The following is a 45366-nucleotide window of genomic DNA, read 5'->3' as shown; positions in this document are numbered from 1 at the left end:
GAGTGACCGGCCCCCGCCGTGTTCGTTCCCGCTCCGGACGCTAGGCCGCCGTGTCCAGCAGCAGCAACCGGTCCAGCATGTCCTGGAGGGTCACCAGGCCCACCAGTTCGCCCCCGTCCTCGACGAGCGCGAGGTGGCTGCGGCTGTCCCGCATGATGCCCATCGCCGCGTACATCGGCGTACCCACCGACAGCGTCAGCACCGGGCGCATGAGGTCGGCGGCGGTGGTCCCGTCCGGGCTGTTCAGCGCCTCACGCACGTGCAGCACCCCGACCGGCTCACCCGCCTCCATGACCACCAGGCGCAGGTGCGTGGACTCGCGAGAGACCCGCTTGACCTCCTCCACACCGGCGCCCGGCTCCACCCACGCGATCTCCTCGCGCGGAGTGAAGTGCTCGTCCAGCGGCTGGGAGTTGACCTCCAGGGCCGTGGCGAGCTGGTCCCGGCGCTCGGAGTCCAGTGCACCCGCCTTCGCGGAGTGCTCCACCAGCTCCCGCACGTCCTCCGGGTTGTGTCCGCTCACCAGCTCGTCCACGGCCTGCACACCGAACCGGTGCAGAACCCAGTTGGCCATGCCGTTGAGCATCACGATCAGCGGGCGGGTCAGCCACATGAACGCCCGCATCGGGATCGCCAGCATCGTCGCCGACTTCTCCGGGTGCGAGATCGCCCAGGACTTCGGCGCCATCTCACCGATCACCAGGTGCAGGAACGTCACGATGATCAGCGAGAACGTGAACGAGAGCACGTACCCCACCGACGACGGCAGGCCGCCGAACAGCGGCTCCAGCATGTGGTGGAACGCGGGCTTGGAGATCGCGCCCAGGGCCAGCGTGGCCAGGGTGATGCCCAGCTGCGAACCGGCCAGCAGCAACGACAGGTCGCGGGCGCTCTTGAGCGCCGCGCGCGCCGACGCGCTGGTGTGCGCGGCCTCCTCCAGCCGGTAGCGGCGCGCCGCCACCAGGGCGAACTCGATCGCCACGAAGAAGCCACTCAGCGCGATGAAGACCACGGTCAGCCCCATGGCCAACCACACGTTCATGTCACTCATGCCCGCACCTCCCGTGCGCCGTCCTCGACAACCTCACGCAGCCGCAGCTCCACCGTGTTGGGAACGTGCCGCTGGACCGCGTTCACGGTCAGCGTCAGAGCCATGTCGGGATCGCCGTCATGGGCGCTGGAGGGTCGGGGCAGCGGCAGCTCCACGCGATCGCCGACCTGCGGCAGCCGGTGGAGTTCGTGGATGACCAGACCGCCTATGGTCTCGTAGTCGCCCTCGGGCAGGTCGTGGCCGATCAGCCGCTCGACCTCGTCGATGTGCAGGGCTCCGGGAACGACGTAGCCGTTCTCCCCGTCGAGGTGGGCCGGGGCCTCCTCCTCCGGGGTGTGCTCGTCGGCGATCTCGCCGACCAGCTCCTCGGCCAGGTCCTCGGTGGTGATCACCCCGGCCAGGCCGCCGTACTCGTCCACCACGCAGGCGAACTCCTCGCCCGCCTCGCGCAGCTGGTCCAGCACGCCCGGCAGCGGGAGCGACGCCGGGACCATGACGGTCGCCCGCGCCACCTCGCTGACCCGGACACCGGACAGGTCGCGGTCGCCCAGCGCGAGCACGTCGCGCAGGCAGATCACGCCCACGATGTCGTCCACGCCCTCACCCAGGACCGGGAAACGGGAGTGGTCGGAGGCCATCAGCTCCACGACCAGGCTGACCGGGTCGCCCTCCTCCACGGTGGTCACCTCGGGACGCGGGATCATCGCGTGCCCGGCGGTGCGGTCGTGGAAGTCGAGGGTGCGGTCCAGCAGGGTGGACACCTCGGCGGGAAGGTCACCGGTCTCACGGGACTCGGCGATGATGCGTTCCAGGTCGCGCGGGGTCGCCGCGTGCTGGACGTCCTCCACCGGGGTGATGTTCACCAGCCTGAGCAACCAGATCGCCGCCTGGTCGAACAGCCAGATCACCGGTCCGAAGACCTTCAGGTAGATCCCCGTGGACAGGGCCAGCCAACGGGCCACTGGTTCGGGGTGGGCGATGGCCAGGTTCTTGGCGAAGAGCTCGCCGAACACCATCTGGATGACGGTGGAGAACAGCAGGGCCAGTACGGTGCCGATCGCGAGGCCGGTGCCGACGGGCACGCCCGCGCCGCCGAGAAGCTCGCCGACACCCTGACCGATCATCGGTTCGGCGACGTAACCGACCAGAAGAGTGGTGACGGTGATGCCCAGCTGGGCACCGGAGAGCATGAACGAAGTTCGCTTCGTGATGGCCAGGGCGCGTTTCGCGCCCGCGTCACCGGCCGCGGCCCGCGACTTGAGTCGCGAACGGTCCACGGCCATGTAGCCGAACTCCTGGGCGACGAAGTAACCCGTCGCCACAGTGATCAGGAAGACCACCAGGGCACCGAAGGCGATACTGAGAACGGTGCTGATCATCGGGCACACACCGCCTGGGTCCGCCTGTGGGCAGGGATCCTACGAAGGTGCGCGCCCTTCACAGAAGGGGGCTCGTCGGAGTCTGGGTCACAGCATCCCTTGGGGATGCTGCTGGTACTTCGGGACGGGTCCACTGTTCCTCTCTCTGCGCCTTTGCGCGTCGGGTGTGAATGGAGTGGTCTGTGTTTCACAGGAGGGACGTCCAGCGGGGAAGAAAGATTCCCTGGGGGCTCAGCCTCCGACGGGCGCGTTGGCCTCGTCGTCGAAGGTGGCCCACTCGCGGCGTCGTGCCTCAGCCAGGGCGATCGACGTGGCCACGGCCACGTTCAGCGATCCGACCCGGCCGATCTGCGGGATGTAGGTGACGGCGTCCGCGCCCGTGAGCAGGGCGGGGGAGCAGCCGTGGTCCTCGGCGCCCACGGCCAGGCACACGTCGGGCTCCAGCGGCGCGGCGTGCAGGGGTACGGCGCCCTTGGCCAGCTCCACGGCCACGACCCTGTAGCCGTCGGCGCGGGCGGCGGCCAGGGCCTCGGCGGTGCCGGACAGACGGGTGTGCGGGACCTTCGCGCCGGTACCCAGGGCGGTCTTGCCGACCTTGGGGTCGTCGGGGTCCGCGCTGTTACCGGTGAGCCAGAGCTGGTCCACGCCGAAGGTCGCGCACGTGCGCAGGATCGACCCCAGGTTGTAGGGCTGGGTGACCGATTCGACGAGAAGGGCCAGACGCCCCTCGGTGCGCCTGCGCCACTGGCGGTTCAGGCGTTTGACGTCCGTGGGACGCAACTGCGTGCTCAACTGCGGTGTGTTCCTCGTGGTGGGGGCCGGGCGGTCCGGCGTGGTCGGTACAGGCTACCGGTCAGGGGTCGCGCGCGCACGCGTGACCCGGGACACATACCGGCAAGTTCGGGCAGAGGGGTGTGGTTCGGGCGAGTTCGGAGTCCGTGCAGGTCCGGGCGTTCGTGTGCCTCCGGCAGACCCGCGGGCGGGGAAGGAACTACGCGGCGCGCCGCACGGCCAGGACCCGGAAACCGGACCGGGAGGCCACGCGCTCGGCGGGCAGCCCCTGGGCGTCCAGCCACTTCTGGAGTGAGTCCGAGCCAAGGTGGCGCTGGACCACCAGGTGCGCGACGCCCTCGGGGGTGAGACGGTTCAGCCAGGTGCGCAACATGGAGTGCAACACGTCCTTGCCCACGCGGATCGGCGGGTTGGACCAGATCGCGTCGAAGGGGCCGAGCAGGTCCTCGGGCGCGGGAGCGCGGCCCTCGCCCTGCTCCACGGCCAGGCCTCCCTCGGGAGCGATCACGCCGAACCAGGCGTTGTCGAGCCCGTGGTCGTCGGCGTTGCGCCGGGACAGCCCCACGGCCCTGGAGTTGACGTCCACCCCCAGCACCCGCGCCCCGGGGGCGCGGGAGGCCATCGTCAGGGAGATCGGCCCGTACCCGCAGCCCAGGTCGAGCAGCCGCCCCTCGGCGGGGGGCGCGGGCACGCTCTCCAGGAGGACCCGGGTGCCCAGGTCGATCCTGTCGGGTGAGAACACGCCGCGGTCGGTGCGCAGGCGCAGGTGGAGGTCGGGCAGGACCAGGTCGGCGGTGGAGGGCCGACTGGCGGTGCCGGGATCGGAGTCGAAGTAGTGCTGGGCCACGCCGTGACGCTACCAGGCACGGACTGGGTGATGGGACGGCAAAAACCTCGCATACCACCGGGAACGAAAGAACCAACCCCTCGCTGAGAGCCGAAACAGCACCGATGATGGAGACAAGCGAGGTTTGTGGGGGAACCCATGCGAGCAGAGGTAGGAGACCGACTGGTCGTCGAGAGTCCGAACGCCGACACCCACCGACGCACGGGGGTGGTCACCCGAGTCCGGGGCGCGGAGGGGTCACCGCCCTACCAGGTGCACTGGATCGGCACCGAACCGGAGCACGTGGCTCTGGTCCACCCGGGACCCGACGCGCACATCGAACACACGCCCGGCCCGGGCACGGACGGAGAGGGAGCGGATGCCATGCAGACGATGAAGCGTTGGAACGTCGACGTGGTCGTCGCCGAGGAGAACGAGGGCGACGCCGCCCGCACGTGGGCGGAGGTCGGCCTGGTCGCCGACGACGGCACGGCCCTGCGCGGTCACGGAATGGCCCGCAAGCACCCGACCGACCTGGACGTACCCGAGATCGGTGAGGAACTCGCCGTCTCCCGGGCACTGTCAGACCTCTCACGCCAGCTCCGTCAGGTGGCGGCCGAGGACATCAACGACAACGCGGGCTCACCCTGGCGTCCCACCTGACTCGGAGGCGCCCGCGCCCAGCGAGAAACCCAGCAACCGAAGGGGTCCCCGGCCACGGCAGGGGGCCCCGACCCGCGCCCGCGCCTTCCCCGGCGCGGAGCGCGACGGTCCGGAACCGGCCACCCCCGGTACAGGGGGTTCGCTCTCGCCGGTCACCGGTATCGGGCACACTCGGAAGTCGGACGCGACCCTCGTCCCGCTTCCGGAGGCCCCCGGCCCTCTCGGGCCACAGCCTCCACCAGCGGGAACGAGGGTGCGCCCACCGGTCGACGACCGGAGACACCCACGCAAGGAGACCCCGTTGGCCACCTCTTCCGGACCGCAGGCCAGACCCGCCCGGACGCTGGGAACCGTCGACGCGGCCGCCATCGGCGCCGCGGCGATGCTCGGCGCCGGAGTGTTCACGGTCTTCGCCCCCGCGGCGCTGGGCGCCGGGGCCTGGCTGCCCGTCGCCATCCTCATCGCGGGTCTGGTCGCCTACTGCAACGCGATCTCCTCGGCGCGCCTGGCCGCCCAGCACCCCGAGGACGGCGGCACCTACGTCTACGGGCGCGAACGCCTGGGCGACCTGTGGGGCTACCTGGCGGGCTGGTCGTTCGTGGTCGGCAAGATCGCCTCCTGCGCGGCCATGGCCATGACCTTCGCCGCCTACACCCTCCCCGAGTGGCAGAAACCGGTCGCGGTGGCCGCCGTGGTCGTCCTGGCCGCGGTGAACTACCGGGGCGTGCGCCGTTCGACCCTGGTCATCAAGGTGCTGCTCCTGATGGTGCTGGCCGTCCTGGCGGCCGTGTTCGTCGCGATGCTGATGAGTGGTCGCCTGGCCGCCGTCGCCGAGGTGGACGGGCTCGGGCCCTGGCCGGGCTCCTTCGGCGTCCTGGGTGCGGCGGGCATGATCTTCTTCGCCTTCGCCGGGTACGCGCGCATCGCCACCCTGGGCGGTCAGGTCCGGGACCCCCGCACCACCATCCCCCGGGCGATCTCGCTCTCCCTGGGCACGGTCCTGGTGGTGTATCTGACGATCGGCACCGGCCTGCTCATCGTGCTGGGCCGCGAGAAGCTCACCACCAGCCAGGCGCCCATGGCCGACGCCGTCCAGGTCGCCGGGTTCCCGATGCTCGTGCCGTTCGTGGTGGCCGGTGCGGCCCTGGCCAGCCTGGGAGCCCTGTTCCCACTGCTGATGGGGATCTCGCACACCACCGCGGCGATGGCCTCGGACGGTCACCTGCCGCGTCCTCTGGCCGCCATGAGCGAACGCTACGGGGTGCCCCACCGCGCCGAGGCCGTGGTGGCCGCCGTGGTGATCGTCCTGGTGCTGGTCGCCGACCTGCGGGGCGCGATCGCCTTCTCCGCCTTCGGCGTGCTGGTCTACTACGCCATCACCAACGCCTCGGCGCTGCGGCTCGGCCCGGACGAGAACCGCCCGCCGCTGATCGCCCCGATCGTGGGCCTGGTGGGGTGCGTGGTGCTCGCGACCAGCCTGCCCCTGCCGGTGGTCGGCACCGGGGTCCTGGTCCTGGGCCTGGGGGCGGGACTGTGGTGGCTGCGCCACCGCGTCCTCGTCTAGTCACACGGTCCGGACACCGCGGTCCGGCCACACCCCACCGGGTGCCGGGCCACCGGCCCGGCCCGATCGGTCCCGGTCAGCCGCGACGGCGGTGCCGGACCAGGAACTCCATGCCGCGTCGCGCCGTGGTGGACAGCGGCAGCTCCGTCAGCTCGGCCGGAGTGAACCAACCGCAGTCGGCGGTGGAGCCGTCCACCTCGACCACGCGGGGCGCGGTCGGCTCGGCCACGTGCACGTGGGAGAACACCCAGACCGCGTAGACGTCCGTGCCGGAGCTCTGCGCCCGCCGGTGGCTGGCCACGGTGATCAGCTCACCGACCACACCGGCCTGACCGGACTCCTCCAGCACCTCGCGCCGCAGCGCGGCGCGCACGTCCTCACCGGTGTCCACGCCTCCGCCGGGCAGGTGCCAGGTACCGGCGGCGGGGTAGCCCTCGGCGATCAGGCTCAGCAGGATCCGCCCGGCCGGGTCGGTGACGATCCCGTAGGACGAGAACCGGCGCATCCGGGGGCGCGCCCCCTCCGGGGCGGGGTCCTCCTCGGGTGCCAGGGCGGGAGCCGGGGGAAGCAGACCCTCGGTGGGCACGACCGAGGGCCAGGCGGACACGAGGTCGGGTTCGGCGAACACGATCCGGTCCACGTGCAGGGCGCGCCCGCGCGGCAGGCTCACGGTCTCGGTGAGCACGTCGAGCGCCACCAGCGGAGCCCCCTCGGGCAGGCCGCCCAGTCGGCGGGCCACCTCCTCGGGGTCCTCACCGAAGAGCACGCGCGCTCCGACCAGGACCGGGCCGGTGGGTCCGGAGGTGACGAGGTGGACGGTGACCCGGCGGGCCATCCAGTCGTCGATCGAGGTCACAGCAGACCCGTCGCGGCCATGCTGCTGGACAGCCCCACCATGCGCAGGAGGCTGTCGAGGTCGTTCAGGGTGGTGACGCCCTCCACGGGCTGGCGGGCCTGGCGGTCGACGATGACCGGGCGCATGCCCGAGGCGACGGCGCCCACGGCGTCGGCCTGGATCTGGTCGCCCACGTGCCAGCAGGCGCCGGGCTCCACGCCCAGTCGCTGGGCGGTGGTGCGGAAGATCCGGGGGTCGGGCTTGCCCGCGCCCACGGTGTCGGCGCAGACCACGGCGTGGAAGTAGGGGGTGAGTTCCAGGGCCTGGAGTTTGGCGTGCTGAAGGGACTCGATGCCGTTGGTGAGCACGGCGAGCCGGTATCCGGCCGAGGAGAGGGCGTTGAGCACCGGGAAGGTGTCGGAGTAGACCTGCCAACCGCTGCGGTGGCCGTCCAGGTACATGCGGTAGAGCTCGTCGCAGTGCTGGTCGGCGAGGTCGGAGTGGCCGGCCTGGAGGGCCAGGGCGCGGATGCGCTGGCGGCGCTGCTCGTCCAGGGTGAGGTCGCCGCGCAGGTAGGCGCCGAAGGAGATCTCGGTCTGGGTGTCCCACAGGGCGCGGGCCGAACCGAAGTCGGGGTGGCCGAGCCGTTCCATGACCGTGCGCAGACCCACGGACGAGGCGGCGAGGTCGTCGATGAGTGTGTCGTCCAGGTCGAAACAGATCGCGGCCGGGAGAGCGGGTGTGTTCGGCATCGTTCCTCGAAGTGGGTGGGCATGACAAAACATGCCAACGCTAACCCGTGGCCGAGCGGGAAAAGGTATAAACCCCACCTAAAGGGATGTGACCAACAACACTGGCCGCTGAGATTGAACTGCCGCTGATCAGGGAAGCCGTTGGAACCACAGCAGCGAGGTCAATGCCGTCGCCAGCGCCAGGACGATCGCCGCCATGACGAACCGGGTGACGATCTCCTCATGCACCATCTCCGAGCCCAGTGAGGACCCGATGTCCTCGTACACCTCATCCAGCTCCGTCTCGCTCTCGGCCTCGTAGAAGTGCCCGCCGGTGTCCTCGGCCAGCCCCTGGAGCGCCTCCTTGTCGATGTCGGCCGGCACCTGGTACCCGTCGATCTCGATCATCGCGGCCCCGCTGCCGAAGGCGATCGTCGACACCGGAACCTCCTCTTCGGCCGCCTCGGCCGACGCCTGGAGGATGTCCCGCCCACTCGTGTTCTCACCGTCCGAGAGCAGAACGATCGCGGCGGGCGGAGGGTCCTCCTCCGCGTCCTCGTCGAAGGTGCGGATCGCCTCCAGGGAGGCGAACACCCCCTCGCCGATCGCCGTCCCCGGACCCAGCCGCAGGGTCTCGATCGACCCCGTCACCGACTCATGGTCCTGCGTGGGCGCGGCCACCACCGTCGCCGTCGAGGAGAACGACACCAGGCCCACGTTGAACCGGTCCGGCAACGTCTCCACGAACCCACGGGCCGACTCCTTGGCCGCGTGCAACCGGTCCGGCTCGATGTCGTTGGCGGCCATCGACAGCGACACGTCCACCGCCACCATGATCGTCGCCCGCTCCCGGGGTGCCTCGACCGGCATCGCGGGCACCGCCATCGCGGCGATCAGCACCCCCAACGCCAGGGTGAACAGCGTGGCGGGCACGTGCCGACGCACGTCCGGCCGGTGCGGCACCACCTGGTTCAACAGCTCCAGGTTGGTGAAGCGCACCGTGTACTCACGACGCTGGCGCTGCGTGAACACGTACGCGCCCACGAGCAGCACCAGGATCAGCAGCCACCACAGCCGCTGCGGCTCCAGAAAGGTCATGACCGCCCCACGTCCCCCCTGCCCGTACCTGCGCGGGAACCTCCCGCGCCCACGTCCCGGCCCGGGATCCCGGCTCTGCCGGAGCCGCTCACCTGGGCACCCCCGGCGTGTGCCGGGCCATGTGGTGCGCGGTCCGGCGCTGGTTGATCACGAACCGGGCGGTGTCCAGGACCCAGTCCCGGTCCGTGCGCAACACCAGATGGTGTACCCCGCAACGGCGCAGGGCCCCGCGCACCGCCGCCCGCTGCGCCGCGGCGGCCCGCTGGTAGCGCTCACGGACCGCACGGGTCAGACGCACGTCACGTACCCGCCCGGTGGTCGGATCACGCAACGCCACGTCGCCCACCTCGGGCACGTCCAGCTCCCGGGGGTCCAGCACCTCCACCACCAGCACCTGGTGGCGTGAGCCCAGCTGCCGCAGCGGCCGCTCCCAGGGCACCTCGTCACCGAAGGCCGGGGTGTCGAGGAAGTCGGAGATCACCACGCGCAGCCCCCGCCTGCGCCGGGTCCGCACCAGGTCGGTGACGGCGTCGGCCAGGCTGGCCCGGTTCTCGTCCGGCGTGCGCACGTCCTCCTGTGGCGCGGCGGCCACCGTCGCCAACAACGACAGCAGTGCCTCCTTGCCCGACCTCGCGGGCCAGCGCCGCACCCGCCCCTGGTGCAGGAAGTGCGCTCCGAAACGGTCACCCACCCGCTGCGTGAGCAGGTTGGTCGCCACCAGGGCGCCCACCGCGATCTCCCGCTTGGACCTCAGCCCCGTGCCGAAGTCCATGCTCGGAGACAGGTCCAGCAGGGTCCAGCTCTCCAGCTCGCGGTCGGCGACCACGTCGCGCACGTGGGGGGTGTCCGTCCGCGCGGTCACCGCCCAGTCCATGTGCCGCACGTCGTCCTCACCCGGCTGGTACAGCCGGGCCTCGGCCGCCTCGGACCCCGGGCCCAACCGCAGCCCGAGGTGTTCCCCGTGCAGGAGGCCGTCCAGCCGCTGCACGATGCGCAGGTCCAAACGGCGCAGCGCGGCCCTGAGCCGCGGGTCGGAACCGATGAAGGGTCTGTTCACACGATCACCTCTGGTCCCTTCCTACCTCTGAGTGGCGAAGGAGGCGGTCTCACCCGAGGGCGGCTCGTCCCAGATGACCCGGGGCGCGGGAACGGTCGACAGGATGCGGTCGACCACCTGGTCGGGCGTGACGCCGTCGGCCAGGGCGTCGAAGGTCAGGACCAGACGGTGCGCGATGACGTCGTGGGCCAGGACCCGCACGTCGTCCGGCAGCACGTAGTCGCGCCCCCGTAGCAGGGCCAGCGCCCGCGCCGCCGCGACCAGGCCAAGGGTGGCGCGCGGACTGGCGCCCACCTCCAGTGCCTGGCGCAGGTCGGGCATCTGGTGGTTCTCCGGCTCGCGTGTGGCCATGACCAGGCGCACGACGTAGTCGGCGATCAGCTGGTGCACGTGGACGCGCTCGGCGTCGGCCTGGAGCTCGCCCAGGGTCACCGGGTCCAGCACCTGGTGGGCCGTGGGCGGCGTCGAACTCATCCGGCGCAGGATCTCCATCTCCTCGTGCGCCTTGGGGTGGTGGACGTTGACCTTCATGAGGAAGCGGTCGCGCTGCGCCTCGGGCAGCGGGTAGACCCCCTCGGACTCGACCGGGTTCTGCGTGGCGATGACGATGAAGGGTGAGGGCAGCGGGTGCGTGGTTCCGCCAATGGACACCTGCCGCTCGGCCATGACCTCCAACAGCGCCGACTGCACCTTGGCGGGCGCACGGTTGATCTCGTCGGCGAGCACGAAGTTGGCGAAGACCGGCCCCAGCTCGACGTCGAACCGCTCGGTGGAGGGGTGGTAGATGCGCGTGCCGACGATGTCCGAGGGCACGAGGTCCGGGGTGAACTGGATGCGGGAGAACGACCCGCCGGTGACCTTGGCCAGCGTGGAGACGGCCAACGTCTTGGCGATGCCGGGGACCCCCTCGATGAGGCAGTGCCCCTGGGCCACCAGCGCGATGAGGGAGCGCTCCACCATGCGCTCCTGGCCCACGATCACCGTGGACACCTCGTGCAGCGCCGCCCGCAGCAAGCGGGTCGGCTCGCCCGGAGTGCTCTCCGGCCCCGGCGCGGACGCGGGACCGTTCCCGGGTGGGGTTTCTGCCATGTCCCGTCCTTCCCGGACTCGGCGCCCCCGTGCGTGGGCGCCGGTAAGGAGTAGGTTGTGGATCACCTGTGGCGACACTACCTGTTTAGGTGCTCTCGGGCCGGTAGACAACGCGAGACTGGGACCGGGACGGACGGCGGGACGACGGGTGGCGGACCGCGACGTGTCGGAGAGGGGAAGTGACATGACGGCGCCCACGAGGGGCCTCAACGACGTCGACCCGCGCCAGCTCGGCGGGTACCGGCTGCTGGGACGGCTGCACGAGTCACGTCTGGGCGTGGTCTACCTGGGCCGCGACTCCGCCGGGGAGCGGATGAGCGTGGCGATGCTCAACGACGCGGCGGGCATCGACGAGCCCACTCGGGAGCGGTTCGCGCGCGCGGTACGTGACGGTGAGAACGTGGCGGCCGCCCGTACGAGCGGGAGGTCGGCCCTGTGGGTGGCGGTTCCCTACGAGGAGGACGGCGCGGGTGCGGGCCGGTTCCTGGAGGAGGCCGGGCGCGGTGGGCCGGTGGTCCTGCGCGGCCCGGTCGTGATGCCGTACTGGGCGGGGGAGCGGGGCGGCTCGGCGGTGCGTTGGGCGCCGTGGGCGGGGCGCAGGGACAGCCCGGTGGCCCGTGGGGAGGCCAACTGGTGGCTGATCGGTGGCCTGGGCGCCCTGTTGCTGTTGCTCCTGTTGTTGGTGTTCGCGTTGTACCTGTGGATGATGCAGTTCCCGCCTCCGGAGATGCCGGCCCCGAGCGAGCCCGGGGCGGAGCAGTCCGAGCCGGCCGAGGAGCCGGGGTCGGAGCCGAGCCCGGAGGAGGGGGAGGGGGACCCGGCCAGCCCGGCGCCCACGATCCCCGCGCCAGGGGACGAGGGCGAGGGGGAGTGGGGGCAGGACCCCGAGGACAACCTCTAGCTGTACCGGGGGAGCGCGGGCCCGAGGGCCGGGCCGCTGACACGGGGGAGCGGGTGGCGGGCCGGAGTGCCCCGCCACCCGCTTCGTGTCTGCGGACTCACCGGATGGGGACAGGGGAACTTCCGAGGATCTTCGGAATCTTCGAGCGGTTCGGGTGTCCACATTATAAATCTACGTCGTAAAGGTGGCGCGGCTGTTCTGTCGAACCGCCCTACCAAAAACCATATTCGCGCGGCTACGCCGCCCGCCTCCCAACTCCTCGTTCTCGAGGGGTTGGGAGGCGGGCGGCCCGGCGGGCCCGTATCTAGAACGTGTTCAGCCCTGTTTAGGAGAGCGCGGGAGAAAGGATGCGGGCCCCGTCCGGGTCCGGCCGGACCTCGCGCCTGTGTCCGGTTGAGCGCCGGACGGCACCGTTGCCGCGGGCGGGCACACGCGAACACGGACGTCGGGTTCGGTGCCTATGCTGGCCAGCGTGCTGAAAAAGGTGATCGCGACGCGGTACGTGCTGCCGCTGCGCGAAGGAGGTTCGCTCCCGGGGTTGGTCGAGGCCGACGACCTGGGAATGTACGTGGTCAAGTTCATCGGTGCCGGACAGGGGCGCAAGACGTTGGTGGCCGAGGTCATCACCGGTGAGCTGGGCCGGGCCCTGGGGCTACCGGTCCCGGAACTGGCCGAGGTGGAGTTCGACGCGGTCATCGCCCGCGGTGAACCCGACCCGGAGGTCCAGGAGCTGCTCAAGGCCAGCGGCGGGCTGAACCTGGGGATGGACTTCCTCCCCGGTTCCCTGGGCTTCGACCCGCTGACCTTCGAGGTGGACCGGGAGTTCGCTGGCCGGGTGCTGTGGTTCGACGCCCTGACCGGGAACGTGGACCGCTCCTGGCGCAACCCGAACATGCTGCTGTGGCACGGTCGGCCCTACCTGATCGACCACGGGGCGACGCTGATCTTCCACCACAGCTGGGCCAATGCCGACCGGTTCGTCAAGCGTGCCTACGACGCCTCCGACCACGTGCTGTCGGGGGCCGCTCCCGACCTCGCGGCAGCCGACGCCGCCCTGGCCCCGCTCGTGGACGAGGACCTGCTGCGCGGTGTGGTGCGTCTGGTGCCCGATGAATGGCTGGTGGACGAGCCGGGGTTCGACTCGGCGGAGGAAGTACGAGAGGCGTACGTGAAGCACCTGGTGGCCCGAGTGGCGGACCGTTCCTGGCTGCCGGAGGTGACCTCGTGAGCGAGCGCTACACCACGGTGACCACCGGGCAGGTGGGTGTGGAACGTGAACGAGCGGTGTTCGAGTACGCGCTGCTGCGGGTGATCCCGCGTCTGGACCGCGGTGAGTGCGTGAACGCCGGGGTGATCGTGTACTCGCAGGAGCGGGCGTTCCTGGCGTCGCGATCGGACCTGGACGAGGCCCGGTTGCTGGCCGTGGACGCGGCGGTGGACGTCGCCGGCGTGCGGCGGGCCCTGGAGGCGGTCGAGATGATGTGCCGGGGTGGTGCCGAGGCGGGGCTGGCCGGTCGTGAGCGGCCGGGGCAGCGGTTCCGTTGGCTGACCGCTCCCAGGAGCACCATCGTGCAGCCGGGGCCGATCCACGGCGGTCTGACGGAGGACCCGGAGGCCGAGGTGGAGAGGCTGCTGGACCGGCTGGTGCGGTGACGGGCGGTCGGTGGCGGGGGTGCAGATGACCGTAACGCCGACGTAAGGGACATCACAGGCCTTCGGATGGTTGGGTGGGGAGCGAAATCCTCCCCTTCGGTGTTGGTATGGAGTGGTCCATTCCTTTGGGCACGCTCCCCAACCATCCCTGATCCGTCGCGGCTCCGGTACGCCGCCGTGTGGATCGGCCTGTCTGCGAACTGGAGTGCCTGTGCAGTCCCCATCGTCCCCCTCCACCGCCCCCGAACAGGGGGTCGCCCCCCAACCGACGCGGTCGCGCAAGTCGATCGCCCTGCTGGTGCTGGTCCTCGGTGTGCTCACCGCCACCGGCCCGCTGGCGACCGACATGTACCTTCCGGCCTTTCCCCAGATCACCCGGGAACTGGGGGCGACGGAGGGGCAGATCGGCCTGACCCTGACGGCGATCATGATCGGCATGGCCGTGGGTCAGCTGGTCATCGGGCCGATGAGCGACGCCTGGGGCAGACGCGGTCCGCTGCTGGTGGGTGTCGCGCTGTTCACGGTGACGTCGGTGCTGTGTGTGTTCGTGCCGAACGTGACGGTGTTCATCGCGCTGCGCTTCCTCCAGGGCGTGGCGGGGGCGGCCGGTGCCGTGGTGGCCCGGGCCATCGTGCGCGACATGTTCCAGGGTGACGACGCGGTGCGGTTCTTCTCCCGGCTGGCGTTGGTGATGATGCTGGCCCCGTTGCTGGCTCCCCTGGTGGGTGCGCAGTTGTTGCTGGTGGGCCCGTGGCAGTTGAGTTTCTGGGTGTTGGCGGCGATGTCGGCGCTGAGCTTCGTGCTGGTGCTGTTGTGGCTGCCGGAGAGCCTGCCGCCGGAGGCCCGACGGTCCCAGGGGCCGCGTCAGCTGGCCTCGACGGTGTGGGGTCTGGTGCGCAACCCGCGGTTCGTGAGTCCCGTGCTGACTCTGGGGCTGAGCTTCGGGATGCTGTTCACCTACGTGTCGGCGTTCTCGTTCGTTTCGCAGAACGAGTTCGGGATCTCGCCGCAGACCTACGGGTGGTTGTTCGCGGTGAACGCGTTGGCGTCGATGGCGGGCACCCAGGGCAACGGTTTCCTGGTGGGTCGTGTGGACACGGCCCGGCGGTTGCTGATGGGTCTGTTGCTGGCCCTGGTGTCGGTGCTGTCGCTGTTGGTGTTGGCGCTGAGCGGGATGGCGGAGCTGTGGATGGTGTCGGGGCTGTTGGCTCTGATGATGTTCAGCGTCGGTTTCATCATGCCGAACGCGACGGTGACGGCTCTGGACGGTCAGCCCAAGGCCGTGGCCGGTACGGCCTCGGCACTCATGGGCTCGATGCAGTTCGCTCTTGGCGGTCTGATCGCGGCCACGGCGGGGTTGACGCCTTCGGGTCAGGCCTCGTTGGTGAGCATGGCGGTGGTGATGGCCTCCGTGGCGGTGCTGTCGTTGCTGGCGTTCGTCTGGGCCGCGCGGGTGAAGGTCCGATGAGCCCAGGTCTCGGGTGATTTCAGGCCGGAACGGCGAGGTTGCCGTTCGGTGGGGAAATGGGCACAGTAGGGCACAATTCCCCGACTGAGGCGGGTGGGGATCGTGTCGGGCCCGCCTACTGACGCGACAGAGGATGAGTGGGTATGGGCGAGACCCCCGGTTCGTTGGCTCGAGAACACTCCGGGTTGAGTGAACTGATCTACGAGGTGGCGACCACGGACGCCCACGCGCACGTGTTCTCCGTGTTGGAGGGTCAGGACTGGGAGCGTCGGACCGCCGGGGAGTTCGCCACCGAGGTGACGGCTCTGGCGAAGGGGCTGGTCGCGGCCGGTGTCGCTGAGGGTGACCGAGTGCTCCTGGTGGCCGACTCGCACCACGACTGGGTGCGGTTCGCGTTCGCCGTGTGGTCGGTGCGGGCCGTGTTGGTGCCGCTGCCGAGGACGGCGTCAGCGGAGCGGGTGAAGCACGTGGTGCGTGAGACGCGCCCGGCGGCCGCGGTGGTCGAGGGGGACCGCCAGTACCGGACGGCCGTGGGGTTGCAGCGGGAGCTGCCGGACCTGGGCCGGGTGTGGCGTTACGAGGAGGGCCTGCCGGTGGTGGCGGGTCTGGGGACGTACATGGACGCCTCCGCGGTGCGGTTCCGTCGTGACGAGGTGGTCGCCGACGACCCCGCGGTGGTGTTGTACCCGATGAGCACGGTCTCGCGGCGGACGCGGGGTGTGGTGCTGTCGCACGGGGCGCTGCTGACGGCGGCGGCTGACCTGGTTGACCGGATGTGGCCACGGTTGGCGGAGCTGTCTGCGGGCCGGGCGAGCGCGGTGTTGGACCTGCCGATGTCGGAGCTGCCGGGGTTGGCGTCGTTGGTGGCGTGTGTGGTGGGCCGGGTCCGGGTGGGACTGGTGGCCCCGGGGCGGTTGCGACGTGAGCTGCACCGGTTCCGGCCGACGGTGCTGGTGTGCCGGTCGGACCTGTTCGAGCGGGTGCACGGTTCGGAGCGGGCGTCGGCGCACTCCACGGACTGGGACTCGGTGGGGACGTTCAACGCGGCGATGGACGCGGCGGTGTCGTTCGACCAGTCGCCGAAGAAGGGTGCCTGGCGTCGGTTGTCGCGGTCGATGTACGACTGGTCGTTCTCGAAGATCCGGGATCTGTTGGGTGGCCGGGTGCATCTGGCGGTGTGCTGGGGCGGTGGGTTGACGGATCGGTTGGACAGTTACTTCAACGGTGTGGGTGTGCCGGTGATGCAGGTGTTCGGTGTGCCGGAGACGGCGGGTGTGTTCGTGGCGAACGCGCCTGGTGAGCGGGTCGCGGGTTCGGTGGGGCAGGCGATGCCGGGGCGTGAGGTGTGGGTTTCGCGCGGGGGTGAGCTGTTCGTGCGCGGCGGTGCGGTGTTCCTGGGGTACTGGGCGGACGGTGAGGGTTCGCGGTCGGCGTTCCGGGAGGGCTGGTTGGCCACGGGGGTGTTGGCCGAGGAGGACGCTGAGGGGTTCGTCCGGGTGCGGGGGCGGGTGCGTCCGCAGGCGTCGGTGGCGGAGGTTCCGGGGCGGTTCGTGCCGCGGGCGAACGTGCTCGACGTGGTGGCCGAGCCGGAGTTGGAGGTGGCTCCGGAGGTGGTGGCCACGGCGTCGCTGCCTGTGGTGGAGGCTCCCACGCGGGAGTTGGAGGTGGCTCCGGTGGTGGAGTCCGGGGGGTCTCGGGGGGAGTCGTCGGGGACGGGTGAGTTCGCGGCGGTGGGTGAGGGTTCGCGGGACTCGGACGTGGTGTCGGGTTTCGAGGCTCGGTTGCGGTCGCATCCGTTGATCAGTCAGGTGTTGGTGATCGTGGAGGGGCGGCCGTTCGCGAGTGCCCTGGTGACGCTGGTGCGTGATCAGTTGGAGTACTGGCGTCTGGTGAACGGTCGGCCGTTGTCGATGGCGCCGGAGGAGATCGCGGGGGACCGTGATCTGCTGCGGGAGGTGCAGGGTTTGGTGTATGAGGCCAACCGGAGTGTGCCGCGGCATCTGGCGGTGCGGTCGTTCCATGTGTTGGCTGAGGAGTTCACGGTGCAGTCGGGGTTGGTGCGTCCTTCGGGGGAGTTGCGGCGTGAGGCGGTGTTGCGCGCGTTCTCCGAGGAGATCGACGGGCTGTATCGGGTGCGTCGTGAGTAGTGGTTGAGGTGGGTGTGTGGCCGTGGTCCCGGTGGGGGCCGCGGCCTTTTTCATTGTCCGTTGAGGTAGGCGAGGACGGCGAGGACGCGGCGGCTGTCGTCGCTGGAGGGGGGCAGGTCGAGTTTGGTGAAGATGTTGTTGATGTGTTTGCTGATGGCCTTTTCGGTGATGTAGAGGCGTCCGGCGATGGCGGAGTTGGAGCGACCCTCGGCCATTTCGGCGAGGACCTCGCGTTCGCGGGGGGTGAGTTGGGCCAGGGGGCCGCTCTGGTCCTGGCGGGCGAGGAGTTGGGAGATGACGGCGGGGTCCATCGCGGTGCCTCCGTCGGCGACGCGGCGGATGGCCTCGATGAACTGGTTGATGTCGAAGACGCGGTCCTTGAGGAGGTAGCCGACGCCGCCCGCGTCGTCGGAGAGGAGTTCGCGGGCGTAGAGCTGTTCGACGTGTTGGGAGAGGACGAGGATCGGCAGGCCGGGGATCTGGGTGCGGGCGCCGATGGCGGCCTGGAGGCCTTCGTCGGTGAAGGTGGGGGGTAGGCGGACATCGACGACGGCGACGTCGGGTTTGTGGTCGATGAGGGCGGTGTGGAGGTCGGGGCCGTTGTCGACGGCGGCGACGACGGTGAAGGTGTGGGCTTCGAGGAGTCGGATCAGGCCGTCGCGGAGGAGGGCAAGGTCTTCGGCGATGACAACGCGCATGGGATCTCCAGGGTGACGATGGTGGGGCCGCCGTGGGGGCTGGTGATGTTCATCGTGCCATCGAAGGAGTCGAGGCGCCGCGCGATGCCGGCGAGGCCGCTTTCGGGGGTGGGTTGGGCGCCTCCTTGTCCGTTGTCGGTGACGGTGGTGACGAGTCGTTGGCGGCCGTGGTTGATGTGGACCCAGGCGTGGGTGGCGTGGGTGTGTTTGGCGGTGTTGGTGAGGAGTTCGGCGATGGCGAAGTAGGCGGCGGATTCGACGGGGTCGGCGGGTCTGCCGTTGAGGTTGGTGGTGACGGTGATGGGGAGGTGGTGGGTGAGGGCGAGGGCGTGGACTGCTCCGTCGAGTCCGCGTTCGACGAGGACGGGTGGGTGGATGCCGCGGACGAGGTCGCGGAGTTCGGTGAGGGCTTTGCGGGTGGTCTCGCGGGCTTCGGCGAGCATGTGTTTGGCGTTGTGGGGGTTGGTGTCGACGATCTGTTCGGCCAGGGCGAGGTTCATGCCGAGGGCTACGAGGCGGGCTTGGGCTCCGTCGTGGAGGTCGCGTTCGATGCGGCGGATTTCGGCGGCCTGGGTGTCGATGGTGTCGGCGCGGCTGGTGGCGAGGTGGGCGACGCGTGCGGTGAGTCGGGCTTTTTCTGAGGGGGCGAGGATGATGCGGGCGAGTTTGTGGTGGGCGCTGGTGGTGAGGGGGTGGAGGAAGTGGGCGAGGAGGAGGGTGAGTGCGGCGGGGATGAGGGCGAGGAGTGCCTCGGTGGGGGTGTGGGGGGTGATGAATCCGTAGAGGCTGGGGATGTGGCGCCAGAGGATGAGGGCGTAGAGGGTTTGGTAGAGGGCGTGGGCGTAGAGGGTGTAGCTGAGGAGGGCGAGGAAGGTGAGGAGGGGGGCTGAGGCGAGCCAGAGGATGTCGCGCCAGGTGGCGGTGTCGGTGAGGATGACGCGGACGCGGGCGTGGACTCCGGTGGGGGGCATGGGGCGGTAGGTGGCGGGGACGGGTTGGTGGGGGTTGAGGTGGGTGAGGGTGGTGCGTTGTGCGTTGGCGATGGTGCGCAGGGTGGTGGCGGTGAGGATGGTGAAGGGGAGGCCGATCCAGATGAGGGTGAGGAGGGAGGAGGCGAGGACGAGTGGGGTGAGGAGGAAGGCGGCGGTGTTGTGGGAGACGAGGAGGAGTGTGTGGGCCAGGTTGGTGAGGGGCCCGGTTCTGGGGCTGGTGGTGGCCATGGTGGTGTCTCCGGTGGTGGGTGGTGGGCGCCTTCCGTTTCTATTCTGGGGTGCGGGTGTGGGTGGTCGCGGGGGTGGTGGCTCCCCTGTTGGGGGTGGGTGAGGCCCGGGTTCGTGTGAACCCGGGCCTTGGTGGTGTGTGGGGTCTTGGTTGGCTTTGTGTGGTGCGGGTGTGTGGTGGCCCGGTTGGGTGCGGGGGGTTGGGTGTGGTCTAGGGCCAGCGCATGTCGGTGGCGGGGCCGAGGTGGGTGATGCGGGTGTTGGCGTGGGTGTCGAGGGCTTGTTTGAGTTGGGTCCAGGCCTGTTGGGGGGTGTTGTCGGTGTTGTTGCAGGTGCGCTGTTCGCAGGCGGTGTTCTGGGACATGGCGGCGGCGAAGCGGAGGGGGTCGCCGGTGTTGGTGTGGCCCCAGTTGCTGATGTTGGCCCATTGGCGGGCCTGGATGCCGTCGGTGCGGTAGATCTGGGGGATGGTGGCGACGGTGGGTTGGTTGCCGCCGGAGGCGAGGTGGACGTCCTTGAGGGTCCAGCCGTTGCTGCATGCGCCGTTGCCGGTGGAGGGGCATCCGTCGGCTGAGTTGGCTGCGTAGAGGGGGGTTTTGGTGGCGTCGGTGTAGGCCTTGATCCAGTCGCGGGCCCAGGCGGGGGTGGACCAGGAGGGTTCGGCGTCGATGGCGGCGGTGAGGGTGACCTGGGGTGTGGTGGCCTTGCGGGCGTTGTCGACGAGGGTGGCCCACTGGCGTCCGGCGGTGGTGCCGTTGATGCCGCCGTCGTCCTTGTTGTTGATGCCCAGGGCGAGGTGGGTGGGGGTGTTGGTGGTGTCGCACTCGGCGTAGCCGCGGGCCCAGTGGTGGGCGTATTCGATGGCTTTGTCGGTGTGGGTGCGGGGTGTGGTGGTGCCCGCGCTGGTGCCGGGTTCGCGGAGTTGGTTGTTCTTCTCCTGGGTGCCGAAGAAGAGGACGCGGACGCCGGGGGTCTTGGTTTTGGCCTGGGTGCAGCCGGACTGGTGGGCGTGGTGGGTGGTGGCGTTGGTGAGGGGGACGTACTGGCTGGTGGTGTGGCCGGGGTAGGTGGTGGCCTGGCCTGGGTGTTCGGCCGCGTGCGCGGGTGCGGAGACGTTGAGGGTGGCCGCAGTGAGGGCGAGGGCGGCGAGGAGTCGTGGTGTGGTGTGTTTCATGCCCTTCATTATGTGCTAATGGTGATGGTGTGTGCACGCAGAGTGACACCCATGGCGTTTATGGGCATTAGGGACATAAGGCGTGTGCGTGGATCTTCGGTGTGGTGGGTGTGAGGGGCTGACCCGCTGGTCCACGGGTGGGTGGCTATGGGGCATGGGTGGCGTTTTGTGGCGGATGCGGGTGGGGATTCGGTCGATTTTCGGCGCAACTCGCCGACCACGATTTCCCGTGTCTTGCCACGACCTGTGATGATCGTGGGTGTGTGGCGTGAACTGATCCTGGAGATGTATCCCGAGGCCGATCTGAGCGATCCGGCCGACGAGGTGACCCTGGCCGAGGTCGAGAAGCACCTGATGCTGCCCCTGCCGTTCGAGTTGGCCTCCCTGTTGAGGGAGACCGACGGGGTGACCAACGAGTACGGGGACGCGGTGGTGTGGAGTGCCCGCCGACTGGTGGAGGACAACCTGGCCATGCGCCAGGAACCGGACTACCTCGAGCTGTACGCCCCCTTCGATGAGATGATCTTCTTCGGCGACTCCGACATGGGCCCCCAGTTCGCCTACGTGCACACGGACTACGGTCCGGGCATCGTCGTGTGGGATCATGAGAGCGACCGCAGGCGGCTGGTGGTGGTGTCCTTGCGCGACTACCTGGCGCGGTGCTTCATCCAGGGCAACGCGTGGTTCCGTTAGGGCTGGCGCCCAGGGCATCACGCACCGGCGTGACCTGTCGGTTCGTGCTATTTTTCGTGGTTGGCGGTGTTGTGGCCGCCCTATCCACTTGCGCCCGCCTTGAGAGAAGGACCATGTCGGAGCAGTCCATGCCCGTGCCCGTAACCGTTGTCCAGGGCCGGGAGGTGTCGGACTATCCCGAGCTGGCCCCCGAGGCCGCCCGGGGCCGTGTCCTGAGGATCACGGTCACCGGTGAGGAGGTCCTGCACCGACCCAACGCCGACGTCCCCGCCTCCATGTTGGGCGGAGCCGAGCTGGCTCGGCTGATCGACGACATGTTCGTCACGATGTACGCCGCCGAGGGAGTGGGACTGGCCGGCAACCAGGTCGGAGTGGACCTGCGCCTGTTCGTCTACGACTGCCACGACGACGACGGGGTGCGGCACGTGGGACACGTGGTCAACCCGGTCCTGGACGAGCGCGACCTCGACGACGCGGTGGTGGTGGAGAGCGAGGGCTGCCTGTCGGTGCCCGGACCGCACGCGGACCTGGGTCGGGCCGAGCACGCCACGGTGCGCGGTCTGGACAGGGACGGCGCCGAGGTGGTGCTCAGCGGCAGCGGCTACTTCGCGCGGTGCCTCCAGCACGAGACCGACCACACCCACGGCAAGCTCTACGTCGACCGGCTCGCGACGCGTGAGCGCAAGCGGGTGCTGAAGAAGATGAACGAGATGGCCGACAACGTGTTCGCCCGCCGGGAGGAGCGCGCCCAGGAGCTGGAGCGCGAACTGGCGGAGTAGTGCCTTCCTGAGCCTCGTGTGGGGGCGTGCCGGGTGTGTCCGGTGCGCCCCCACTGGCGTGTTCGGGGGCGGTCGGGTCGGGTAGGGGTGCTCGGAGAGGGTGCACGGGTGGCCGGTCCCATGCCGGGGCGGGGGCGCCTTTGGTCAGGCTGGGCGTCCGCAATGGTTGGTTTGTGGGCTCCATTGGTACTGATTGGCCCTGTAAGTGGCTCTTGTCATGGGGGTTGTGGCCTTTTCGTGACCGGCGAGGGCGGTAGATTGCCCCGCATGCACAACGGGGACGAGGTCGACCAGGGGTCGACGGAACGCGTGGTCATCTACACCGACGGGGCGTGCAGCGGCAACCCCGGCCCGGGGGGCTGGGGTGTGTGGCTGCGCTACGGAGAACATGAGCGCGAGCTCTTCGGCAGCGAGGCGCAGACCACCAACAACCGCATGGAGCTCATGGCGGCCATCCAGGCACTGGAGAGCCTCAAGCGCGACGTGCCGGTGCTGCTGCACACCGACTCCTCCTACGTCAGCAACGGGATCACCTCGTGGGTGCACGGGTGGAAGAAGCGCGGTTGGAAGACGGCCGACAAGAAGCCGGTGAAGAACGTGGACCTGTGGCAGCGCCTGGACGAGGTGGCCTCGCGCTACGAGGTGGAGTGGAAGTGGGTGCGCGGGCACAACGGCGACGAGGGCAACGAACGCGCTGACGAGTTGGCCCGGCGCGGGCGTGACGAGGCCGCTGGTCTGTAGCGGGTGTGTGTGGCGGCGGTGCCCCCTGGGGGGGTGCCGCCGCTTCGTCGTGTGTGGGGGCGGGGGCGCTGCGCCTGCGCCGATCAGGGGTTGAGCCCCGTGGGTGGCGTTGGTCGAGCCCGTGGGTGGGTGTCGCGGGGGCCGCCGCCGCATCCCGGTCGGTGCTAGGGCGGCTCTGGGGCGTGCTTTGTGGATGCTTTCGCCGGTGGCGGCAGGCGCGATCGATGCGGGCGGCCATCTCCCCTGCTGTGCACCGCTACGCGGGTTCTGAGGAGTCCCGCAGTGGGGCCCGGCCGTCTCCCGCCAGCTGTGGAGCGAAACTGCCTCTACTGTGCGCTGCTACGCCAGCTCCGGAGAGTCGCACAGCGGGGCCCGCCCGGGGCTGGCTGTGCGGGCTTCATCGGTGTGGCGAGAGGCAGCCTGGTGGGTGACGCGAGGTGACCGCGCAGCCGTAGGCGTCCGTTGAGGGTGGTGGAGGGCGACGAAGAGGGCAAGCACCGCGCCGCAGGCGTCCCTTGAGGGTGGTGGAGGGCGACGAAGAGGGCAAGCACCGCGCCGCAGGCGTCCCTTGAGGGTGGTGGAGGGCGACGGGTGGGCGGAAGGAGCCAGAACACGACCTACTCCTCGTCCTTGAAGGAGTCGACCATGAGGCGGCGGGGGCCGGGGCCGGTGGAGGCGAGTTCGTCGTCGGGGTTGGAGAGCACGCAGGTGTTCAGGGACAGGCAGCCGCAGCCGATGCATCCGGTGAGGTCGTCGCGCAGGCGGACGAGCTGGGTGATGCGGGCGTCGAGTTCGTCGCGCCACTGTGCGGAGACAGCGGCCCAGTCGGAGCGGGTGGGGGTGCGGTTCTCGGGGAGTTGGTCCAGGGCGTCGCGGATGCGTGCCAGGGGGATGCCCACGCGTTGGGAGATGCGGATGAAGGAGACGCGGCGGAGGGTGTCGCGGCGGTAGCGGCGTTGGTTGCCGGTGGTGCGGCGGCTGTGGATGAGGCCCTGGCGTTCGTAGAAGTGCAGGGCGGAGACGGCGACTCCGGCGCGTTCGGCTACCTGGCCGACGGTGAGTTCCTTGGTGATGGGTGGCACGGGGTCAGTTTAGGTGGGGGTGCTCTGGAGGGCGTACAGGCGTGCGTAGGCGCCGCCGCGGAGGAGGAGTTGGTGGTGGGTGCCGGTTTCTGTGGTGTGTCCGTGGTGGAGGAGGTGGATGCGGTCGGCGGTGCGGGCGAGTGAGGGGTGGTTGGTGAGGGTGAGGTGGGCGGTAGTGGGTGTGGGTCGGGGTGTGGGGGTGGTGGGTTGGTTGATGAGGAGGAGGCGGGCGCCGGTGTGGTGGGCGTAGAGGGTGCGGGCGTGGTGGATGTGGGTGGTGAGGGCTGGGTCGAGGTCGGCGGTGGGGGTGTTGAGGTGGCGGGGGTCGAGGTGGGTGGTGGTGAGGGCGTGGGTGAGGTGGGGGTCGTGGGGGTTGGGGTGGGTGTGGCCGGTGATGGTTTGGGCGAGGGTGGCGTTGGGGTGGGTGGTGTGGATGGGTGTGTGGGGGCTGATGTGGCCGGTGGTGGGGTTGGTGTGGTGATGGAGGAGGTGGGTGAGGGCGCGGGTGGCGGTGGGGGTGAGTCCGATGAGGGCGATGTGTTGGCCGGGGTTGATGGTGAGGTCGAGGTGGTGGAGGAGGGGGTTGGGTTCGGTGGGGTGGGTGAGGGACACGTCGTGGAAGGTGAGCAGGGGTGTTGCGGTGGGGGTGTGGTGGGTGGTGTGCCGTAGGTGGTGACGGGTGGAGAGCCTCACGGGGGTCCGTTCGTGTGGGTGGTTGTCTCCTGCCTGGGATCGTCCCGGGCGTGTGAGAGTTCCCGTTATGTGTTCGTGTCCTTGGTCTCGTTGTTCAGCGTAGGGGTGGGTGGGTGAGGGGGACATCAGCTTGGTGGGGTTTTTGTGGGGCTTGGGGCGCCCTTCAGGTGGTGTGGTGGGTTGTGTGGTCGTGTGACGGGTGTCTGCGGGAAGGCGCGTGATCGTGGGGTGGGGTCGGTTCCCGGGGGGCTGACCCGGGGGCGGTAGGTTGCCGCGCACCTGGTGTCTTCGTGAAGGAGTGCGACGGTGAGTGCTGACACGGCGGGCGAGCGCGCACGGGTCGCCGACCGGTACCGGTGGTTGGCGAGCAGCTACGCGCGTGGGGGTTCGCCCGACTACGAGCGCATCGCCCTGGGGGTGGCCCGGGACGCGCGGATACAGGACCTGGTGCTGAGCCTGCCGGAGGGGAACAAGCGCCAACCCAACCTGCTGCTGGGGGCGGTGCGCTACCTGGGTGGGCCGACCGGGACCTGGGAGGGGTTCCGGGTGTGGGTGGAGGAGCACTGGGAACGGGTGCGCGGGGTGGTGATGGCGCGCATGACCCAGACCAACGAGGTGCGCCGGTGCGCGACGCTGTTGCCGGTCCTGGCGCGGCTGGAGGGTCCGTTGGCACTGGTCGAGGTGGGGGCCTCGGCGGGGTTGTGCCTGTACCCGGACCGGTACCGCTACTCCTACGACGGGGGTGCTCCCCTGGGGCCGGGGGAGAGCCCGGTGCTGTTGGAGTGCCGCACCAGCGGTGGGGTGCCTCTGCCCGGGCGGGTGCCGCACGTGGTGTGGCGGGCGGGGTTGGACCTGAACCCGCTGGACGCCGCGGACGAGGGCGACGTGCGCTGGTTGGAGTCGCTGGTCTGGCCAGGGGAGCACCGGCGCGAGCGGGTGGAGCGGTTGCGGGCGGCGGCGTCGGTGGTGGCGGCCGATCCGCCGGTGATGGTGGCGGGGAACCTGGTGGAGGCTCTGCCGGAGCTGGCGCCTGAGGGGGCGACGTTGGTGGTGTTCCACAGTGCGGTGGCGGCCTACCTGTCCGAGGGTGGGCGCGCGGATCTGGAGCGGCTGATGGGCGGGTTGCCGGGGCACTGGGTGTCCAACGAGGGGTGGCGGGTCTTCCCGGAGTGGGAGGGTGCGCGGCCGCCGGTGGAGAACGACTTCACGTTGGCGGTGGATGGTCGGGTGGTGGCCTATACGGGGGAGCACGGTCAGTCGTTGAACTGGCGGTGATCGGTCGAACGTCGAAGGGGCCTCGCGTGTGCGCGAGGCCCCTTCGACGTTGTGTGGGGTCAGAAGGTGTAGGCGTCGACTTCGGCGAGCAGGGCCTGGCGGCGTTCCTCGGGCAGGAAGGAGGCGGTGAAGGAGTTGCGGGCCAGGGTGCGCAGGTGGTCGTGGTCCAGGCCCAGGTGTTCCTGGAGGCCGAGGTAGTTGTCGTGGACGTAGCCGCCGAAGTAGGAGGGGTCGTCGGAGTTGACGGTGACGAGCAGGCCGGCGTCCATGAGGGTGGGCAGGGGGTGGTCGGCGAGGGTGTCGACGGCGCGCAGGCGCACGTTGGAGAAGGGGCAGACGGTGAGGGGGGTCTGGGTGGTGGCCAGGTGGGTGACCAGGGTGGGGTCGTCCAGGCAGCGGATGCCGTGGTCGATGCGTTCGGCGCCCAGGAGGTTGAGGGCCTGCCAGATGTAGTCGGCGGGGCCTTCCTCTCCGGCGTGGGCGACGCGGCGCAGTCCGAGTTCGGCGGCGGCTTGGAAGACCTCGGTGAACTTCTCGGGTGGGTTGCCGACCTCGGCGGAGTCCAGGCCGACGGCGCTGATGTGGTGCAGGTGGGGGCGGGCGGCGTTGAGGGTGTCCATGGCTTCGTTGGCGGGGCGGTCGCGCAGGAAGCACAGGATGAGGCTGGTGGAGATGTTGTGGCGTTCGAGGCTGGTGTCCAGGGCGGCGGCCAGGCCGTTGATGACGGTGTCCAGGGGGATGCCGCGGTTGGTGTGGGCCTGGGGGTCGAAGAAGATCTCGGCGTGGCGGACGCCCTGGGTGGCGGCGCGGGTGAGGTAGGCCTCGGCGAGGTCGTGGAAGTCGGCTTCGGTGCGCAGGACGTCCATGAGTTCGTAGTAGAGGTTCAGGAAGGACTGGAGGTCGGTGAAGGAGTAGGCGTCGCGCAGGGCCTGGATGTCGGTGTGGGGCAGGGTGATGCCGTTGCGGTCGGCGAGGTGGAAGGCGAGTTCGGGCTCCAGGGTGCCTTCGATGTGGAGGTGGAGTTCGGCTTTGGGGATGGCCATGGCAGCCGGGTGCCCTTTCTTCGGGTGGTGTGGGTTGTTGGCCATTGTGGCTGATGGCGGTGGGTGGGTTGGTCTGTGGTGGGTGGGTGGTGGGGGCGGTGTGGGCCACATCTGGTCAGGTGCTGGGGTGGTGGGGGCGGTACGGGTGGGGCAGGGTTCGGGGGTGGGTGTTGGCCGACGTGAGGAGTGGGTGCGTGGTGGACGTCGCGGAGTTGCGGGCGCAGACGCCGGGGTGTGCGGGTTTGGTGTTCCTGGACAACGCGGGGTCGGCGTTGGTGCCGTCCCCGGTGCACGAGGCGGTGGTGGCTCATCTGGAGTTGGAGGCTCGGGTGGGCGGGTACGAGGCGCGGGACGTGGCCGCTGAGTCGGTGGAGGGTTCCACGAGGGAGGTGGCGGCGTTGATCGGGGCGTCGCCGGAAGAGGTGGTGTTCTTCGAGGGGGCGTCGCAGGCGTGGTCGATGGCGGTGGGGGCGGTGGTGTTGGAGCCGGGGCAGCGGGTGCTGACCACGACCAGTGAGTACTCCGGTAACGGGGTGGGGTTGTTGCGGTTGGCGGCGTTGCGTGGGGTGCGGGTGGAGGTGGTGCCCGATGACGCCGACGGGGTGGTGGATGTGGCGGTGTTGGAGGAGGAGTTGGGGCGTGGGGATGTGGGGTTGGTGGCGATCAACCACATGCCCACGCACAGCGGGTTGGTGAACCCGGCCGAGGTGGTGGGGGCGTTGTGTGGGCGGTTCGGGGTGACCTATCTGTTGGACGCCTGCCAGTCGGTGGGGCAGTGGGAGGTGGATGTGGAGCGGATTGGGTGTGACCTGCTTTCGGGGACTGGCCGCAAGTTCCTGCGGGCGCCTCGGGGGACGGGGTTCTTGTATGTGCGTGCGGGGACGCGGTTGGGGGAGCCTTTGGCGGTCAACCACGTCGGTGGGCGGTGGAGTGGTCCGGAGGAGTACCGGGTGTTGCCCGGCGCGGCGGGGTTCGAGGTGTTCGAACACGCGGTGGCGGCGCAGGTCGGGTTGGGGGTGGCGGCCTCCTACGCGCGGCGGGTGGGGATGGGGTGGGCGCGGGAGCGCATCGGAGGGTTGGCGGGGTGGTTGCGGTCGGCGTTGGAAGGGGTGCCGGGGGTGGAGGTGCATGACCGGGGGCGGGAGTTGTCGGGGATCGTGACGTTCTCGGTGGCTGGGCGTGAGGCCGAGTGGGTGGTGGGGGCGTTGCGGGAGCGGGGGGTGCGCGCGAATGTGGCGCGGCCCTTTGATCAGCGGTGGTCGCCTGGTCCCGGGCACGCGGTGGTGCGGGCGTCGGTGCACTACTACAACTCGGAGGAAGAGTTGGAGCGCACGGTGGGGTTGGTGCGGGAGCTGGCCTAGGGCCTGAGGGGGACCGGCGGCGTTGGGCGCGCCGGTCCCCCTCTTGTTGGTGTGGCCCGGGGGTCAGGCCAGGTGGGCGTAGCGGTCGGTGGCGGCGACCACGGCCGCGCCGATGCCGAGGGTTCCTGTGGTGTGGGCGGCGTCGTCGACGATGACGAGTTCGGCGGTGGGCCAGCGTCGGGCGAGGTCGTGGGCGGTGTCGGCGGGGCCGCTGATGTCGAGGCGGCCGTTGATGAGGGTGGCGGGGATGTGGTTGACGCGGTCGAGGTCGTCGATGAGTTGGTTGGGGGCGAGGAAGCAGTCGTTGGCCCAGTAGTGGGTGACGGCGCGGGCGAAGGTGAGCCGGAAGGCGGGGTCGGCGTAGCGGGGGTTGGGGGTGAATCCGGGGACGGTGGCCACGTGGGTGTCCTCCCATTGGCACCAGGCCTGGGCGGCGTCGTGGCGGATGGTGGGGTCGGGGTCGGCGAGCAGACGGGCGTAGGCGGCGGGCAGGGCGCGGGGGTCGGCGTCGGGTCCGGCGGCGGCGCGGAAGCGTTCCCATTGTTCGGGGAAGACGCGGCGCATGTCGTGGGTGATCCAGGTGATCTCTGCGCGGGTGCCGGTGGTGACGGCGAACAGGACCAGGGAGATGACGTGGTCGGGGTGGGTCTGGGCGTAGGCCAGGCCCAGGCAGGATCCCCAGGAGGCGCCCAGGACGTGCCATCGGTCGATGCGCAGGTGGGTGCGTAGGGCTTCGAAGTCGTCGATGAGGTGGGGGGTGGTGTTGGTGGTGAGGTCCGCGGTGGGGTCGGCGATGTCGGGTGTGCTGTGGCCGGTGCCGCGTTGGTCGAGCAGGATCATGCGGTAGTGGTCGGGGTCGGTGAGGCCGGACCAGCGGGTGTGGGATCCGGAGCCGGGGCCTCCGTGGACGGCCAGGACGGGTGTGCCGTGGGGGTTGCCGCATTCCTGCCAGAAGAGGCGGTGGCCGTCGGGGCGGGTGAGGTGGCCGCTGGTGTGGGGGGTGGTGGCGGTGTACACGGGGGGTGGAACGGGGTGACCACGGGGGTGGGGCGTTGGTTCGTCGCACTGGGGCGCGGCGCGGCGTGTGGAAGGGGTCTGCCCGGCCAATGGTTCGTGGTCAGGTGTCTGGCTTCTGTTCCAGGGTCCAGGGGCCGCACTCCGCTACGGCTGTTGCCCCCTACCGGTGTACTTGGCCCGGCGCGGGGCGGGTGGCGGTGCGCTGGGGGGCCTTGCGTTCCTGGTCGGGGGGTGGGGGCGGTCCTGTCGCGGGGGGTGGAAGGGTGGGGGTGCGTGTTGTCTGACCTTGGAGAAGGGGGTCCCTGTGGTGGAGCGGCCGGACGTGAGCGGGGTGGAGGGGTCGGCGGAGGCGGACCCGTTCCTGGTGTTCTGGGGGGAGCGGCGTCTGTGCACGTTGGCGTCGCCGCGCCCGGACGGGAGTCTGCACCAGGTGCCGGTGGGGGTGACCTATGACCCGGAGCGACACCTGGCGCGCGTGATCTCCGCGGCGTCCAGTTTCAAGGTGCGCAACCTCGAGGCGCGGCCGGGGGTGCGGGTGTCGGTGTGTCAGGTGGAGGGGCGGCTGTGGTCGACGTTGGAGGGTGAGGCGTGGGTGAGCCGTGATCCGGAGGCGGTGGCCGAGGCGGTGCGCCGTTACGCGCTGCGGTATCGGGAGCCGCGTGTGAACCCGGATCGGGTCGTGATCGAGATCGTGGTGAAGCGGGTGATGGGGAACGTGCGGCCCGAGCGTTCGGGGATCGTTCCCTGAGGGTGAGGGAGCGGGGGCTGGTGTGCCGGGTGGGCGCGCCGGCCCCTTCTTCGTGTGTGGGGTCAGGTGGTGAGTGCCTTGGCTGCGAGGTCGGCGTCGGCTTCGGTGTTGTACAGGTGGAAGGCCAGGCGGGTGTGGCCGTCGCGTTCGGTGGCCACGATGCCGGCTTCGCGCAGGGTGGTCAGGGCGTCGGGGTGGTCCACGGTGGTGATGGCGGAGTGGGCGGGGGGTTGGTCGAGGTGGGCGCGGAAGCGGTCGGCGAGGCGGGTGTTGTGGGTGTGGATGTGGTCGATGCCGTGGTGGAGGAGGGTGTCCAGGGCAGGTGCGGCGGCGACGGCGGCGAGCCAGTTGGGGGAGAGGTCGAAGGCGCGGGCGGTGGGGGCGGGGGTGAAGTGGTCGCGGTAGAAGGCGGTGGTGGGGTCGGCGTCGGCGACGGGTCCGGCGTTGGTGGGGCGTAGTCGGGCGCGCAGGTGGGGGGAGAGGTAGGCCATGGCCAGGCCTCGGGGTGCCATGAGCCATTTGTAGGCGGAGCAGACGAGGGCGTCGAAGCGGGTGGCGTCGAGGGGGAGCCAGCCTGCTGCTTGGGTGGCGTCGGCCAGGACGAGGGTGTGGTGGGTGCGGGCGGCGGTGAGGATGTCGTCGGTGGGGGCGAGGGCGCCGTTGGAGGATTGGACGGGGCTGTAGGCGAGGAGGTGTGTGGTGGGGGTGATGTGGTCGGCCAGGGCGTGCAGGGGTGCGGTGTGCACGGTGATGCCTCGGTCGGCCTGGGCGTGGAAGGGGAAGGTGGTGGAGGTGAATTCGCCTTCGGGGAGGAGGATGTGGGCGCCGTCGGGGAGGGAGGCGGCGATGGTGCCGACGAGTTGGGCGGTGCTGGCGCCCAGGGTGATGTCGTCGGTGGGGGCGTTGAGGAGTTGGGCGAAGCGGGTGCGGGTGGTTTCGGTGGCCTGGTTCCAGTGGTGGGGGTTGGCGGTGGCGGTGTGCCAGGCGTGGGTGGCGTGGGTGAGGGCTTGGTGCGCGGTGGTGGGTGGGATGCCGTATTGGGCGGTGTTGAGCCAGACGGTGTCGGTGTTCCACAGGCTGTCCATGGGTGGGGAGCCTAGGGCATGGTGGGCGGGGTTGCGTGGTGGGGGTGGTTTCCACCTGGTGTTTTGCTGTTCTGGCAAGGATTGTTGTCAGGTGGTGGGGTGGGGGTGAGTATGGGGGCACGAACTCAGGGAGGTCTGTGATGAACGCACCCGTGCGCGATGTGGATGTTGTGGTGGTCGGTGGTGGTGTGGCTGGTCTGGCGGGCGCTTTGGTGCTGGCTCGGGCGCGCCGGTCGGTGTTGGTGGTGGACGAGGGGCGTCCGCGTAACGCCCCTGCTGAGGGGGTGCACGGGCTGCTGGGGTCGGAGGGGATCGCCCCGGGTGAGTTGTTGGAGCGCGGCCGTGCGGAGGTCGCCTCCTACGGGGGTGTGGTCACCTCGGGTCGAGTGGTGTCGGTGGAGCGGGCCGGGTCGGGGTTTCGGGTCGGGTGTGAGGACGGTTCGGTGGTGGCGGCCCGGCGGTTGCTGGTGACCACGGGTCTGGTGGACGAGTTGCCCGACATCGCGGGGTTGGCCGATCACTGGGGTTCGGGGGTGCTGCACTGCCCGTACTGCCACGGGTGGGAGGTGCGTGATGAGCCGGTGGCGGTGGTGGCCGACGGCCCGGTGGCGGTGCACGCCGGACTGCTGTGGCGGCAGTGGACCGATCGGGTGACGGTGTTCGCCGACCCCGACCGGGACATGGGTCCGCAGGGGCGGGAGAAGCTGCTGGCACGCGGGGTCACCGTGGTCGACACCCCGGTCCGGGCGGTGGAGTCCGACGAGCGGGGGGTGAGCGGGGTGCGCACGCGCGACGGCGCGGTGGTTTCGGTGCGTGCGGTGGTCGTGCCCACGTTCATGCGTGCGCGTTCGGGGCTGCTGAGCGATCTGGGGGTGGCGGTGAGCGAGCAGCGGATGGGTGAGCACGTCATGGGCACCCACGTGGAGGTGGACGCGATGGGTGCGACCTCGGTGCCCGGGGTGTGGGCGGCGGGCAACGTCACCTCGCTGAGTGAGCAGGTGATCGGGTCGGCCGCGGCGGGTAACCGGGCGGGGGCGGCGATCAACGCCGACCTGGTCATGGCCGAGGCCCAGTCGGCTCTGGAGCGGGTCCACTAGGCCCCCGGGGACGGGGCGGGGGCGCCCGAGCCGCCCGCACGCGGCTTCGGGCGCCCCCCAGGGGCAGGGTCCGGTCAGGACGTGGTGGTCACGCGTTTGCCCTGGTCGTCCTTGGCGATGGTGAAGGAGTCCACGACTCGGCCGTCGGCGGTGCGCGCGACGTACTCCAGGGTGGGGCCGTCCACTTCCACGGTCTGGAAGGTCTGGGTGTCGGTGAGCTGGACGCGGGCCTCGGCGCCGTTCGCGGTCCAGTTGTCGTCCCGGGCGTCGTACATCTTGGGTCCGGTGACCGTGACCGCGTACACCGGGCCGGTGTGGGTGTGGGGGTCCTCGGTGCGGTTCGCGGTCAGGTTGCCGCGGCTGTAGGAGTGGTCGTGGCCCTGGAGGACCAGGTCCACGTCGTGCTTCTCCAGGGTCGGGAGCCAGGACTCGCGCAGGGGCGCGTTGTCGCGGCCGGGGCTGTTGGAGAAGACCGGGTGGTGGAAGGTGACCACGGTCCACGGGTGGGGGTTGTCGTCCAGGACCTGGTCGAGCCATTCCTGCTGGCTGTCCAGCCACGCGCCGGGACGCAGCGGGGTGGTGTTGCGGTAGTTGGAGTTCAGGACCACGAACCGGACGCCCTGGTAGTCGGTGTGGTAGACGGTCTCGTTCAGGTCGGCGCCCTGGGTGGGGCCGTTGCCCGCGCCGGGGAACTGCGGGGTCCAGTGGTCGCTGAGGTTGGTGCCGGAGTACTCGTGGTTGCCGGGGGCGGTCACGTGGTTGATGCCGCCGGTGGTCGGGGTGCCGAAGGCGTCGTACCACTCTCCCCACTGGGAGTCGCTGTTGGCGTGGTCGATCAGGTCTCCGGCGTGCACGGCGAGTTCGGCGTCGGGTGCGGCGGCCAGGGCGGCGCGTACCACCGGGGCGGCGCCCGAGGTGATGTCGTTCTGGATGTCGCCGAAGTACAGGAAGCTGAAGGGGTCGGCGTCCTGGGAAGCGGTGGTGAAGGTGTGCCAGTCGCCGACGGTGCGGTCGCCGTCGCCCACCCGGTAGCGGTAGGTGGTGTCGGGGGTCAGGCCGGTGGCGGTGGCGGCGTAGTGGGTGCCGCCCGCGTGGCCGCTGACGTGCCCTGGGACGGGGGTGACCTGGTCGGGGTCACTGGTGGGGTGGATCTCCAGGACGGCGTCGGGGCCGTGGTCGGCGCGCCAGGTCACGGTCTGGGAGGTGGCGGGGTCGGCGGTGGGGGACAGGGTGAGCCGTTCGGGGGCCTGCTGGGCGGCGGCGGTGGCGGGCAGGGCCACGACGGGGGTCAGGGTCAGGGCGCTGGCGCCGAGCAGGGCCAGGGCGTGGCGGATGCGCAGCGGGCGGCGTGGAGCGGAGCGGGGGGAGGCGGTCATCAGGGGGTCGCCTTCGTGTGGGGGCGGGACGCTGGTGACGCTAGCCAAGGGTGTGTAACGGAGTGTGAACGCGGGGGGACGGTGAGCCTGCCTGGGATCGACGAAGGGGCGGGCGTCTAGGGTTGTGTGGTTTCGCCCCCACCCCCTTGGAGTGTTCGATGCGTGCCTTCTCTCCCACCGCCCCCTTGAGGGAACTGGCCCGTCGCGCCCTGGGAGGTCGGGGCCGTGTCGTGGGGGTGGAGCGGTTGCGCGGCGGCACGAAGAAGGGTGTGTACCGGTTGCTGCTGGCCGATGACTCCAGTGTCGTCGCCTACGTGTGGAGTGGCGCGGAGAACTACTGGCCGGATCCGCACACCGGGGAGGGGCCCTTCGCACACGCCGACGGTGTTGACCTGTTCGTGGGTGCCACCGAGGTGTTGGCGTCGGTGGGGGTGCGTACCCCGCGTGTGTTGTGGGTGGAGCGCGACCACCAGGAGATGGGCGCGGACGTGGCTTTGGTGGAGGATGTGCGTGGCCCCACGCTGGAGGAGCACATGGTCCACGGTGATCCCGCCTTCGTGCGGGGGGTGCTGGGCCGGTTGGGTGAGGCTCTGGCGGCGATGGGCACCCGATCGGAGGCGGGGGTGGGGAAGGTGTCGCGGCCGCTGGTGCGGGATCGTTCGTGTGCGGAGCTGGTGGTGGAGCGCGCGTTGGTGGACCTGGACGAGGGGGCGCGGCGCAGGCCGGAGTTGGCGGAGGTCGCCTCCCGGGTGCGGGTGCGGTTGGACGAGTTGTTCGAACGGGTGGGGCCCAGGTTCGAACACGGTTTGGTGCACAGCGAGTTGGGGCCCGACCACGTGTTGGTGGACCCTGCGGGGGAGCCGGTGCTGATCGACGTCGAGGGGTTGATGTTCTTCGACGTCGAGTGGGAGCACGTGTTCCTGCGGTTCCGGTTCGGTGACCTGTACCGGCACCTGGAGAGGCCGGGGTTGGACCCGGCGCGCACGGAGTTGTACACGTGGGCCGAGCACCTGTCGTTGGTGGCCGGGCCGTTGCGGTTGTTGGACGGGGACTATCCTGACCGGGCTGAGATGTTGGGCATCGTGGAGTACCACCTGGGGCGGGTGGTGGCGCTGGCTCGGGAGTGAGGGCGAGCGTCACTGCCGGGTGGTGATCCCGCTCTGGTCCAGGTCGCCCGTGCGCGTCGATTCTCCTTCTTTCGTGTTCCCGTGTTGGCCCCGTGGCCCTCCTCGTCCGGTGTGTTCTTGTGTCTGTTCGAGCCAACACCCATGGAGGGGAACTGATGATCGACACCGGCCTCGCGGGACGCACCGTCCTGGTCACGGGCGGTTCCGGCAACATCGGCGCGGCGATCAGCCGCGCCTTCGCCGCGCAGGGGGCGCGCGTGGCCGTCCACTGTCTGGCACAGGAGCGGCCCGCGCCGAAGGGCACCGTGTGGGCGCACGTGACCCCCGACGAGGAGGAGGCCCACCGGTTGGCGCGCGAGCTGGGCCACGGTTCCTTCGCTGTGAGCGCCGACCTGTCCGACCCCGAGGGGCCGTCCCTTCTTGCGGGTGAGGTGGCCGAGCGGGCCGGGGCGGTCCACGTGCTGGTCAACAACGCCGCGCACTGTGAGAGCCCCGACCGTGTCGGGTCGTTCACGCACGCCTCGTTGGAGCGCCACTACCGGGTCAACGCCGTCGCTCCGGCCGTGCTGACCTCCGAGGTCGTGGGGCGGCGCCGGGAGGGGGAGCCCCTGTGCGTCGTGAACATCTCCACCGACGCGGCGCGGGCCTTTGCCGGCCAGACCGGTTACGGGACGTCGAAGGCGGCGTTGGAGGCGTTGACCCGGTCGATGGCGTTGGACCTGGCCGGGAGCGGTGTGCGTGTGAACGCGGTCGCTCCGGGACCGGTCCAGACGGGGTGGATGGACGCGGAGCTGCTGGAGCGGGCCCGGGAGGTGATTCCGATGGGTCGGGTGGGTGAGCCGGGCGACATCGCTGACGCGGTGGTGTTCCTGGCCTCCCACCAGGCCCGTTGGGTGACGGGGCAGGTGGTGCAGGTCGCGGGCGGCCACGCCCTGTGACCCTCGGCGGCGGGGGCGGGGCCGCTCGGTTTCGGGTCGGGCGGTCCCGCGCCGCGACGGCGGCTCGCCGACGCGGGCGGGGCCGCGTGTTCGCCTGTTTTCCTCGTCCCGTGGCTGGAGGAGGCAGAACTCGTTGCCCTCGGGATCGCGTAGCACCACCCAGGGGGGCGCGCCACGCGGGCTGGCCCACGGCGGCGCGCGTGGCGCCCCTGGCCACGAGGGCGTCGGCGACCGCCGCCTGATCCTCCGCACGCGGATCGAGGCGCGGGCGGTGGGTGCCCGGTCTCGTCTCGTCCACCTGGGTGAAGAAGAGCGAGGGTCGGTGTCCGTCGCGGGGTCGGACCTCGACGCCGCTGGGTCGCGCGGTTCCCGGGGTTGACAGCACCCCTCCATGGAATCTACTTTCTTTTTAGAAAGTAATTGATGAACGGACAGGAGATCGTCATGGACGCCGACCCCACGCCCCCGCTCGACCAGGCCGCCGAGGCCCGCCGCAGGCTCGCCGCCCACACCGCACCACCCGCCTCCTTCTGGGTCGTCCAGGCTGTCGGCTGCACGTTGGTCGCCGGGCTGCCGATCTGGATGTCCCTGCTGTCCATCGAGGGCCGCTACCTCCAGTGGATCCTGCTCGTGGTGGCCGTGGCGGCGGCTGGCCTGAGCTGGGTTCGTCGACGCCGCACCGGCGTCACCCTGCCGCGCTGGGCCAGCTCCTACCCCAGCGCCCGACGCCCCCGCGTGGTCGTCATGATCGTCACGGTCCTCGGCCTGATCGCCATCCACACCCTGGTCGGACGGGGACAGGAGGGCCTGGCCCTGGCCGCGCTGGGACCCGTGGCGCTGGCCTCGCTGGGCGGCTACCTGTGGGTGCACGCCTCCATGCGCCGCGACATCGAGGACGGCCGGGTACGGGCGTGAACGCCCAGCGCCACCCGGAACTGGAGACCGGCCCTCGCCTGGCGATGTGCGCGCTCCTCCAGGGCGCCAAGTGGATCGACTTCGCCACCGTGCGCGACCTGATCGGCATCAGCGACCCGATGGTCTCCAAGCACAGCCGCACCCTTGAGGACGCCGGCTACCTGGAGGTCCGCAAGGGAGCGGTCGGTCGCCGCCCCAAGACCTGGTTCCGTCTGACCCCCCAGGGGCGCACGGCCCTGGCGAGCCACCTGGCCTGGCTGAACGAGCTGGGGTCGACCACCACCGACGAGGCCCCCTGAAGTCGAGCCCCCGCCCCCGCCGCCCGGATCACGCCCGGGAGGCGGGGGCCGCTCGCTGCTCCCGAACGGTGCGGGACGGGGCGACCACATCTCGACGCCGCTCCTCACTCCTGCACAGAGGTCCCCGGTGCGATCTCGTACGCCCTCCGAATCAGCGCGGGGCGGCGGCCGCCGTTGACGCGTCGGGCCCGAATCCCCAGGTGATCACGGCGGCTTGGACGACGCTTGACCACGACGGACGAGCGCCCTGTGCGCGGAGGCGGCGTGGAACCGCTTTCGGTGACTCGGCACGCTGTGCACGGACACGATCCGCGGGGCTCCGCACCTTGAGCGCGGAGGCCCTTGAGGTCGGCCGACCCCTGTGTTCCTCGCGGATCCAGCTCGCGGTGGCAAGAACCTCCGAGAGGCGCTGAGGGGATCCAGCGCTGTTCGTGGCCGCCCCGGATCGCGATGACGTCAGCCTTGTACACCTGCCTGAGGTCCTCGCGGCGTCCTGCGGAGTACTCCAGGAGCCCTTGGTTGATGCCGAAGCAGAACCGATTGTCCACCTCCACAGCGTTGTGACCGATCCGGGTGAAGAACTCGCGCAGGTCCGAGGGCATGGGCAGGGCGGGTGGCGGACCAGCCGACTCGAGCCAGGGTGACACGGGCCGGGGCTCTGGGAAACCATCCGTTTCTCCACACTCAGCGCAGGGTGCCAGCATGGTCAGATGGCCGATCTGCTCTGGGATGACGTCAAGGACCTGTTCGACCCCCACACCATGGGCTCATTGCCAGACCTGCGGGTCCCCAACACCGCGGTGAACGACTGGCAGACTCTCCTCGACCTGGTCGTCGAGCGCGGGTGGGAGTACCAGTACTCCGAAGGCGGCGCCGCGGCCCCCCTGCCCCGGGCACGGACCGTGCTGTCCCGCCCCGCCGACGCCGAGTGCCCCGAGCTGCGGGTGCGGCCCAGTGGCGGGGCGCTCGCGATCTTCCGCTTCTACGCTACGGACGAGATCGACTTCGACGTGGACCTGCGCGAACTCCAGGGGCAGGAACGACTGGACACCCTGTGCGGCTTTCTCGCAGCGATCGGCCAACGCCTGGGCAAACCCGTCCTGATGGATCCCGAAGGCGACTGCGGTCATCCGGTCCTGGGGTTCGACGTCCACACCGACCGTGTCACCCGCCTGGCCGAACCACAGTGAGCAGGCCCCTGTTTTCCGGTCAACACGTTCAGTCCGGCCCCGGATAATCCGGCCTTCAGTGTCCAACAAACGTTCATTTCTGCGACAGGCCCCCCGAGCGGCTCCGGAGGGCACTGAACCGCACCCGAGAGTGTCGGAAAAACGCGTTGGAAACTTCTGGTGTTCATCTACTCCGAGAGCATCGTTTTTCGTGCACTCGGGGGATGGACACCACCCTCGCACTCCCCGCCCCCTCGCCCCCGCGCCGGCGTCCGGCGGCGGGGGCCCGCGTCTCCACCCGAGAGCAGAAGCTCGACCGCCAGCTCCGCGCCCTCGAAGCCGCGGGGTGCGCCAAGGTCTTCGCCGACAAGAATTCCGGCAAGAACGCCCAGCGCCCGGAGCTCAAGGCCTGCTTGGCCCCGCTGAAGGTCCCAAGCGAGGTGATCGGGTTCGCAGCCGAACAGCTCAACGTCGATCCCGCCTGCGCACCCGAGTACCTGACCCGCCCCAGGACCGCTTATGAGCACTCCTGGCCTGGACTTCCCCGAACTGCTCTTGGAGGTCTTCGAGCGCCCCGGGTTGCCCGCGGACTTCACCCACATCTCCGGAGCCGACTCGGGCATGGAGGACCAGCTCGGCATGCTCGGCTTGGCCCTCAACGCCGTCATCTGGTGGAACAGCCTCTGTATGGCTCCGGCACCTACCAAAGGGGCTCTCCCGCAGGGCAGAGTGTTGCCATGACCGCGAACGCCGCCCCCCAGCGGGATGCCTCAGGCAGTTCTCGCCCCACTCGCGATGAAGCCATCAACGATGCTCTGAAGGATTGGGAGCTACGGGAGAAGGAGCTGAGCAGGGAACACCTCAGGGCGATGAGGCTCTGGGACGGAAGGCCCCGGACACAGGACAGGATCCTGCTCGGCCTCATGATCGGCCTGCCTCTGCTGCTGACTCTGACCATCCCGCTGCGACCTCTGCTGATCGCGGACCATCCCGTGCTCCTGGCCGCCATCACCGGCAGCTACGCCGCGATCGGCGCGGGCGGGGCCTTCGCCGGTGTCGGTCAGGGGACCCTGTGGGTGATCGTGCTGGCCGGCGTTGTCGGCAAGGTCAAGCTGAACTGGTTCTTCTGGTGGCTGGGGCGCCACTGGGGGGTGCGGATCCTCCGCTTCTTGGCACCAACCGACCGGGCACAGCGCTTCGCCGAACGCCTCAGGGCGATGAACCCCTGGGTCCTGCGTGTCCTGGTCGTCTTCGCCTACCTGCCCGGGGTGCCGAGCCAGATCGTCTGTGTCCTGGCCGGTACCAGCGGGATGCGCCTGCGCACCTACGTGCTCATGGACGTCCTGGGGGCCCTGATGGTCACCTCGACGGTGGCCTACATCGGCTTCTCCTCGGGACAGGCGGGAGTGGACATCGTCCTGTTGATCGACAGGTACGCCCTGTGGATCATGGTCGCGCTGATTCTGGTCATGGCGATGTACCCCGTGTTCCTCACCGCCGGTGACCAGCGGGCGCGCAGGGCGGCCGCCGTGACGGAGGCGGGCCGGGCCCACGACGCCGAGACCGAGCGCCTGGCCACCGAATCCGCCTCCGGAACCAGTGCCGAAGCCACGGGGAACGTTCCCGACTCCCCCGAAGCCCCGGCATCCAGCAGGGACACCTGAAAGCAAGGCCGTGACACGAGGGGGGAGCCCTGCCCCGCACCCCACCGAGGGCCCCGACGTGCGCCAGACCAGGTCAGTCGGTGGTGCGGAAGGACCGCACGAAGTGCGTCACCACCCGCTGGGCCGCCCAGTTGGCGCGCTGTGTGTCCGGTTCGGCGGTCACGGCCGCGGTGACGGCGCCGGTGACCAGCCTCAGGTCCTGGGCGGTGACCGTCACCGCGATCCGACCGCCTTCCCGTGCACGCACCAGGAGCCGGTGCAGTTCCTGGTGGAGGCGCTCGTCGAGGGCGTGGGCGCGGTCGGCGAAGCGTTCCCGGTGGTCCGGAGTGCACGCGCGCGTGGCGACAGTCTCGGCTGCGACGATCCGTAGGGCGCGCTCCAACGCCAGGTCGGCAGGGACGGTTCGGGTCAGCTCCCTGAAGCGCTCCACCAGTTCCTGTTCGGCCTGTGCGGCCAGGTCCTCAACGAGGGCGTCGCGGCCGGGGAAGCGCCGGTGGACGGTGGCGGCCGAGACTCCGGCGTGGTGGGCCACGGTCTGGAGGGTGGCCTCCAGGCCGCGGTCGCGGAAGACCGTCCGGGCGGCCCTGAGCACGCGGAGTCGGTTGCGTTGGGCGTCCTGTCGCAGCTCCCGGGGTTCGGCTTCGGGGTGGATCTGCGTGTCCTGGGCCATGGGTCGTCTCACTTCGCCGTCGTCGGGATGGGTGGTCGGCGAGGGCTGGTTGCCCACTTCTGTCACCGGTCGCCACCGGTGGCAACCCAAGGGCACGGCGGGGACTTCCCCGCACGAGGAGGAATCATGCGCGCAGTCCGCTACGACCGCTACGGGGGGCCGGAGGTCTTGGCCGTCGTCGACGGTCTCACCACGCCCCCGGTGGGCGCCACCGATGTGCGGGTGGAGGTGTCCGCCGCCGCTGTCGGCGGTGGTGAGGTTCCCATTCGCGCGGGGCGGCTGCGCCGTGTGTTGCGCCAGCGTCTTCCCGCTGGGACGGGTGTCGACTTCGTGGGGACGGTCGGCGAGGTGGGCCCGTCTGTCACCCGGGCGGTGGTCGGCGATGTGGTGTGGGGGGTGATGCCGCACGGCACCTTCGGGGCCATCGCCGAGTCGGTTGTCGTGCCACAGGAGCGCGTCGCCGCGGCACCGCGTTCGGTCTCGTCGCAGGACGCCGCCGCGTTGCCTGCTTCGGGCACGACGGCGCTGCACGCCCTGACTCGTCGGGTGCGTCTGGGTGCGGGGCAGCGGCTGTTGGTGCGTGGAGCGGCCGGGGGTGTGGGGGTGGTCGCCGTGCAACTCGGGGCCTCCCTCGGTGCGCGTGTCACCGCGCTTGCGGGGGCCGCCCACCTTCCCTGGTTGCGTGAACTGGGTGCTTCGCAGACCTTCGACCACCGTGAGACCCGGGTGGAGGACCTGGGGCGTTTCGATGTGATCGTCGATCTGGTCGGCACGCACATGGGTCAGGTGCGTGGTCGGCTGGATCGCGGAGGCACACTGTTCCCGCTCGCGCTGGATCCGAGTCGACCGATCCGGGCGGCTGTGTGGGTGGCCGTGGGGAGCCTGGACCGGCGCACACGACTGAGCGCGTTCAGCAACGACCCGTCGGCGGGGGAGTTGGAGGAGCTCGCCGCTCTGGTGGACGGGGGCACGATCACGCCGGTGGTCAGTGCCGTGCTGGGTATGGACGAGATCGCCCGGGCCCACCACAGGCTCGAACGCGGCGGGGTGCGGGGCAAGATCGTCGTGACGCCCTGACCGGCCACTGGGGCCCGTGCGCGGCCGCCTCAGGGGCCCGGCAGCAGCCGGTAGCCACCCGATGACTTGGCCTGGTTCTCCCGAAGGCCCGGCAACAGGACAAGTAACCGGCGAGTAACTTCGAGGGCAGTCAGGAACCCTCTCCCAGGCCCAGGGCGCGCGGGCGGGCAGGGGTAGGTGACCTCGCAGGTCAGGCGCCGCTGCAGTCGGGTTTGCGGGGGGGGGGGGGGGGCAGGACAGATCCTCTCGGGGGTGGGCTCGGGCCTGTGCGGTTCGGCCGCACGCTCAGAGGAGACGCCTCACGTCTTCCTTGCCCAAAGGGCGGCCGGGATCGATGGTCATCCGCTTCCCCCACTCTTCGTCGCTCCCGCTGGGGTCGTCCATGTAGGCATTGACGAACACCGGCGTGCCCACGTCGAACAACACCGAGCGAGAGAGCGGGCCGGCGTCCACCGCGTCCCATCCGATCCGGTCGAGGAACTCCGCCGCCCGCGTCTTCGCCGCGGGATCGTCCCCAGCGACGGGCAGCGCGCTGCGGTCGGGGGCTCCCGTGAGGCGGGCCAGTGCTCGCAGGTGCCCGGAGTAGATGTTGCTGAACGCCTTGACGACCTTGGCGTCCGCGAGGTGCTGCTGGAGCACTTCGCTGGGGGTTGCGGTCAGCTCATCGGTCGTGGCGGCGTCCCGGAACGGAATGTAGTTCGTGGCGTCGATGACGAGCTTGCCCTGGTAGAGGCCGCAGGGCAGAACCGGATACCGGGAGAAGGGAATGGAGATGACGATGATCTCCCCGGCCTCGATGGCCTCCTGGGTGGAGGCGGGGTGGACGCGGGGGCCGAGCGTGCAGGCGAGGTCTTTGAGGCTGTCGGGGCCGCGCGAGTTGCTCAGGAAGACCTCCATCCCCGCTGAGGCCGCAAGGTGGGCCACAGCCGACCCCATGTCGCCGCTGCCGATGATGCTGACGCGTGTGCTTGCCGGTGCCATCTGGGTTCCTTCGTGTTCTGTCCGGTGGCCGCCTGGGGCCCCGGAGCGGAGCGGGTACCGATACGCGGATCGGCAGGGGGGGCGGTTCGGACTGTTCGATGCGGTGGCTCAGTCCCGCAGTCGCGGCCGGTCCGTCAGGCCCTGCGGCGTGAGATAGGCCATCACGTGGTCGAGCTCTGCGGCGAAGTCCTCTGACTCGTCGGGCTGCAGGCAGCGTTCGGTGGCTGCGCCCAGGGCGGCGAAGGCCGCCCCGACCAGGCCGCGCGCCACCGGGGTTCGGGTGCCCTCAGCGGACCTGGCCCGCAGGACGTCCGCCATGCGGCGCTGCACGACCTCCATCCTCTCCAGGTAGGCGGCCCGCAGCGTGGGGCTGGACTCGATGATGGATCCGGTGAGCTGGGCGCGCTCGCGGGCCGCGGGGTCGCGGTGCTGTGCGACGAAGACCTCCAGGCAGTGGCGCAGGGACACCCAGGGGTCCTCGTCCCCGGGGCGGTCTTTGAGGATCTGGACCATCTCCTCCCCGAGTTGCACGCGGCTGGCGAGCACGAGTTCGTCCTTGCTGCCGGCGTGGCGGAAGAAGGTCCGCTGGGACATGCCGACGCGAGCGGCGATGTCGTCCACCGTCGTCTGGTCGTATCCCTGCTCCCTGAAGAGGTCCTCGGCGGCCGCGAGGATCTGGTCGCGCACGGCGCGGCGGGTGAGGTCGCGAAGTCCGGGTGACGTTGACATGCACCTATGCTAGCAACACGCATATTTGACAGCAACTGCCAAATTGGGCGTAGGCTGCCGACTGTTGGATGTCAGACACCAAGTAAGGAATCACCCATGCTGGGACAAAAGCGCCCTGCGGGGGAGTCCGTTGAGGACACCCCCGCAGCATCACAGGGCCTACCGCGCGAGCTCGTACTCGTACTGGGCCTCCTGCTGGCAGGGGCCTTCGTGATGATCCTGAACGAGACGATCATGAGTGTGGCGCTGCCGACGCTGATGGCCGAGTTCTCGATCGAGGCGGCCACGGCGCAGTGGCTCACCACCGGCTTCCTGCTCACCATGGCGGTCGTGATCCCCACCACGGGCCTGATACTCCAGCGCTTTGCCACGCGGACCGTCTTCGTGGCCGCCCTCGCGCTGTTCACCCTGGGGACCGCGCTCTGCGCGATCGCGCCCACCTTCCCCCTCCTCGTCGCCGGACGGATCGTCCAGGCGGCGGGGACCGCGATCGTCCTGCCACTGCTGATGACGACGGTCATGACGCTGGTCCCCGTCTCGCGCCGCGGCCGGACCATGGGGCTGATCTCCATCGTCATCGCCGTGGCGCCCGCGGTCGGGCCGACCTACTCGGGGTTCGTCCTGGACTCGCTGGGGTGGCGATGGATGTTCATCACGGTCTTCCCAGTCGCAATCATCGTCCTCGTCGTCGGCGCCGTCATGGTCAAGGACTTCTCCACACGCACACCCACCCGGTTGGACGTGCTGTCGCTGATCCTCTCGGCGCTCGGGTTCGGCGGCCTGGTCTACGGGCTGAGCAGCTTGGGCAAGAGCGCCGGGTCCGCAAGCTCGGCGGTGGCGACGGGCGTGCTGGTGGTCGGCGTGCTCACCCTGGGGCTCTTCGTGTGGCGCCAGCTCGTCCTGCAGCGCGGAGGCCGTGCGCTGTTGGACCTGCGCCCGTTCAGGGTCCGCACCTTCACCGTGGGCCTGACGATGATGATGGTGTCGATGTCCGCGCTGTTCGGAACACTCATCCTGCTGCCCCTGTACCTGCAGGACGTGCGTGCCTTGGACACGCTCCAGACCGGCCTGATCCTGCTGCCAGGCGGCGTGGCGATGGGCCTGGTCGCCCCGTTCGTCGGACGTGCTTTTGACCGGGTCGGTCCTCGCCCGCTCGTCATCCCCGGGGCCTTCGGGATCGCGCTCGCCCTCGGCGGCATGGTCGTGCTGGACGGCTCCAGCTCGCTGACACAGGTCATCGCCACCCACATCGTGCTCCACATCAGCCTCGGCCTGGTGATGACCCCGCTGATGACCGCCTCCCTGGGCTCGCTTCCCCCGGAGCTGTACTCCCACGGCAGCGCCATCATGAACACCCTCCAGCAGCTCGCCGGCGCGGCCGGAACCGCGTTGTTCATCACCGTGATGACCGCTGCGGCCTCCAAGTCCGCGCAAGCGGGCGCAGCCACCGCCGCCATGGAGGGGATCAACGCCGCCTTCCTGGTGGGAGCGGTCCTGGCGGGCGCCGCCGCGCTCCTGTCGTTCACCGTCAGGTCCTCCGCCACCACCGGCTCCGCGCCCGCGGCGGGCCTGCACTGACCGGCCCACCCGCACATCTCAATGAAAGGACGCCCATGTCCCGTCCGCTCTCAGTCCTGGACCTGGCACCGATCCAGCCCGGCCAGAACGTCGCCGACAGCTTCGCCGCCAGCGTCGCCCTGGCCCGCCAGGCGGAGAACTCGGGCTACACCCGCCTCTGGTACGCCGAACACCACAGCATTGCGGCCATCGCCTCCTCGGCCACGGCGGTCCTTATCGCCCACATGGCCACACAGACCACCCACATCAGACTGGGAGCGGGCGGGATCATGCTCCCCAACCACTCCCCCCTGGTCATCGCCGAGCAGTTCGCGACCCTGCAAGCCCTGCACCCCGGCCGGATCGACCTGGGACTGGGGCGCGCCGCCGGCGCCAGCCCCCGGGTGCTGAAGGCCCTGCGCCGCTCCCGCGCCAGCGCGGACCGCTTCCCGCAGGACGTCCAGGAACTCCAACGCCTGCTCGGTGACGCACCTTTGCCCGACGATGCCCACGCCATCCCCGGAGCCGGGTCCCACGTCCCCCTCTTCATCCTTGGATCCTCGCTGTTCGGAGCGCAGCTCGCCGCGAAACTGGGCCTGCCCTACGCGTTCGCCAGCCACTTCGCTCCGGACATGCTCGAACAGGCGGCCCACACCTACCGGCAGGGCTTTCGTCCCAGCGCTGACCTGGCGGAGCCCTACCTGATCGTGGGGGCCAACGTCGTGGCCTCAGACACCGCAGACGCCGCCCACCAGGCCTTCCTCTCCATCCGCCGTACCGCGGCCGCGGGCATGGTGCGCCCCGGGGCCAGCCTGGACGACAAGAGCGCGGACGAGCTCCTCAGCGGGCCCGTGGGGGCCCAGATCGACAGGCTCATGCACTACACCGCCGTGGGCGACGCCGT

The 45366-nt window shown here is 70.2% G+C and carries 45 protein-coding genes and 2 pseudogenes (1 of these 47 cut by a window edge); 25 read left to right on the top strand and 22 right to left on the bottom strand.

Annotation, left to right across the window (positions count from 1 at the left end):
• Nucleotides 1–40 precede the first annotated feature (40 nt).
• The 4 genes from KBX21_RS02045 to KBX21_RS02030 all read right to left on the bottom strand — a co-directional run bounded on the left by KBX21_RS02045 (nt 41) and on the right by KBX21_RS02030 (nt 4069).
• On the bottom strand, nt 41–1051 hold the full coding sequence (locus KBX21_RS02045) for a hemolysin family protein (protein WP_049572610.1): 1011 nt from the start codon (nt 1049–1051) through the stop codon (nt 41–43).
• Nucleotides 1048–2430, bottom strand: a complete 1383-nt coding sequence (locus KBX21_RS02040; RefSeq protein WP_049572612.1) for a hemolysin family protein — start codon at nt 2428–2430, stop codon at nt 1048–1050. The genes KBX21_RS02045 and KBX21_RS02040 overlap by 4 nt, the downstream gene beginning before the upstream one ends.
• 231 nt (nt 2431–2661) lie before the next feature.
• Nucleotides 2662–3222 (bottom strand): TrmH family RNA methyltransferase, encoded by a 561-nt coding sequence (locus KBX21_RS02035; protein WP_049572615.1) that lies wholly within the window; start codon nt 3220–3222, stop codon nt 2662–2664.
• Nucleotides 3223–3421: 199 nt separating this feature from the next.
• Nucleotides 3422–4069, bottom strand: a complete 648-nt coding sequence (locus KBX21_RS02030; protein WP_049572619.1) for a class I SAM-dependent methyltransferase — start codon at nt 4067–4069, stop codon at nt 3422–3424.
• A gap of 138 nt (nt 4070–4207) precedes the next feature.
• On the opposite strand from KBX21_RS02030, the gene KBX21_RS02025 reads away from it, so the two are divergent.
• Both KBX21_RS02025 and KBX21_RS02020 read left to right on the top strand, forming a co-directional pair.
• Complete coding sequence (locus KBX21_RS02025) at nt 4208–4711, top strand: dsRBD fold-containing protein (RefSeq protein WP_082206441.1); 504 nt, start codon at nt 4208–4210, stop codon at nt 4709–4711.
• A gap of 301 nt (nt 4712–5012) precedes the next feature.
• Nucleotides 5013–6275 carry an APC family permease gene (locus KBX21_RS02020; protein WP_049572622.1) on the top strand — a complete coding sequence of 421 codons (1263 nt, stop codon included), beginning with the start codon at nt 5013–5015 and terminating at the stop codon, nt 6273–6275.
• Nucleotides 6276–6351: 76 nt separating this feature from the next.
• On the opposite strand, the gene KBX21_RS02015 is transcribed toward KBX21_RS02020, so the two are convergent.
• The 5 genes from KBX21_RS02015 to KBX21_RS01995 all read right to left on the bottom strand — a co-directional run bounded on the left by KBX21_RS02015 (nt 6352) and on the right by KBX21_RS01995 (nt 11085).
• Complete coding sequence (locus KBX21_RS02015; protein WP_307869128.1) at nt 6352–7131, bottom strand: NUDIX domain-containing protein; 780 nt, start codon at nt 7129–7131, stop codon at nt 6352–6354.
• Nucleotides 7128–7862: an HAD family hydrolase gene (locus KBX21_RS02010; protein ID WP_049572626.1), complete on the bottom strand. Its 735-nt coding sequence runs from the start codon at nt 7860–7862 to the stop codon at nt 7128–7130. Before KBX21_RS02010 ends, KBX21_RS02015 begins: the two co-directional genes overlap by 4 nt.
• Nucleotides 7863–7991: 129 nt before the next feature.
• On the bottom strand, nt 7992–8939 hold the full coding sequence (locus KBX21_RS02005; protein ID WP_049572630.1) for a VWA domain-containing protein: 948 nt from the start codon (nt 8937–8939) through the stop codon (nt 7992–7994).
• A gap of 88 nt (nt 8940–9027) precedes the next feature.
• Entirely contained in the window at nt 9028–9996 is a 969-nt protein-coding gene (locus KBX21_RS02000) for a DUF58 domain-containing protein (RefSeq protein WP_210840817.1), read from the bottom strand.
• A 21-nt stretch (nt 9997–10017) separates the two neighbouring features.
• Nucleotides 10018–11085 carry a MoxR family ATPase gene (locus KBX21_RS01995; protein ID WP_049572636.1) on the bottom strand — a complete coding sequence of 356 codons (1068 nt, stop codon included), beginning with the start codon at nt 11083–11085 and terminating at the stop codon, nt 10018–10020.
• A gap of 184 nt (nt 11086–11269) precedes the next feature.
• On the opposite strand from KBX21_RS01995, the gene KBX21_RS01990 reads away from it, so the two are divergent.
• The 5 genes from KBX21_RS01990 (at nt 11270) to KBX21_RS01970 (ending at nt 17254) form a co-directional block, all read left to right on the top strand.
• Complete coding sequence (locus KBX21_RS01990; RefSeq protein ID WP_049572678.1) at nt 11270–11986, top strand: hypothetical protein; 717 nt, start codon at nt 11270–11272, stop codon at nt 11984–11986.
• Nucleotides 11987–12446: 460 nt separating this feature from the next.
• Entirely contained in the window at nt 12447–13214 is a 768-nt protein-coding gene (locus KBX21_RS01985) for a HipA family kinase (protein WP_049572640.1), read from the top strand.
• On the top strand, nt 13211–13639 hold the full coding sequence (locus tag KBX21_RS01980; protein ID WP_049572642.1) for a DUF3037 domain-containing protein: 429 nt from the start codon (nt 13211–13213) through the stop codon (nt 13637–13639). The genes KBX21_RS01985 and KBX21_RS01980 overlap by 4 nt, the downstream gene beginning before the upstream one ends.
• Before the next feature lie 211 nt (nt 13640–13850).
• Nucleotides 13851–15107, top strand: coding sequence for a multidrug effflux MFS transporter (locus KBX21_RS01975; RefSeq protein WP_049572647.1), 1257 nt, complete (start codon nt 13851–13853; stop codon nt 15105–15107).
• Between the two features lie 143 nt (nt 15108–15250).
• Complete coding sequence (locus tag KBX21_RS01970; protein ID WP_210840816.1) at nt 15251–17254, top strand: AMP-binding protein; 2004 nt, start codon at nt 15251–15253, stop codon at nt 17252–17254.
• Nucleotides 17255–17304: 50 nt separating this feature from the next.
• Here KBX21_RS01970 and KBX21_RS01965 read toward each other — a convergent pair whose 3' ends face one another.
• From KBX21_RS01965 to KBX21_RS01955, 3 genes are all read right to left on the bottom strand, one after another.
• Nucleotides 17305–17952 carry a response regulator transcription factor gene (locus KBX21_RS01965; protein WP_210840815.1) on the bottom strand — a complete coding sequence of 216 codons (648 nt, stop codon included), beginning with the start codon at nt 17950–17952 and terminating at the stop codon, nt 17305–17307.
• The gene (locus tag KBX21_RS01960) at nt 17904–19172 is read right to left on the bottom strand and encodes a sensor domain-containing protein (RefSeq protein WP_210840814.1); all 1269 of its coding nucleotides are present in this window, start codon (nt 19170–19172) and stop codon (nt 17904–17906) included. The genes KBX21_RS01965 and KBX21_RS01960 overlap by 49 nt, the downstream gene beginning before the upstream one ends.
• 211 nt (nt 19173–19383) lie before the next feature.
• The gene (locus KBX21_RS01955; RefSeq protein WP_210840813.1) at nt 19384–20346 is read right to left on the bottom strand and encodes a hypothetical protein; all 963 of its coding nucleotides are present in this window, start codon (nt 20344–20346) and stop codon (nt 19384–19386) included.
• Between the two features lie 249 nt (nt 20347–20595).
• On the opposite strand from KBX21_RS01955, the gene KBX21_RS01950 reads away from it, so the two are divergent.
• The 3 genes from KBX21_RS01950 to rnhA all read left to right on the top strand — a co-directional run bounded on the left by KBX21_RS01950 (nt 20596) and on the right by rnhA (nt 22559).
• A complete protein-coding gene (locus KBX21_RS01950) occupies nt 20596–21039 on the top strand; it encodes an SMI1/KNR4 family protein (protein ID WP_049579761.1) in 444 nt (147 codons plus the stop codon).
• 113 nt (nt 21040–21152) lie between these two features.
• Nucleotides 21153–21818: a peptide deformylase gene (gene def / locus KBX21_RS01945; protein ID WP_210840812.1), complete on the top strand. Its 666-nt coding sequence runs from the start codon at nt 21153–21155 to the stop codon at nt 21816–21818.
• 267 nt (nt 21819–22085) lie between these two features.
• Nucleotides 22086–22559 (top strand): ribonuclease HI, encoded by a 474-nt coding sequence (gene rnhA, locus KBX21_RS01940; RefSeq protein WP_049579765.1) that lies wholly within the window; start codon nt 22086–22088, stop codon nt 22557–22559.
• Between the two features lie 617 nt (nt 22560–23176).
• On the opposite strand, the gene soxR is transcribed toward rnhA, so the two are convergent.
• A complete protein-coding gene (soxR, locus tag KBX21_RS01935) occupies nt 23177–23641 on the bottom strand; it encodes a redox-sensitive transcriptional activator SoxR (RefSeq protein ID WP_049579768.1) in 465 nt (154 codons plus the stop codon).
• A gap of 9 nt (nt 23642–23650) precedes the next feature.
• Complete coding sequence (locus tag KBX21_RS01930) at nt 23651–24334, bottom strand: ABC transporter ATP-binding protein (RefSeq protein WP_210840811.1); 684 nt, start codon at nt 24332–24334, stop codon at nt 23651–23653.
• 306 nt (nt 24335–24640) lie between these two features.
• On the opposite strand from KBX21_RS01930, the gene KBX21_RS01925 reads away from it, so the two are divergent.
• The gene (locus KBX21_RS01925; RefSeq protein WP_210840810.1) at nt 24641–25609 is read left to right on the top strand and encodes a DUF2332 domain-containing protein; all 969 of its coding nucleotides are present in this window, start codon (nt 24641–24643) and stop codon (nt 25607–25609) included.
• Between the two features lie 59 nt (nt 25610–25668).
• On the opposite strand, the gene KBX21_RS01920 is transcribed toward KBX21_RS01925, so the two are convergent.
• Complete coding sequence (locus tag KBX21_RS01920) at nt 25669–26652, bottom strand: adenosine deaminase (protein ID WP_049579934.1); 984 nt, start codon at nt 26650–26652, stop codon at nt 25669–25671.
• Between the two features lie 197 nt (nt 26653–26849).
• Between KBX21_RS01920 and KBX21_RS01915 the strand changes: the two genes are divergently transcribed.
• Nucleotides 26850–28013, top strand: coding sequence for an aminotransferase class V-fold PLP-dependent enzyme (locus tag KBX21_RS01915; protein WP_210840840.1), 1164 nt, complete (start codon nt 26850–26852; stop codon nt 28011–28013).
• A gap of 63 nt (nt 28014–28076) precedes the next feature.
• Here KBX21_RS01915 and pip read toward each other — a convergent pair whose 3' ends face one another.
• Entirely contained in the window at nt 28077–29030 is a 954-nt protein-coding gene (pip, locus tag KBX21_RS01910) for a prolyl aminopeptidase (RefSeq protein WP_210840809.1), read from the bottom strand.
• Between the two features lie 304 nt (nt 29031–29334).
• Between pip and KBX21_RS01905 the strand changes: the two genes are divergently transcribed.
• Complete coding sequence (locus tag KBX21_RS01905; protein ID WP_374225689.1) at nt 29335–29778, top strand: pyridoxamine 5'-phosphate oxidase family protein; 444 nt, start codon at nt 29335–29337, stop codon at nt 29776–29778.
• Between the two features lie 62 nt (nt 29779–29840).
• On the opposite strand, the gene KBX21_RS01900 is transcribed toward KBX21_RS01905, so the two are convergent.
• Nucleotides 29841–30863 (bottom strand): aminotransferase class V-fold PLP-dependent enzyme, encoded by a 1023-nt coding sequence (locus tag KBX21_RS01900; RefSeq protein WP_210840808.1) that lies wholly within the window; start codon nt 30861–30863, stop codon nt 29841–29843.
• A 140-nt stretch (nt 30864–31003) separates the two neighbouring features.
• Between KBX21_RS01900 and KBX21_RS01895 the strand changes: the two genes are divergently transcribed.
• A complete protein-coding gene (locus KBX21_RS01895; RefSeq protein ID WP_210840807.1) occupies nt 31004–31960 on the top strand; it encodes an NAD(P)/FAD-dependent oxidoreductase in 957 nt (318 codons plus the stop codon).
• A 74-nt stretch (nt 31961–32034) separates the two neighbouring features.
• Here KBX21_RS01895 and KBX21_RS01890 read toward each other — a convergent pair whose 3' ends face one another.
• A complete protein-coding gene (locus tag KBX21_RS01890) occupies nt 32035–33336 on the bottom strand; it encodes a metallophosphoesterase family protein (protein ID WP_210840806.1) in 1302 nt (433 codons plus the stop codon).
• Nucleotides 33337–33494: 158 nt separating this feature from the next.
• Here KBX21_RS01890 and KBX21_RS01885 point away from each other — a divergent pair, with 158 nt between their 5' ends.
• Together KBX21_RS01885 and KBX21_RS01880 are read left to right on the top strand one after the other, a co-directional pair.
• Nucleotides 33495–34463 (top strand): phosphotransferase family protein, encoded by a 969-nt coding sequence (locus KBX21_RS01885; protein WP_247665037.1) that lies wholly within the window; start codon nt 33495–33497, stop codon nt 34461–34463.
• A 155-nt stretch (nt 34464–34618) separates the two neighbouring features.
• The gene (locus tag KBX21_RS01880) at nt 34619–35401 is read left to right on the top strand and encodes an SDR family NAD(P)-dependent oxidoreductase (protein ID WP_210840805.1); all 783 of its coding nucleotides are present in this window, start codon (nt 34619–34621) and stop codon (nt 35399–35401) included.
• Nucleotides 35402–35585: 184 nt separating this feature from the next.
• Here KBX21_RS01880 and KBX21_RS27185 read toward each other — a convergent pair.
• Nucleotides 35586–35792 (bottom strand): annotated as a pseudogene (locus KBX21_RS27185) (VOC family protein); the annotation flags it as partial.
• A gap of 32 nt (nt 35793–35824) precedes the next feature.
• On the opposite strand from KBX21_RS27185, the gene KBX21_RS01875 reads away from it, so the two are divergent.
• The 6 genes and pseudogenes from KBX21_RS01875 (at nt 35825) to KBX21_RS01850 (ending at nt 39448) form a co-directional block, all read left to right on the top strand.
• Entirely contained in the window at nt 35825–36316 is a 492-nt protein-coding gene (locus tag KBX21_RS01875) for a hypothetical protein (RefSeq protein ID WP_247665036.1), read from the top strand.
• Complete coding sequence (locus KBX21_RS01870; protein WP_374225688.1) at nt 36313–36615, top strand: winged helix-turn-helix domain-containing protein; 303 nt, start codon at nt 36313–36315, stop codon at nt 36613–36615. Before KBX21_RS01875 ends, KBX21_RS01870 begins: the two co-directional genes overlap by 4 nt.
• 710 nt (nt 36616–37325) lie before the next feature.
• Nucleotides 37326–37805 carry a hypothetical protein gene (locus KBX21_RS01865; RefSeq protein WP_210840804.1) on the top strand — a complete coding sequence of 160 codons (480 nt, stop codon included), beginning with the start codon at nt 37326–37328 and terminating at the stop codon, nt 37803–37805.
• Nucleotides 37806–38008: 203 nt separating this feature from the next.
• Nucleotides 38009–38152 (top strand): annotated as a pseudogene (locus KBX21_RS01860) (recombinase family protein); the annotation flags it as partial.
• A gap of 151 nt (nt 38153–38303) precedes the next feature.
• A complete protein-coding gene (locus KBX21_RS01855; RefSeq protein WP_210840842.1) occupies nt 38304–38525 on the top strand; it encodes a hypothetical protein in 222 nt (73 codons plus the stop codon).
• Nucleotides 38526–38653: 128 nt separating this feature from the next.
• Nucleotides 38654–39448 carry a DedA family protein gene (locus KBX21_RS01850; RefSeq protein WP_210840836.1) on the top strand — a complete coding sequence of 265 codons (795 nt, stop codon included), beginning with the start codon at nt 38654–38656 and terminating at the stop codon, nt 39446–39448.
• Nucleotides 39449–39521: 73 nt separating this feature from the next.
• Here KBX21_RS01850 and KBX21_RS01845 read toward each other — a convergent pair whose 3' ends face one another.
• Complete coding sequence (locus tag KBX21_RS01845) at nt 39522–40118, bottom strand: TetR/AcrR family transcriptional regulator (protein ID WP_210840803.1); 597 nt, start codon at nt 40116–40118, stop codon at nt 39522–39524.
• 126 nt (nt 40119–40244) lie between these two features.
• On the opposite strand from KBX21_RS01845, the gene KBX21_RS01840 reads away from it, so the two are divergent.
• Nucleotides 40245–41195: an NADP-dependent oxidoreductase gene (locus KBX21_RS01840; RefSeq protein ID WP_210840802.1), complete on the top strand. Its 951-nt coding sequence runs from the start codon at nt 40245–40247 to the stop codon at nt 41193–41195.
• Nucleotides 41196–41480: 285 nt separating this feature from the next.
• Here the strand turns inward: KBX21_RS01840 and KBX21_RS01835 are convergent, their stop codons facing one another.
• Together KBX21_RS01835 and KBX21_RS01830 are read right to left on the bottom strand one after the other, a co-directional pair.
• Nucleotides 41481–42176: an NADPH-dependent F420 reductase gene (locus KBX21_RS01835; RefSeq protein WP_210840801.1), complete on the bottom strand. Its 696-nt coding sequence runs from the start codon at nt 42174–42176 to the stop codon at nt 41481–41483.
• A gap of 108 nt (nt 42177–42284) precedes the next feature.
• Nucleotides 42285–42905 carry a TetR/AcrR family transcriptional regulator gene (locus tag KBX21_RS01830; RefSeq protein ID WP_210840800.1) on the bottom strand — a complete coding sequence of 207 codons (621 nt, stop codon included), beginning with the start codon at nt 42903–42905 and terminating at the stop codon, nt 42285–42287.
• A 96-nt stretch (nt 42906–43001) separates the two neighbouring features.
• On the opposite strand from KBX21_RS01830, the gene KBX21_RS01825 reads away from it, so the two are divergent.
• The gene (locus tag KBX21_RS01825; protein WP_210840799.1) at nt 43002–44483 is read left to right on the top strand and encodes an MDR family MFS transporter; all 1482 of its coding nucleotides are present in this window, start codon (nt 43002–43004) and stop codon (nt 44481–44483) included.
• A 35-nt stretch (nt 44484–44518) separates the two neighbouring features.
• Nucleotides 44519–45366, top strand: partial view of an LLM class flavin-dependent oxidoreductase gene (locus tag KBX21_RS01820; RefSeq protein WP_210840798.1) — the 5' portion only. It continues 178 nt past the right edge of the window; only the first 848 of its 1026 coding nucleotides appear in the window; its start codon is at nt 44519–44521; its stop codon lies off the right edge, out of view.

The organism is Nocardiopsis sp. B62 (genome assembly GCF_018070675.1).
Classification (GTDB): domain Bacteria; phylum Actinomycetota; class Actinomycetes; order Streptosporangiales; family Streptosporangiaceae; genus Nocardiopsis; species Nocardiopsis prasina.
Note: the sequence above shows the minus strand (reverse complement) of the source record. Positions and strands in the feature narration are given on the sequence as shown.

Coding starts and splice junctions, on each gene's coding strand:
- KBX21_RS02045 (WP_049572610.1), bottom strand. CDS start 1,051: ATGAGTGACATGAACGTGTGGTTGGCCATGGGGCTGACCGTGGTCTTC.
- KBX21_RS02040 (WP_049572612.1), bottom strand. CDS start 2,430: ATGATCAGCACCGTTCTCAGTATCGCCTTCGGTGCCCTGGTGGTCTTC.
- KBX21_RS02025 (WP_082206441.1), top strand. CDS start 4,208: ATGCGAGCAGAGGTAGGAGACCGACTGGTCGTCGAGAGTCCGAACGCC.
- KBX21_RS02010 (WP_049572626.1), bottom strand. CDS start 7,862: ATGCCGAACACACCCGCTCTCCCGGCCGCGATCTGTTTCGACCTGGAC.
- KBX21_RS02005 (WP_049572630.1), bottom strand. CDS start 8,939: ATGACCTTTCTGGAGCCGCAGCGGCTGTGGTGGCTGCTGATCCTGGTG.
- KBX21_RS01995 (WP_049572636.1), bottom strand. CDS start 11,085: ATGGCAGAAACCCCACCCGGGAACGGTCCCGCGTCCGCGCCGGGGCCG.
- KBX21_RS01990 (WP_049572678.1), top strand. CDS start 11,270: ATGACGGCGCCCACGAGGGGCCTCAACGACGTCGACCCGCGCCAGCTC.
- KBX21_RS01985 (WP_049572640.1), top strand. CDS start 12,447: ATGCTGGCCAGCGTGCTGAAAAAGGTGATCGCGACGCGGTACGTGCTG.
- KBX21_RS01970 (WP_210840816.1), top strand. CDS start 15,251: ATGGGCGAGACCCCCGGTTCGTTGGCTCGAGAACACTCCGGGTTGAGT.
- KBX21_RS01965 (WP_210840815.1), bottom strand. CDS start 17,952: ATGCGCGTTGTCATCGCCGAAGACCTTGCCCTCCTCCGCGACGGCCTG.
- KBX21_RS01960 (WP_210840814.1), bottom strand. CDS start 19,172: ATGGCCACCACCAGCCCCAGAACCGGGCCCCTCACCAACCTGGCCCAC.
- KBX21_RS01955 (WP_210840813.1), bottom strand. CDS start 20,346: ATGAAACACACCACACCACGACTCCTCGCCGCCCTCGCCCTCACTGCG.
- KBX21_RS01950 (WP_049579761.1), top strand. CDS start 20,596: ATGATCGTGGGTGTGTGGCGTGAACTGATCCTGGAGATGTATCCCGAG.
- def (WP_210840812.1), top strand. CDS start 21,153: ATGTCGGAGCAGTCCATGCCCGTGCCCGTAACCGTTGTCCAGGGCCGG.
- rnhA (WP_049579765.1), top strand. CDS start 22,086: ATGCACAACGGGGACGAGGTCGACCAGGGGTCGACGGAACGCGTGGTC.
- KBX21_RS01920 (WP_049579934.1), bottom strand. CDS start 26,652: ATGGCCATCCCCAAAGCCGAACTCCACCTCCACATCGAAGGCACCCTG.
- KBX21_RS01900 (WP_210840808.1), bottom strand. CDS start 30,863: ATGGACAGCCTGTGGAACACCGACACCGTCTGGCTCAACACCGCCCAA.
- KBX21_RS01895 (WP_210840807.1), top strand. CDS start 31,004: ATGAACGCACCCGTGCGCGATGTGGATGTTGTGGTGGTCGGTGGTGGT.
- KBX21_RS01890 (WP_210840806.1), bottom strand. CDS start 33,336: ATGACCGCCTCCCCCCGCTCCGCTCCACGCCGCCCGCTGCGCATCCGC.
- KBX21_RS01885 (WP_247665037.1), top strand. CDS start 33,495: ATGCGTGCCTTCTCTCCCACCGCCCCCTTGAGGGAACTGGCCCGTCGC.
- KBX21_RS01880 (WP_210840805.1), top strand. CDS start 34,619: ATGATCGACACCGGCCTCGCGGGACGCACCGTCCTGGTCACGGGCGGT.
- KBX21_RS01875 (WP_247665036.1), top strand. CDS start 35,825: ATGAACGGACAGGAGATCGTCATGGACGCCGACCCCACGCCCCCGCTC.
- KBX21_RS01865 (WP_210840804.1), top strand. CDS start 37,326: ATGGCCGATCTGCTCTGGGATGACGTCAAGGACCTGTTCGACCCCCAC.
- KBX21_RS01855 (WP_210840842.1), top strand. CDS start 38,304: ATGAGCACTCCTGGCCTGGACTTCCCCGAACTGCTCTTGGAGGTCTTC.
- KBX21_RS01850 (WP_210840836.1), top strand. CDS start 38,654: ATGAGGCTCTGGGACGGAAGGCCCCGGACACAGGACAGGATCCTGCTC.
- KBX21_RS01845 (WP_210840803.1), bottom strand. CDS start 40,118: ATGGCCCAGGACACGCAGATCCACCCCGAAGCCGAACCCCGGGAGCTG.
- KBX21_RS01840 (WP_210840802.1), top strand. CDS start 40,245: ATGCGCGCAGTCCGCTACGACCGCTACGGGGGGCCGGAGGTCTTGGCC.
- KBX21_RS01835 (WP_210840801.1), bottom strand. CDS start 42,176: ATGGCACCGGCAAGCACACGCGTCAGCATCATCGGCAGCGGCGACATG.
- KBX21_RS01830 (WP_210840800.1), bottom strand. CDS start 42,905: ATGTCAACGTCACCCGGACTTCGCGACCTCACCCGCCGCGCCGTGCGC.
- KBX21_RS01825 (WP_210840799.1), top strand. CDS start 43,002: ATGCTGGGACAAAAGCGCCCTGCGGGGGAGTCCGTTGAGGACACCCCC.